Here is a 45,198-nt window from a genome sequence, read left to right as displayed (position 1 = left end):
TTAGGGTTTACTGGTTTTAAAGTCGTGTCCTATGCAGATTTCTCTACATACGCAGTATAGTTTATATTTTTACAATCTTTTTATAAGATTTTATAAACTATTTATTACTGTAATTCCTTTTTCATTGGCTATGCTTATAGCTATGCTTCTTAATTTTTCTGCTTTTTCTAATATACCCATAAATAGTTTTATTTTCTCCCTTGAATAAATTTACACGTCTTAGACCTACGTATAATTCTATGTTTTACATGTCAGATTTATTACTATTATCAATGATAATACATTAGCATTAGTAGCTTCTTATATATTAAATGAACAATATATATTTTATATACTTATTTTAGCCTTGCATTTACTATTACTTAATTTATATAATAATAGTTATAAAATCAAAATATGGAGGCACTTATGTATTTATCGAAATTTACAGATTACAGCTTCAGAATATTAATTTATTTAGGTAACCATCCAAATGAACTTTTTACTGTAGACGAATTATCATCTATTCTTAATTTATCTACTCATCATATAAAGAAAATTGTATATAAATTAGCTAAAAATGAGTATATCCTCTCTTCTAAAGGCAGAAATGGAGGGATAAAATTAGTAATGAATCCTAAAGATATAAATTTAGGTCAACTTCTTGAAATAACCGAAGATAACTTAAACATTGTTGAATGTTTTTCTACTGAAAATAATACTTGCAAGCTTAACAGTTGCTGTAAATTAAAACCAATCATAAATGATGCTTTGGATTTGTTTAAGAATAAACTTAGTGAATATACACTAGAGGATATTCTTTAAAAACTTGTTCATAGTATAATAAAAAAGTATAGATAAGTTTGTTTTTACACAGGCTTACCTATACTCTCTTACATTGATATTTCCACTTCTTTTTTTATCTTTTTAATATTTTCAGCCTATATTAATCCCCAACAACTTCTAATTCATTCCACTCTAATTGTCTGTCTTCTGTTGGAGCCATAATAAGATTTTTTATTTTATCCTTATTATATGCATAATTACTCTTTGGATAATAAAGAGGTGCACAAACTGCTTGTTCATACATATAATTCATTATTTCATTGTATTTATCTTGTCTTTTATTTTTATCTGAAATCTTTAATACTTCATTTATCATTTTTTCTAATTTGTCATCATCCCATCCAACTTTTTCAGCTTCCCCTGACTTACAGTACATTGCTTTCATAAATCCATGTGGATTCCAAGCATCTGAGTAAGTTCTATAAATAGCTACATCATATGATTTTGTTTTCCATATAGACTCATTGTAAGCGTTATTATCTAATAATTTAAGTTCTATATCTATTCCAACCTTTTTAAGTTCTGATTGTAAATATTCACAAACAGGTTTCCATTCTGGATATTTTTCATTTTGGAAAACTAGACTAAGTTTTAAAGGTTTTCCATTCTTATCCATAATTCCATCTTTATTAGAGTCAGTATATCCAGCTTCTTCTAAGCATTTTTTAGCTTTTTCTATATTATATTCATACCCTTTATTATTATCTTTATTTACATAAGGAACAGTATTAGGGAATAATCCTGTAGCTGCTTCACCATTTCCATTTATAACATTATTTGCAATAGTTTTATTATCAATTGCATAGTTAATAGCTTTTCTAACATTTAAATCTTTTAAAATTTCATTTTTATAGTTGAATATTAAATGATATCCTGTTGTACCTTTTCTACTCAACATTTCTAAATTTTCTTCTTTTGCAACTACTTCTGCATTTTCTGAAGTTGCAGTAGTAGCTATATAGTCAACGTCACCACTTTGAAGTGCCATCATTCTTGCTTCTCCATCTGGTATAACTTTTAATATTAATTTATTTATATTTGGTTTTTTGCCTACATACTGTGGATTAGGAACTAATACAGTTTCTTTTCCTTCTTCATAACTTTCTACCATCCACATACCAGTACCAATAGGCTTTTCAAATTTACCACTTTTATCTAATGATCCTTTTCCCATCATTCTACATGGACGAGGATATGATAATTCATTTAAATAAGGGTAAAAACTCTCTGTAAAAACAAATTTAACTGTGTATTCATCTATTTTTTCAACAGACTTTATATTAGAACCTACACTTACAGATTTTGTATTTGGATTATCTTTCCATCTTTCTGTGTTAAAAATCACATTATCTGCATTGAACTGTTCCCCATTTGAAAATTTAACATCTTTACGCAAATGGAAAGTATATTCTGTTCCGTCCTCACTTATATCCCAACTTTCAGCAAGACCTGGTTTATATTCGCCATTTTCACCAAATACTACTAGTGGCTCATAAATTAATTCATATTGAAGCATATTACCTGCTGAATTAGCTGAATCCATTATAGATACAGGATTAGCATCTGCAATTGCTACTTTTACTACCTTTTCATTTTTCTCTCCCTTAGCATTAGATGAGCTACTACTACATCCTGTTAATGTAGTTATAGACATAACAAATGCCGTTAAAATTACTGCTGATTTCTTTAGTATTCCTTTCATACTAATCCCCCTTTAAACTCTATTTAAACATATGGCAGGCTATACTATGCCCTTTTTCAATTTCTTTTAGTTTTGGAACTTTTTCTTTACATATCTCCATACATTTATTGCATCTTCTTTGAAAATTGCATCCAGATATTAAATCTACATTTTGTGAAATTTCCCCCATCACTTCTCTTCTCTTTCCCCTTTTAGTAGGATCTGCCACTAATACAGCATCGAAAAGTATCTTTGTATAAGGATGGCTCATTTTTTCTTCTATTTTATCAATATCTAAAATCTCTACAATTTTACCTAAATACATTACTGCTATCTTTTTACATACATATTTTATTGTAGATAAATCATGAGTTATAAATAAATATGTAACTCCAAAATCTTCGCTAAGTTGCCTTAAAAGATTTAGTATGTTTTTTCTTATTGAAAAATCAAGGCTAGAAACAGGTTCATCACATACTACAAATTTAGGTTTTAATACAATTGCCCTTGCTATATTTGCTCTTTGACATTGACCTCCACTTAGTTCATTTGGATATCTATTATAAAAAGATTCATCTAAGCCTACTTTTTTCAAAATATCTTTAACTATATTTACTCTATCCTCTTTACTTGTCTTTTCAAAATTTTTAATAACTTCCTCTATACTTTGACCAATAGTACTTCTAGGATTAAATGTTGATGTAGTATTTTGAAAAATCATTTGAGCGTTCTTTCTAATCGGTTTCATTTCCTTTAATTTTAAATTAGTAATATCTACCTGATTAACAATAACTTTACCTGTATTAGATTTTTCTAAACCAACTAATATTTTACCTAGTGTACTTTTTCCACAACCACTTTCACCTATAAGCCCTATTGATTGTCCTTTTTCTATCTCAATAGTTACATTGTCTAAAGCTTTAAAGGTAGTTTTATTTCGACTTATCTGATTGCTTACTTCATAGCTTTTTACTATGTCCTCAGCTCTTACTAAAACAGTCATTTTAACCTCCGTAATTAAATAATTGATGATAGTAGTTTCTTTGTATACTCATGCTCAGGTTCTTTAAATATTTTGTAAACATCTCCCATTTCTACGATTTTTCCATTTTTCATAACATAAACATAATCAGCTATTTCCGCTACTATTCCCAAATCGTGTGTTATAAATAATACACCTGTATTTGTAGTTTTAACCATGTTGCATATTTCATTTAGAATCTGAACTTGTACGGTAACATCAAGTGCTGTGGTCGGCTCATCTGCTATCAAAAGTGACGGTTTCATTGCCATTGCAATTGCAATCATGACCCTTTGACACATTCCTCCACTTAGTTGAAAAGGGTATTTCTTTAATATCTCCCTTGGATTACTTAAGTGAACCCTTTCTAGTAAAGCAACCGTTTCCTCTGATGCTTGCTTTTTAGTAATATTACTATGAGCCATTATAGCTTCAGATACTAAACTCTCAACTTTTAGGAGTGGATTTAATGATTGCATTGGATTTTGAAAAATCATACCAACATCTTTGCCTCTAAAATATTTTTTTTCTTTTTTATTCATTTTACTAACATCTTTTCCCTTTACTTTAATTAACCCAGATACAATCTTTGCATTTCTATCTAATAAACCCATAACAGATGTTGCTGTTACAGACTTTCCACTTCCACTTTCTCCTACCAAAACAGTTATTTTTCCTTTTTTAACTTTTAAATTAACATTATCTACTGCTCTTATAACATCGCTTTTTACATTAAAATCTACTACTAAATTTTCTATATCTAAAACTAAATTATCTTTATTCATATTTACCACCACCAATAAATTTTCCATTTAATCCTTCACCTAGTAAGTTGAATGCTATGACAGTAGCTGCTATACAAATTCCTGGATAAAAAATCAAGTGTGGTTGTGTTTGTATATATGCTTTTCCGTCATTTAGCATAACTCCCCATTCAGGTGATGGAGGCTGTGCTCCCAATCCGATAAATGAATATGATGCTATTGCTAAAATAATATTTCCTACCTCTAAAGTTGCAAGTACTATTATTGAAGATGATATATTTTTAAGTATATGTTTTACTATAACTTGAAAATGGTTACATCCAGTTGCATATGCAGCTTGGACAAAATCTTTTTGTTTAGTCTCCATAACCATAGCTCTAATAATTCTTGCATATGATGTCCACCATACACTAGACATAGCTATAATTAAGTTTTTAATGCTCGGACCTAAAATACCTGTTATTGCAAGTGCTAAAACAGCACTAGGAAATCCCATGAAAACATTTGTTATTGACATAAATATATGATCTATTTTTCCACCAAAGTATCCTGAAATAAGACCAATACTTATCCCTATAAACATCATTATTATTAAAATAAAAGATGTATATAAAATAGATGCTCTTGTCCCCCATATAAGTCTTGATGCTATACATCTTCCTAGATTATCAGTCCCCAGCCAGTACCTACTACTAGGACCTTGAAACTTTTGACTTATATTAACATCCAATGGATTATTTGGTGCTATTATAGGCGCAAAAATTGCTATTGCACAAATTACTACAACCATAATTGCTCCTACAGAAGTCCTTTTATCTTTAAAAATATTTAGTATTTTACTTATAAATCTATCTCCATTTTTATTAGATTGCTTTATTACTGTGCTTTCCAATTTTCAATCCCCTTTAAATTTTATTTTAATTCTATTTTTGGATTTATTATTATGTATAAAATATCTACAAGTAAGTTTATTATTACAATCACTGCCGCAATTAAAATCACATAAGCTTGTATTACTGGAAAATCTTTATTAGTAATAGCAGACATTACATATGTTCCTAATCCTCTATATGAAAAAACTATTTCAACTACTGTAGAACCACCTAAAAATGCACCTATTGTTACACCAAATTTAGTTAATATTGGTAACATTGCATTTTTCAAAGCATGCTTTAAAATAACTATTTTTTCAGATAAACCTTTAGCTCTAGCAGCTTTTATATAACTTTTATCTATTACTTCCAGCATATTTATCCTAATAAGTCTTATATATGATCCTATACTACCTAGTGCCAATGTAAATGCTGGAAATATAATTACACTACTGTCTTCACTTCCTATTACAGAAATCATTTTCAGCTTAACTCCAAATAAATACAAAATCATAAGACCAACCCAAAATCCAGGAAGGGATGCACTTAAAAATGATAGCCCTCTTGCTCCTTTATCTATTAATGATTTCGGATAAAGTGCTGATAATATTCCTAAAGGCAATGCTGTTGATACTAAAATTATCAATCCATACAAAGCAAGCTTTGCACTTTGAACTGACCTAAAAATCAAATCATTTGTTATAGGCAAACCTGACATATATGATTTTCCAAAATCTAATCTAAGAATTCCCTTTAGCCAATTCCAATATTGAATATATATCGGTTTATCAAGACCTAGTCTTTCTGTAACCATTCTTATTGACTCTTCACTTGCTTTTACACCACTTCCTCTTAATACAATCTCTGCAATATTTCCTGAAGATAAAGTTACAAGTCCAAAAGCAATTATAGAAACAACTAGCATTATCGGAATAATCGATAATATTTTTTTTAATACGTATTTCTTCAATTTTTCATCCCCAAACTAAAAAAAGTACTATGATAAATACATTAGTTGACAAAATAAAATCATCCTAAATATATTATTCATAATACATCCCAATAAAAATTTTTTTAAATAAAAAATATCTAAACATAGAAAGGTTATTCTTATGACCAGATTCTCTATATCCCTTTTGCCTATCGGTACTACTATTCATAGCATTTGTAACAATTTCATTTGATACTGTACCAAAGTCTTGTCATATTTTTTCAATTTCCTCTATTAATCCTTCTAAATCCTTAGATATTTTGTATTAAGTTGTATATTTATTATATACCACATGATTATTATATATCAAGTTTTTTTATTATTTTCTTAATTTCGTCAATAAACTGTATTGATTTGAGGCTAATAGAATTTAAAATATTTAGATTTTTTTAAATAAATTCATCTAAATATGTTATTATATAAACTAAGATTATTTTACTTCATTTAGATTGGAGATTTTATAATGAATGATAAATATATTATTTATTTTATTAGTAGAACCAAAGCTAATATGATAAAGTTTATAGAAAATAGATTAAAAGAAAATAAATTAGATGATTTGATACCAACTCATGGTAACATACTAACTGCTCTTTATGAAAGTGATAAAAAACTTACTATGAAAGAGATTGCAACTAAAATAGGCAAAGATAAATCTACAGTTACATCTTTAGTTAACAAGTTAATAGATTTAGGATATGTTGAAAAAGAGAAATGCACAAAAGACAAGCGTGTCACTTATATTGGACTGACTCAAAAGGCACATGATATAGAAGATAGATTTAATTATATATCTTCTCAAGTTAAACAAACAGCTTATAAAAACTTTACAGAAGAAGAAAAAGCCGAATTTCTTAGACTATTAAAAAAACTTAGCTCCAACTTCAAAAATGCAAAATAAAGAGGTTGACTTAAAATACAAAATTTTTGTAGCATAACCTAGCGAAGGATGAAATATAAGTTATCCCTACATTTACAGGCGTGATTTTTGCCTGTATGTAGGATAACTTATATTCAGCCCAAGCGGTAGGTTAACCACAAAATTCAATTTTAAGACAACCTCTTTTTAATTAATTTTCAAATTCTGTATTTTCAACTTTCCATTCTACTAATTTTATATATAACCAGAATCCATATATACCTAAAGTTATAATTGTTAATATCCACCATTTTATATAATTAACAAACAAACTCCCTCCAGTTCCTGTAAATCTTAATCTTCTTCCTTCTATAAGTGTATTTTCTATTTCCCATTTATATTTTATACACATAGCCCACGGTGTAGCTATTCCTAAAGTAAAAATACTTATTATTGCAGCTAATACATTAACACCTATAAATCCTAATATATTTCCTTCAAATCTTGATTTCATGTCTTACCCTCCTGTGAATATCTATGTTTATTATTATACGGTACAAGTTAATTAAAGTATATAAATAAAATCTTACTTAAATCTTAAATAAATCTTAAATTTAATTTCTAAAATTATACAAAATTATACAAAAATAAAAACAGAACCTACTATACTATTTAAAGTACAATTTAGGTTCTGTTATAAACAATTTAATATTAATCTATAAATGTAACAACATCTTCTAATGGCTTACGAGGTGGTTGCGCTGGTGTATTATCCTCAGCAACTCCTAGTGAAATCATAGACATTAGTTCATATCCTGGCTTATCAAATCCTATAAGTTTCTCTATTTCAGTTTTAGCATGAGTAGGTCCTGTCATATAACAAGTTCCATATCCCATTTCTGTTGCTGCTAATAAGAAGTTTTCAACTGCTGCTCCTATACCTTGAGCTCCAGATTGAGGTGATTCTAAAACATCAAGAATTTCTTGAGGTGCATCATTTTCCTTTAATATCTTATATTCTATCATTTTATATTCACATGCATATACTAATACCACTACTGGAGCATCTTTAAAACAAGTATAGTAGTTTATTACACTCATATGTCTTTTTTTATCTTTTTCAGTTTTTGCAAGTTCTCCTATTTTTTCATGGCTTTTAGTTACAATATCTGCCATTTCATTTATTATTTCAGGATTTTGTAAAACAACAAAATGCCAGTTTTGTTGGTGCTTTGGAGATGGCGCAAAAGTTGCTGCTTTTAATAATTCTAGTATGTCCTCTTTAGGAATATGTGTATCTTTAAATTGTCTTATACTCTTACGATTGTATATAAAATCTAAATTTGTCATTATGTATTTCTCCTTTTTATCGAAAATAGTTTATCGTCAAACTAATTATATAACTAAAATAGTTTATCGTCAAACTATTTTTAATTTAAATCAATACCTTCAATTTCTAAAACCTTCTTAATACAATTATCATCTTTAAATTCTTTAGTTCTTTTATCATTCTTCAATAGAAAATCCGGTGTAACTTTAAACTCTTCATCACAAATTCCATTTCTAGTTAAGAACATATCACTATTTATTCTAACTATCAATCCACTATTTTTTAAATTAAAAAGCACAGGTCCATATCCCCCGCCTCCACCACCTGTTGTATTTCCAACTAAAGTGGCAAATTTAGTATCCTTGCAAAATACAGCAAAAGACTCTGCTGATGAAAAAACTTGCTCGTCTACAAGTAGATATATATTACCTTTAAACTTTGAACTATGATTAGTTTTTATTGTATTTTCTAATTCTAAAAATCCACTAAATTTCTCTGAAACTTCATTAGGTGCATTTTTTATTACTGACTCAGGTAACTTATCAATTGAAGTCAACTTAATATTTTTTGCTTTAATATAATAATTTATTACTTTGCTTTTACCTCTAAATAGTGAAAAACCTTTTGTCTTTATATCTTGATTAGATATATTAGAAACTATTTCTTTCCAATAAACATCATTTCCTCCACGATTTCCTCTTATATCAATAATTAAAGTTTTATGATTATCTAATGTTTTTATATAATCTAAAATAGTTTTCATATCTTTTTTTATTGAACCACTTTTAGGAGACATCTTAGGTAAATTCATATATCCAACCTTATCTTTAACAACATCCTTAAGTATTAAATTATTATTAAAATGCTTAGTTTCTTTATTTAGATTAATCCCTATTTTACTTAAGCTATCATATCTATCCTTAACCTTTTCATCATCAAAAAAGTCATACAAACCTTGTTTACTATACGACTCTTTAAAAATCTTATATTTGTCTTTATCTTTTATTAAATTTGTATGTCCATTATTTAACTCATCTATTACCTCTGACAATTCTTTTATAAATTCTTTATCATTCTTAGTTGACTTAATTCGATTAATATAATTTTCTTTATTCGATAACCAATCTATATTGTTCAATCTTTTATTTACATCTAGATAAGGATATCCTTCTTTAATTACATTATATATGTACTCAAAGTCCTGTAATTTTTCTTCCATAGAAAGGTCTTCTACTTTAGAATAACTACTTACAACCAAGGTTATTGAAAAAAATACAATAATAATAAGTAACAGAACTTTACCCCTCATAAAATTTATGCCTCCTCATGTTTGTTATTAAATTATATTTCCCTATTTTACCTATACTCATTCAAACAATATTTCGCCCTTCCTATAATTATTTTCTACCTTTTACTTATCCTTAATTCATTTTATCTCAATGTTATTTTTATGCAAAAAATGACCTAAAAATTAGGTCATTTTATTACTAACTCTATCAAATATATTTTTATAGCCTTTTACTTTGAACATATATTCATATATACTGATGTACTTTTATTATTATTTTCTGAACCATATATTCCTATGTTATTTTCTCTTTTGCTAATTTTACCTTTTTTATTATATGGAATATCTACTTCTAATCCCATCATATCTGATAGTTCATTTTTTACTCTTTTAAATTTAAACTTATAGTTATCTTCTACCTTTTGTTTATCCTTGTCCCTTCCAATTACATCTATGATACAATTATCATTTTCATCTATTTTAAATATCACTTTAGGATTTTCTTGTTCTTTACTATAATAAATACTAGAAGTACCTATAGGTTTTTCATCTTTGGGTTTAATAATTAAATCATTTGAATTATTACTTTTTATATTAAAATTTAAATCATAATTTTTATTATTTGGTAAACCTTCTAATTCATATGTAAGTACTAAAGTACCATCATCTCTTGACATATCTACTTGATTAAAAGTTGCACTATCTCTATTAATCATAGAAAACGCATACAATGAACCTATTGACATTAATATTATTTCTAATATAATTAGAAATTTTAATCTTGTATTTTTTAATTGACTATTGTATTTTTTGTTTTTATAAAACTTATATAAGCTTATTAAAAGTGATACTAATAAAAATACTAATGAATATATAACTATTTCCATACAACTCACCCTTTCGCTGTCTAAGAGCTTTTTATTTTATTATATCAAGTAGATTAAATATAATCTATAAGTTTATATTATTTTTAACAATATTCTTTAATTTTAAAAATAGGGAGTGAAACTTATTCTAAACCCAATGAAGGGCTGAAATATAAGTTTACTAAAAAACTTATATTTCAGCCCTATATACATTACACTCTTACTTATTTTTTCATCATATTTTTTATTGAATTAAGTACTTGTTCATTTCCATTTCCGCCAACTTTAGTTAATCTTTTTATTTCTTTAGTTGATAAAACTTGTTTTTGTTTTTCATTTAAAGTACTTGAACCAATTACTATAGGAGAATTTTCTTTAGCTGCTATAACTCCTACTGATAAAGCATCTATTAAATCATCTGCTTTTTTCATTCCATCTTTTGCTACGAATACATTATTTAATGCTAAGTTTTTGTAGAATGTATCTATTATCATAGCATTAGTTTCATTTCTATCATTTCCACCAACTCTAGTAGCATTAGGTAATTTATTTGCAATTTCCTTAGATATTGCTTTTTCTTTACCTATTACATAAGACTTATTTACTTTTTTATTTTTAATAAATTCATTAAATACTTTTGTTCCTTCATTTGGTGAAGAAAGTACTATAGGCATATTTTTATTAGCCGCAACTGGTGCTATACTAACTGCATCTGCAAGTCCGCTTGCTCCATTTACTACTGCTATCTCTGATACATTACCTAATTTTTTAGCTATTTCTAATGAAGTTTGATATCTGTCAGTTCCACTTACTCTTTCAACATTTAATTTTAAATCTTTTAATTCATTTACTACAGAATATTTTACTACATTACTTCCTCCTATTACATATACATTTTTAGCACCTAATCTAGTTATTTCTGATTTAGTTTTATCATTTAATTTATTACTATCAGTTAAAAGTATTGGTGCATCTTTAAGTTTTGCAAAAGGTGTTGCTGATAATGCATCTACTATAGCTGATGAATTAACTACTACTACATTTTCTGATTTTTCAAATGCTCTCTTACTTACTTTTACAGCTGTTTCATATCTGTCCACTCCAACAAGCATACCTATTGTTGAAGTTATTCTACCTTCTTCTTTATAGTCAACAGTTCCTAGTTTTTCTATGTATTTTATAAGAGCTTCATCTAATCCACCATATTCATTTAAAGTAGGTTCTCCTTTAAAACATGGATAGTCGTCTCCACTTACAGCTAAGAAATCATTAGTTGCAACTGTATATTTCTTATTCATATCTATTTTTTCATTATTTACTGTTATATCTAATACTCTGCTACCTACAGAACATGTTGGATCTACTTTAAATTTCATACCTCCAACATGTGAGAATGAACCTGCTATAGCCCCAAAATCTTTCATCCCATGTTCTAAAACTTGTTTTATTTGAGCTCCTGTTAATTGTTTAGTTACTATATAGTTACCAAAAGGAAGTACTTTTACAACACTACCCTTAGTTATATCTCCCTTAGCTATACTATCACGCATTCCTCCACCGTTAGTTATAGCAACATCTGCACCTGTTTCATTTATCATTGCATCTGTTAATAAGTTTCCTAAATTAGTTTCTCTACTTCTAACATTTTCTCTTGCACCTTCTAAGTGTGAATTTGTGCTTCCTACTTTAGCAGATAATATTTTATCTTGAGCTGCTTCTATTTCTTTAACTTTAGCTTCAACTGTTGCATCTGGTTTTATATCCTTAGCTGCTGCTTTAGTTATATGGCTTGCTGTAGCTTTTACTACTTCTGCTTTACCACCTTTATTAGCTATTTCTAAATCAACTTTTCCTATATTTTCCATATATTGTCCTGTACTTACAATTAAAGTGTCTTTTACTAATTTTCCATTTGGGAAACTAGTATGACTATGACCATCTACTATTACGTCTATTCCGTCTACTTTATTTGCTATATCATAAGTTGTAGGGTCACTTGATTCATCTACACCTACGTGAGCTAATCCTACTATAACTTCAGCTCCTGCTTTTTCTAAGTTTTGAACTTCTTCTTTCGCAGTTTCTACAGGATTTTTAAATTCTATTCCTTTAACATTATTAGGATTAGTTTTGTATGCTGTTTCTTGAGATGTTAAACCAAAAAATCCAACTTTAACTCCATTTATTTCTTTTACATAATTAGGTGTAAATACAGATTTCCCATCTTTTTTAACATTAGATGATACTACTCTCATTTTACCTTCACCATTTTTAAGAGTTAACTCTTTAAGTCTTTCATATCCATAGTTAAAATCATGATTTCCTGGTGTCATAAAATCATATCCAGCTTCATTCATTAAGTTCATAGCATCTTCACCTTTGCTTAAAGTGACAAAAGGTAATCCATGTAAAGTATCTCCTGCATCAACTAATATTGAATTTGGCGTTTGTTTTTTTATAGATGCTAATACATCAATTCCTATAATTTTATCTCCTTTTACAAATCTTCCGTGTACATCATTTGTATGAAGTATTGTTATTTTCTTATTATCCTCTAACGCTGATACCTCCGATGGATAAATCATTGGTATAACTAGTCCTAATGCTAGTGCTAAAGATGCTACCTTTTTTAATTTAAATTTGCAAGCCATATTTCTTATCCCCCTAAAAAATTATATGTATTTTATACATAATTCTATACTTATACAAAATAGACATAGAATTAATATATTCACCTTTAAATACTTAATAATTAATACGTATAAACTTAATTTTTCTTTGTATATATGTTTTAATTCAGTAAAATACTCTTAATGTGTTATACTATTTAACTAATATATTACACTACTAGATTAATTTAGTAAATATTTTTATGCTTATAATTTTAATAAAGTTATTAATTATTATTACTAATATTTCCTGTATATTTGTTTACTTTAAACCAACCTAATGTAGCACTGTGCTCATATTCTTCACCCTTACCTACTATTTCATATATATGTATAATATAGTCATCTTCTTCAACATGATCTACTTCTATAACTTTAGACTCACACTGTATGCCATTTTTTAAAAAATACTCTTTAGCTATGCTAATAGCTTCATCCTCACTTATTTCTTTAGATTTTTCTTCTACTACATTTACTGAGTCCTTAACCGATACATCAGACTCCTCTAAAGATTCACTTGTATTATAAATTTCACATCCTACAGCTAGACCCAAAACTATACTCAAAATCATTGTTTTTAAATATTTCATATTATCACTCCCATATTATATTCATATGTACGTCTATATTGTGTATATTCTTCAAAATCAAAATTCTTATTGTATGGGTACAATTATTATTGTAGATTATCGTATAATTTACTATAATTTATTTAGATAAATATTTATGGATATAATTTTAGGAGGGAATAATAATGAATAATAAAACTAAACAAACTGTATTAAATGGTTTAATGATAGCTCTAGTCTGTATAGCTACTATGGTTGTTCAAATTCCAACGCCTGGAACAAATGGTTATGTAAATGTAGGTGATTGTGTAATATTTATTTCATCTATTTTATTTGGGCCAATTACAGGAATGTTAGCTGGAGGATTAGGTTCATCACTTGCAGATATTTTAAATGGATATTCTCACTGGGCTTTATTTACTCTTATTATCAAAGGATTTGAAGGATATTTAGTAGGTATAATGATTAAAAATAATAGTACAATTGCAAAAAACCTATTAGCAACAACTTTAGGTTGCATAGTAATGGTACTTGGATACTTTATAGCAGGTGCTATTTTAAAAGGAAGCTTCATAATTTCTGCAGCTTCTATCCCATCTAATGTTATTCAAGGAATAATTAGTATGGTTATAGCAGTTCCACTTGCTTCTTCTTTAGGAAAAGTAAATTATATAAAGTCATTTAAAATTAAGGTTCAGTCTTAATTTATAATATAAAAATATAGTTCTTCAGTTAACATACAACTTCGGGTAAAATGTAAGTTCCACCGACATTTTACCCCTTTTTTATGATATTTTTTAAAAGTTTTTTTAAATTAGTATCTTCTTAAAAAGGATTTATATTACTATACGAATAACTCTTATCTTATATATACTTTTTTAATAAGGAGGTAAGCACTATGAATACTCTTAAAGTAGCAATGATTCAAATGAATATAGATAAATATATATCGAAAAATATAGACACAACCAACAATTTTATAAAAAAAGTAGCCAAAGAAAATGTAGATATTGCAATTCTTCCAGAAATGTTTTGTTGTCCTTATGAAACTTCAAATTTCCCTCTATATTCTCAACAAGAAAATAGTCCTTGTTATCTTTCTATCTCAAACATGGCAAAGAAAAATAAAATCTATATAGTAGCAGGTTCAATGCCTGAAAGAGATGAAAATGGTAATATCTTTAATACTTCTTATGTATTTGACCGAAATGGAAATCAAATAGCCAAGCATAGAAAAATGCATCTCTTTGATATCCAAATAGAAGGTGGACAGCATTTTAAAGAATCAGATAAACTATCAGCTGGAAACAATGTAACTGTTTTTAACACTGAATTTTGCAAAATAGGCCTTGCTATTTGCTATGATATTAGATTTCCAGAATTATCCCGACTTATGGTAGATAATGGTGCTAAAATCATCATAATTCCAGCTGCATTTAACATGAGTACAGGCCCTAGTCATTGGGAAATTTTATTTAAATCAAGAGCATTAGACAATCAAGTATATACAATTGGAGTTTCATCTGCTAGAAATTATGATGCTCCTTATATTTCTTACGGAAATTCTATTATAGTTTCTCCTTGGGGAGAAATCATAGAACGTATGGATGAGAACGAAGGTTATCGTGTATGTACGTTAGACTTGGATTATGTAGATAAAATAAGAAAAGAACTTCCTCTTTTAAAACATCGACGAAAAGACATTTATAAGCTAACTTAATATAATTTTCATAAAAAAAGTAACCTAGCGAAAATTTTTAAATAATCGCAGGTTACTTATTATTTTTATACTAATTTACTAGCATTTTTCATAGTTACAAATCTATCAGTATCTTCTTTATTTCCACCTATTTGAATTATCTCTTTTGCTTGTAATTTTTTAGCTTCAAAATCTGATTTTTTCATCAAAGGACATTGATTCTTTTGACTTACTAATATAGCACTAAAAATATCTACATCTCCATAATATAATACGATTTTTTCAAGCATATCTTCAGCCTCCACTTCTATATTTTTGCCTAAAATTCCTTCTGCTATAAGCTTGGCTACACCATCATAACCTAAATTTTTAGCTTTTTCATAATCACCTTTATTATCACAGAAAAAAGTTTCTGTTAAAACAGCCGTAGGTTTTGTATCTCTTAAAATATATAAATCTAGTCTTTGTTTTACTCCTCTATCTTTAAAAACAGTTATCAGCTTATCTTGTATTTGCTGAGCCATGTTTTTTCCTTCATTTTTATCATAATATAACACTTCTGATCCGTTTCCTAGTCCATTAGAAGCATTTAAATGGAATTCTACTAATAAATCATAGTCTCCTCTGTTTATTCTAATAATTTTATAAAGATATTCTTCTCTAGAGCTTGTAAATACATATTCTGGACACTGAATAACTGTAACATCATGTCCTTCTTTTCTAATTAATTCTGCAACTTTAGGTACAAGTATTTTGTTATATTCATATTCATTAACATAACCATTTGCACCAGTTGTTTCTCCACTTTTTAACTTACTGTGTCCTACTACAAGGCATATTTTCATATTTTGATACCTACTTTCTCCTTATATGAAATTAATAATTTCTTTATAAGTTGAAAATTTTATATTTAAGGATAAACTTAAAAATCTAAATTTATTCCCTATTTATATATATGTTTTTACATTATTTAATGTTACTATTTTTTCTTGTAAATAAGTTGTCCAACTGCAAAACTAGCACTACTTATTTGTTATTAAGCATCATGAGCTTATTTAAGTATAAAACTTATGATGCTTAATAATTCTATGCTAGACCTAACATTTCAGATACTTTTAATGAAGATACTTGTAATGTATATTCATCTTCTATCGCTTTATTTTCACTCTCATCTATATATATAGGTGTAGATACTATCTCATTTAAAATTTTATTTCTCTTAAATCTTACACTATCATTAGCTCTTACTAACTCTAATATTTCATTTATCTCCATGGATTCTATATTATCTAATCCCATACTAACTAATTTAGAATTTCTTCTATCTGTCCATTCTTTAAACCATACAATTTTATTTAAAAATACTTTGTCCAAATCCTTTATATTAGGGTTTATTGGCTTTACTCCATTTTTTTCTTTTGCTAGTATTTTTTCAGTATAGCTTATATCTATATATATTCTCAATTCTATTAACTTTAAAGCTAATACTAGTGAATATTCATCTAATTCATTATAGTTAGATATTGAATCAATATTTATCATAATACTCCTCCCGAATGCATTTTATAGTACAGTATATGTATATTCAAATACATTAATGACAAGATTGTGTACAATCATATTATTATTAATAGACAATAATTACATATTAAATTCAATTTATATATAAACTGAGTAAAAATATATATTTATTGTTAAATTATATAAATAACAAAGGTAGGAATATAATTTTAATACATTAATTGACAAAAGTAATAACTATTAAAATAACCTATCGAATGAACAAAACATATATCCATTCGATAGGTTAATAACAAACTATCTTTTACCTTTGAAGTTTATAACTTTTCCATTTTTAGACTTAGGATTATTTCCTAAAGTTCCTTCTTTTAATCCCATTAATATCTCTAAATCTTCTGGATATAAAACTATCCCTGCATCATTTAAATTTTGAACCATAGTGTTAGAACTCATTATATTATTTTCAAATATAAGTTCTACCCCTCTTTTTAAAGCTTGAGGATTAGTTCCTTTTATATTATCATCTAATGGTTCTTTATTTAACCATCCTTGTTTTTGCATTTCATTCATTAAATAATTGTATTTTTTATAGTTTATCTTTCCTAATTGATATGCTCTAAAAACCATAGTAGATATTGGTACTATCCATTTTTTCTTTAATTCTATATAAAAGTCTAAATCATCTGGATTAACTAAGTCTTCTAAGAAAGTTTCCTTTGGTAATAAGAATGCACACGCAAACTCATCTTTTTCAAAGTTCTTAGCTGAAATTCTAAGCTCATTAGATATTATGAATGATAATTCATATGCTAAATCATAATTTCTTATTGTTGCACATTTTCTATCATTTCCAAGGGAAATTACATAATTAGTACTTGCATTTAAAGTTTGTTTTTGTGTAAAAGGACTAGCTCCTTTTCTATCTATATTAATTGCTGATAATATTAATCCATTTACTTCTAATAAAGATACCATATTACCTATTGGTCCATCACCTAAGTTCCAAAATCTTCTTAATTTACTTGCTAAAACTTCAACATCTTCATTTCTATTTAAATCATCTGGTAAGTTAAGTTCTGGATACTTAATATAGTCTTGCATAAAAGAATATATCTTGTGAGTCATTATTAACTTTTCTTTATAAGATATTTCTTCTACCCTAGGTAATGTTGACTGAGGATTAAAATGAGCGCTCTCTACAGTAACTTTCATATTTTCATTTTGATAAAAATATTCTCTTGGGAACTTTAATACATTTGATAACTTTAAAGAATTTTCTACTGTTGGTACATATTTATTATCTTCAAAAGCTAATATGTCTTTTTTATTTACACCAATTTCTTTTGCAAGCTGATCTACAGTTTTTGCTCTGTATATTCTAGCTACTTTTAATTTTTTTCCATTAAATAACTCTTTTTTCATATAATCTATCTCTCTTTCAAATTATGTCATTTTTATAATTTATTTATCTAAAAAATTTAATTTTCTAATCTAAAAATGCTCTGGATATCATTGATACTCAGAGCATTTTTGTATAATACTATTTTTATTATAATATCATATCTATAATTTATCGTCAAATTAACTAAAATTAATTAAATTTTTATATAGCTCTAATTATAATGTTTTTTCAAGCTTCATAATCGCTACATCCATAGCTGATTCTAAATTTCCATTGTTCTTTCCTCCACCTTGAGCTAGATGAGAACTACCTCCTCCTCTACCATCAAGTAAAGTTATAGAATCTTTTAAAACATTATTCATATTTATCTCTTTTAAATCTTTTGACCCTGCAAATACTAAATTTACCTTATCATCAGATTTGACTGCCATTAAAACTATTGTATTTTCGTTTTCAACTAACTTAGATGCTATTTTACTTACATATTTTAAATTTTCATTTTCATATATTCTTTTAACTATTGATATATTATTTATTTTAGTGGAATTTTGTATCATTTCCTTAACTTCATAATTAGATACTATGTCTTCTAGCTTTCTCTTTTCCTTTAAAGAGCATTCTAACCTTTCATTTAAATTAGATATACCTTTTAAAGCATCTTCTTCATTACAGCTTAAAAATTTACATATTTTACTTAAATAGAAATCTCTTTTTAGAACTTCATCAGTTGCTCTTCTCCCAGCTAAAAATTCTATTCTAGTTGCTTTTTTATGCTTTTCCCATTTTTTTATTTTTATAATTCTAAGGTCTAAAGTTGATTTTGGATGAACTCCACAACAAGCATTTATGTCTAACTCTCCTATTTTGACTACTCTTATCTCTTCATCTGTTTTTGGTAAATCTCTTCTTAATCCTATTTTTTTTAATTCCTTTTTTGATGGAACTAATATTTCTAAAGGAATATCTTCTCTTATAACTTCATTAGCTAATTTTTCTACTTCTCTTATTTGTTCTTCTGTTAAATATCCTTCTATATCTACTGTAGAAAATTCTTTTCCTAAATGAAAACCTACTGTATTTGCTCTAAATGTTTTAAAAAAACACCCTGATAAAACATGCTGTCCAAAATGCTGGTGCATTCCATCTTCTCTTCTGTCCCAATCTATACTACATTTTACTTTATGTATTTTTATAGGTTTTTTATCTAAAACATGATAAACTTTTTTATCTTCTTCATAAACATCTATTACATCATGACAATCTATTTGACCTAAATCACAAAATTGTCCACCACCACCTGGGAAAAATGCAGTTTTATCTAACAATACATGAAACTTGCCATCTACTTCTTTCACTTCTATTATTTCTGCTGTAAAATCCTTTATATACTGGTCTTTATAATATAATTTCTCCATTATTTTTCTCCCATTCTTAAATTATCTACTTTTATTAACCCGTTATATTTAATCATAATTTTTATTATTTTTATAAATATACTCATCTTACTAATAAACAATTTTATCACTTATCTTAATATAGTTAAAGGCATAACTACTATAACTTCTGTATTTTAATATTTTTTATCATGATATAATTAAAGTAATAAATATTTAGGTGTAAATTATTTTAATTTAGACTATAATGTGTATATAGAAAATAAGGTAAGGTGAAACTAATTGGACTTTAATAAAATACAAACTTTAATAAAAATAAATACTCACTCCTCTCGGTGGTCTCGAGGAATTAAGTATTATAGTAATAAATTAGTTGATAATGTTGGATTTCACATAGATGAAAATACAATTTCCTTTGATGGAATGGTTGAATCAGAGTATAACAATGAAGTTTATACAAGTACTATACTTATAGATACTCAAAACTATAAAATTTTAGGTGGAAGCTGTAGTTGTGAGGATTGCAGATCTAAAAGCGATAATAGTCATTTATTTTTATGTAAGCATTTAGTTGCTACTTCTATATCCGGAATACGATTAGCTAAAAGAGATTTAGAAAGTGGTTTATTTGAAAATAACTCAACAAATTCTTACAATTCATTATTACAAACTAACACTAACAATCTTACTCCTAGTAAACAATTACTAGAGTATTTTAATGATTCCAAAAGAGAAAAAGTAAATTTAGAAGTTAACTTATTTGTAGCACATAATAAGGTTTTTGCTCATTTTAAAATAGGTACTGATAAAATGTATGTTTTGAAAAATATAAAAGATTTTGCTAAATCAAGATTTAACAATGAAAAGTTAGAATATGGTAAAAGCTTTATTTTTGACCCAAATTTTCACTACTTCTCAAGCCACGACGAAAAAATAATTGATATGATAGAAGACTACGGAATGAATATTTTCCCATATTCAAATTCATCTTATAATTCAAAAATTATGGATATTGGTATAAGTAGTTTAAAGGTATTTTTAGAACTCTTAGAAGATAAAGATTTTAACTTTTTTTACAATGAAGAACAATATGCTCCTTCAATAATAAAAAATAGTTTACCTATAAATTTTGATATAAAAAAATCAGATGATAAAATAAATTTAACGTCTCAAGGTGATTTGCCTATTCCTATTACATCTAAAGGAGACGTTCTTTTATATGATGAGAATCTTTATTTATTATCTAATGAAGATTGCAGAAATTACAAAAATATTTTTTCTGTGCTTAATGAAAATAAAGATATAAGTTTTGAAAAAGAAGATACTAGTGATGTTTTGAGTTCTTTAGTTCCTAAGCTTAAAGTATTTTCAAATGAAGTTCATCTAGATGAAGAAATCGAAAAAAACATTGTAAGTGACTTCAAACCAGAATTTTACTTTGATTTAAAGAATTCAAAAATAACTTGTGACTTAAAGTTTTTATACAACGATGATAATGGTAAAAAATATGTACTTCGTAATATTCAAAAAGAAAAAACATTTGAAGATGCTATAGTTTCTTATAACTTTTCAAAGGAAAATAAACTTTTTGTATTTAAAGGAAATGATGAAGATTTATTTGAATTTTTAAATACACAACTAAGTGAGTTAAAAGATTTAGGCGATATATATTACTCTAACAAATTTAAGTCTAAAAAAATGTATAACTCTACATCAATTAATGCTTCTATTGGAAAAGGACTTGATGGATATTTAGAATTTTCTTTTAATCTTGATGATATAGATACTAAAGAATATAAAAATATATTAAATGCTTTTAAAAATAAAAGAACTTTTTATAAATTAAAAAATGGAAGTTTTATAGATTTAAGAGAATCTAAAACTAAAGATTTTTTCGAATTAGTAGAAAACTTAGATGTTATTGATAGTAATCTAAGTAAAATTCATAACAATAAGGCAATGTATATAAATGAGATGCTAAATCAAAAAAATCTAAGTTTTATTAATGGGAAAGAAATGGTAAATGATATATGTGATAGATTTAAATCTATAGATGATTTAAATTTAGATATTCCCAATAATTTAAATGCTACATTACGTGATTATCAAGTAAGTGGAATGCAATGGCTTAATACTTTAAATCACTATAATTTTGGTGGTATTCTTGCTGATGAGATGGGCCTTGGTAAAACTCTGCAAACTATTGTGTTTTTACTAGCTCAAAAAAATAAAAAGAGTTTAATAATAACTCCCACTTCTCTTATATATAACTGGAAAATTGAATTTGAAAAATTTGCTCCTAGTATAAATGTTTTATTAATACACGGTAGTAAAAAAGAAAGAGAAGAAAATTTCAAAAATATAGATGACTATGATGTAATACTAACTACTTATGGTACTTTGAGAAATGATTTAGATAATTATAATAATAAAATATTTGATTATTGTGTTATAGATGAAGCTCAAAATATAAAAAATCCTATTGCTTTAAGTACTGAAGCTGTAAAAAGTGTAAATGCAAAAATGAGATTTGCATTAACTGGAACACCTATAGAAAATAATTTATTAGAGCTTTGGTCTATATTTGATTTTGTTATGCCTGGATATTTATATAACAGAAATAAATTCCAAAATTTATTTGTAAATAATGAAGATAATGTAGAAAATTTAAAAAGACTTATAAAGCCTTTTATTCTAAGAAGAACTAAAAAAGAAGTTATGAAAGAACTTCCCGAAAAAATAGAAAAGAATTTCTTTGTTGAATTAAACAAAGACCAAAAGAAAATTTATAGTACTTATATTTTGGAAATTCAAGAAAAAATGAAAAGTATTGATATGAAAAAAGATAAGATAACTATTTTATCTTATTTAACAAAGTTAAGACAATTATGCTTAGATCCAAGAGTTCTTCTTGATAATTACACTAAAAAAAGTTCTAAAATTGAAGCTTGTTTAGAAATATTAGAAGAAAGTATAATGCACAACCATAAAATATTATTATTCTCTCAGTTTACATCAGTTCTTAAAAACTTAGGTAATGAACTTACACGAAATAATATTTCTTATTCTTATTTAGATGGTCAAACTAGTGCAAAAGATAGATTAAAATTAGTAGATGAGTTTAATGAAACTGATGAATCAAATGTATTTTTAATATCATTAAAAGCTGGTGGAACGGGACTTAACCTTACTAGTGCAGATGTCGTAATACATTTTGACCCTTGGTGGAATCCAGCTGTAGAAGACCAGGCAAGTGATAGAGCTCACAGATTCGGTCAAAAAAATGTAGTTGAAGTTATTAAACTTATTGCAAAAGGAACTATTGAAGAAAAAATCCTTAAATTACAAGAAAATAAAAAAGACCTTATCGATGAATTTATAAATGGAGATTTATCTAATGGAAATGTTCTAAAGAGCTTATCAGATACTGAAATTATTGAACTCTTTAGTTAATGCTTTTTTTAATAATTTTGTAGTTAACCTACCGCTTAGGCTGAATATAAGTTCTCCTCCATGCAGTCAAACCACGACTGCAAATGTCTATGGAACTTATATTCACACCTTCGCTTAGGTTAATCATAAAATTCTATCTTTTTAATTTTTATATCATAAATCTTTCTAATAATTCTTTTATTTTATCCTCTACATCTCCAGTTTCTTCTATCTCTTCCATTCTTGGCTTACTTACTTCACAACCGTGCTCATAGTTTGTCACTGATATGCTTAATTCATTATTATCATAATCAAATAATAATCCTATAAAATGGTCTAAATCTAAATTTAAATCACCGATATCTTTTATAGTATCATTATCTTCATATAAATCATCTAAGTAATGCTTTAAGTTGTATTTCATTCCATCTAACAACTCTATTTTTTCTTGTCCTTCATATGTTTTTCCTATTATGAAATGTAGAGCATATTCTTCATCTAATAATACTTCTTTATAATCATTTGCATCTTTTAAATTTTCATATTCTTCATCAGATGATATTACATCCATATAATCTTTGTCTACTAAATTTATTTCCTTTCTTTGTTCATTATACTCAGAAATTAATTCTTCTATATTATCTTCATAATAATTTATGAAATTCTCTAATTTAAAATCTTCTAGTTTTATCTTTATTGGTTCCATTATGTCCTCTTCCTTGTTTAAGTCTAATTTTTAATTTTATTATACTACATTTTTTCTTTATAGTTTATACAATTCAAATAATTTTAGTAATAAATTTTAGCACTTAGATTATGAGTAGTTGTACATTAAATATTCATCTTTAAAATATAATTTATATTCAAATCTACTTCCTTCATATCCTACCACTTTAGATGCTACTTTATTAGCTATATAACAGCATTCATCATAATTACAACCCTTAGAATATGATGCTATTATTGCTCCTATATGACTATCTCCTGCTCCTATTGTGTTAACAACTTGTGTACTTATTCCGTCTATAAATTTGTAGTTATTACCATTAAAATACATAACTCCATCTTTTCCCAATGTTATAAATACACTGTTTAAGGTCAATCTATTAATTTCTTTTGCAGCATCCATTATATTACTTTTATTTGTATATTTTAAAGCTTCATCATCATTTAAATGTAATATTGGATTTAGTGTTAAAATTTTTTCCATGGTTTTTTTTTGTATATAATTAATTCTTGGGCCAGGTGCAAAGAAAAGAGTTTTATCTTTTTGTTTAAGTAACCAATTCGATATTATAACCCCACTCTCTCCTTCCATTTCATATCCTGATACATATATATTATCATATTCACTATCATCTATATCTTCTAACCATTTAGACTTATACGTAGATTCTATACCCCTTATAGTTATAAAACTTCTCTCCCCATCTTTTTCTACTAAACATAAGCAGTATCCATTATCCGAAGAGTCATCAGTTATATATTTTTTATAATCATTTTTTTCTAATTCTTCCCTAATAATCTCTCCATAAATCCCATTTCCTACTGGCGATATCAAATCATGTTCAACTTCAAAGTTTTTTAATACTGTTGCTACATTATAAGCACAACCACCTATAGATATAAGCTGTTTGTTACACATAATATCATCGCCTGTTTTTGGTAAAGCATCTACATTAACGATCACATCAACAAATACATTTCCTAACACTAATGTTTTCATCTAAGATCCCCCTGTTTTAAATCATTCCCCTTTAACATAATTTTATATAGGGATTTATGAATAAGCAATTAAAATATATATTTATCAAAGATATGACTTTATTTTTTAATTTCTATTTAATTTCGTGTTTTATCATAGTTCCATCTACACAATATTCATAAACTTCAAAAGTATTTTTATCTACTATAATAATCCAATCTCCCATTAGTTGATATTCTGGATCATCTGTATTATACATTCCAAAGGCATAATAATTTTTATTAACTTCGTCAATTCCAATTGCTTGAGGTAAGATATATTCGTATATTCTTTTTTCAGTTGATTGTAGTGCCATTTCATTTAATATATTTTGAGCTTTTTTTATACCTTTATTATCTTTTTCATTTAATAAAATCATATCAACACATTGTTTTGAAATTTTATAATCTACTTCTCCTACTGTTGTTAATGTATCACTATTTTTTAATATACTCTTATCACTTGTATTACTAACTAATACTATAGGGCTATTTTGTGCTAGTGGTGCTGCTGTAAGTGCATCTACAAGTTTATATCCATCTGATATATAAAATGTATCAGGATTTTTATAAAAATATTCTATAACCTTTTTATTTGTATCAAATCTATCTATTCCACCTATTCTAATTGATTTAGTTTTATTTACAAATTCATCACTGACTACAGATTTTGAACCTATCACATAACTTTTAACACCCTTAGCATCAAATAATGTATTTTTTCCATCTGTAAGTATGATAGGTGATTTATCTCTTGATGCTACTGGTGAAATACTCATTGCATCAGCTTCCCCACTATATCCATTTGTAAATATAACTTTATCTATATCTTTTATACTCGAAATTTCCTTAGCTACTTTGTAACTAGTTTCAATTCTATCAGTACCACCTATTCTTATAACTTCAATATTTTTTTCTTTTAATTTCACTTCAATATTTTTACTTATTACATTTTCATTTCCTATTAAATATACTTTATTTACCTTATCCAATCTAGACATTGTTTCAATTGGTATATTATCTTTTTGAGTTAATAAAATAGGTGCATCTACAGCTCCAGCTAACCCACTTGCGCTTAACCCATCTGCTAATGATTTATCTAAATTAACAAGTATTGCTACATCATAATCCTTTTTATCTGCAATAATCCCTGCTGTTGAATATCTATTATTTCCTTGTATTGAATTTACATTATTTAATGCATTAACCTTAACATACCCTGTTGATATTAATAGTGTTGATAATCCTAGTGTTAATACCTTCTTTATACCGTTCATATAAAATCCCCCATAATTTATAATTTTTTATTCAATTAACACTATATTATATTCTCTTATTTTTTATGTATGTCCAAAACAATTTTTAATTTAATTTTAGTCATTAAAATAATAAAAGACTGAACATACAAGTTTTACTTATATATCAGTCTCGTCGAAGTTTCTATGTAAAATTACAATCCTTTTCTTTCTTGCATTCTAATAATCATTTTAACATTATTAGTCATCTTATCTTCTATAGATTGTATCAATTGATTTGTATTTAACACATATAATTCTCTATAATCACGATTTATTTTATCCTTACTTTTGCAGATATTTTTTATTAAATTATTAAATATCTCATTTCTTAATTTTAAAAATTTATAATATTTATTTATATCAGTTATATCTTCTTCAAGCTTTATATTAATTGTACTATCTTCATAAGCATTGATTATTAAATCTAATTGAGCATTCAAGTCTTCTTCAGAAGGTATTATTACCTCTTCCATCCATACTCTAATCAAATTTTTAAAACATCCATAGACATATTCTAATTTTAAACAAACTTTATTTAAATCTTCTTCAGTAGCTTCTTCTATTATAAATACTTTGTTTAAATCACACTCAGAAGAAGATACTTCTATTATCTTATTTATTAAAATATCTACCCCTTTATCCATTTCTTCTTTTCCTTCATATTTTTCTCTAACCCTAATACTCTTACTTAATGCCCTGTTTACTAATTTTTTATTAGAATGTTCTTCTTTTTTATTTTTTTTCAACCTTACGATTAAATCTAAAATTCCTCCTGAATAATTTAACTCATAAACTATTCCTTCGTATTTAATTTTTTTATCTATAAGAGGTGCTAAACTTTTCGCAACATCCTTTGATAAATATCCTATGCATTTTCTTTCATTATTTAATAATAATATTGCATTTGGATTTTGTTGATTTGCTGCTTCTCTTAATAAAGTAAGTATATCACCTTTTCTTAATTTTCTTATAAGTTCTTGTCTTTCATCAGATTCTGTTGAAACTATTTTAGTTAAAAAAGAATCACTTCTTTGTATAATATCATCATTTCGGTTTGTTTCTGTAAATGTATTATTCCTTATAACTCTTTTAGTCTTCTTTTTTTTCTTGTTTTGCTTTATATTTGTATATATTATAAAAATTAATCCAATCACAATAATTATCCCTATAAACTTAATATTGTCCTCCATAATATCCTCCTGTTCTTATAGATGATTCAATATATATTATACTATATATGTAGTATAATATGTGTTTTTTACATTATTTGTAAAAAATAAAAGAGCTATATTTTTCAATAGCTCCTTTTCTTATAAATTAACATAAAACTCATATTAAGTTTTTCATATAATATTATTTATTTTTTTAATTATGTTTTCTTTTTCTTCTTTTGATAATGATATACTTTTCTCTATTTCATCTTTTAATTGTATTATTTTTCTATCTTTTACACTTATTTCATCTTCAAATTTCACTTTTATATCATTAAAACTTTTACTAAGTAAATTTATAAGTGATGCCATTTCATCTGAGCTTCCAGCTATTCTATTAAGTAACATTAAATTTTGTTCAAGTATTTCAGGAATATTATCCAAAGAATATCTTAACTGATGGTCTATTTCTCCATATCCTTCTTCAAAAATTGTTCTAACTTGAACCTCTGCAATAACCTTTTTTGTTGTTGGATACGACTCTACTAAATAATGAACTGATCTATAACCAGAAAGTCTAGAGCATACTTCTATGCCTAATTCTTCGAATTTTTTAGTATTATCGCCTTCTCTAATATTTGCTACTATTTCATTCACATTCCACATTTGACTTATAAAATCATGTATCTCTTCCCAATCTTCTTTAAATATATGAATTACTCTTATACCCAATAAATCCGTTATTTCATTTTTATAATTATCTACTGTAAATCTAAAATCATCTCCATATTTTTTTCTTCTGTCTGGTGTCTTTCTAATAATTTTTTCTATTAGATGATGTGCATCTTTTACTCTTGTTTTAACTGAATGAACTTTCTTATGTCCTCTTAAAATATTTGCAATTAAATCTGCTTGAGTTTCATAACTTTTTCTATATTTATTAAAATCAACATATATTTCTTCTAGTTCTCTCCAGTCAACGTTATTCTCCATTAAATAATTTTCATCTATTTTATATTTTCTAAAAAACTCTTCTTTGCTTATAGCCATCTGTATCCTCCTAAGATGATTGATTATCCTTTTTTACTTTAACTATTTTCTTTTTTATGCTAATTTCTTTATATTTATTTAGTATTAAATTTCCTTTATTATTTAGTATATCTACATAAGAACATAAATCTTGCACATCAATAACTCCAATATCTTCTCCTGTTACTCCAGATATATTACTAAATGCACCTACTATATCTACAACTCTTATTTTCTTTTTCTTCCCAGCATTTAAATAAAGTCTTGTAACTTCATTGTGAATCACTTTTTCTTCAAATTTATTTTTCTTATCTTTTAATAATTTTCTTGTATTTTCATCAAATTTTATTTGACCACTTTTTACTTTGTTTTCATTAATATTTTCTATTTCTTCTATCTTCTTTTGTGTATATTCTTCTATCTCAATTAGATACTTTTCATCTTTAGAACTTACCATAGTTATAGCTTTTCCAAAGCTATCTTTTCTACCTGTTCTTCCTATTCTATGAACATAGTTTTCTTTATCATGTGGTACATCGTAGTTTATTACCAGGGAAATGTCATCTATATGTATTCCTCTAGCTGCTACATCAGTGCTCACTAAAATATTAAATTTTCCTTTTTTAAAATCTTTTATTATAAAAATTCTTTTATCTTGAGACATATCTCCGTGTAATTGGCCTACTAAAAACTTATCTTTTTTTAACTTAGAATATAATCTCATGACCCTTTCTCTTGTGTTACAAAAAATTATTAATGAATCTGGATTTTCTATATATATAATTTTTTTTAAAATTTCATATTTTTCTATTTCTTCTACCTTTAGTAAATTTTCTTGTATTTGCTTTTTATTTATATCTTCTTTGTTCTCTATCTCTATAGTTTGAGAGTCCTTTATATATATGTCACATATGTTTTTTATGTCTTTATCTATAGTTGCTGAAAAAAGTCCTTTTGTGCTGTTTTGTGAAATGTTATTGAATATAAATTCCATATCTTCTAAAAATCCTTTATTAAGCATTTTATCAGCTTCATCTATTATAAAATATTTTATATTATCTAAATTAATAGTTTTTCTTTGTATATGGTCAATTATTCTACCTGGTGTAGCCACTACAACATGTACTCTTTGTTTTAATTCTCTTATCTGCTCTTTTATAGGCTGTCTTCCAAATATAGCACTACATCTTACTTTTTTTAATATTCCTATATTAGATAATTCTTCCTTAACTTGAAGAGCTAACTCCCTAGTTGGAACTATCACTAATGCCTGTATATCGTTATTATCTATATCTATATTTTCACATATAGGAATACCAAAACTTGCTGTTTTTCCACTTCCTGTTTTTGATTTTACTATTACACTATTATATTTTAATAATTTTGGAATAACTTCTCCTTGAACTTTTGATGGATTTTTATATCCCAAATTTCCAAGTGCTTTTAATATATTTTTATCTAAATCAAAATTTACAAATTTATCAGTCATTTTTACCACCTTATGTTTTTATTTCTATTAGTTATTTATTATTACAGAATTTACTTAAAATAACAAGGTAACCTTTAAAATTTCAAGTTTTATTATTTATATAAATTTTAATATATAATATTTTTTTAGGAATAATATATAATATTATATTAACAATTATAAGGATGACTACTATGAAAAAAACTATATTATTATTTTATACAGTAATTTCAATACTTATAGCTTTGTTTATGCAAAACAAAGTATACGCTGATAATGAAAAAAGTATATTATTTATTAGTTCCTATACTCCAAGTTTTATAAGTTTTAACGACCAATTGAAAGGCTTAAATTATTGTCTCAATAATAACTATCATATTCAAGTTGAGTATATGAATTCAGAAAAATTTACAGATGAAAAACATGAACTTCATTTTTATAATTTACTTAAACTTAAACTTGAAAATTATAAAAATTTTGATGCAGTGGTTTTAGCAGATGATGCTGCATTAAACTTTGGAATTAAATACAAAAACTCTTTATTTAAAGATATTCCTATAGTATTTTTAGGTGTTAGTGAAGAAAAAAACATCGTAAAAGCTAAAAATGAAAATATGAGTGGTGTTGTTGAATATTCATCTATCTCTGAAACACTTAATTTAATACACAATATTTATAATAATAATAAAAATTTAGTTTTGATTGCGGGAAATCATATTAAATATAAGCATGAAATAAATGATTTTTTTAAACTGCAATCTAAATTAAGTAAATTTAATTTTAAATATATAGAAATACCTCCAAAAGCTGATGATGAATTTCTAAATAAACTTAGAAATTTAAATTCTAAAGACGATGTTGTTTTATTCGTATATCCTTACAGAGATGGTATTGGTAGGTCTATATCTATATTAGAATCAAATGATATTATATCTAAAAATGTAAGTGCTCCTGTTTATACTACTTTAAGTTATAATCTAGAAAATAGCATGATTGGTGGTAAAGTTATATGTCATTTTGAACAAGGAAAAAAAGCAGGTAAATTAATCCTCGATATATTAGAGAATGGATATACTAATCAAAGAATAATTACTTATGAAAATACTAATACGTGGATGTTTAATTATTATAATTTAAAATCAAATGTTATTCATACAGATTTAATTCCTAAAGATTCTATTATAATAAATAAACCTATTCCTTTTTTTGTGACATATAAAAAACTTATTATACCTACACTAATTACATTTATTGGATTTATATCTATAATACTAGCTTTAATTATGTATTCTGTTAAAAAAAGAAAATCAGAAGAAGTATTATATAAAGCTAAATTATTAGCAGAAGATGCAAATAATGCTAAAAATAATTTTATTTCAAATATAAGCCATGAACTTAGAACGCCAGTAGCTATTATATATTCTTCAACTCAACTACTTAGAAAATTAATTTCTAAATATGATCAACAAAATGAAAAAGTAAAAATTATAAATAATAATTTAAATATAATTACACAAAATTCAAATAGGCTATTAAGACTAATCAACAACATAATAGATGTAGCTAAGATTGATTCTGATTTTACTAATTTAAATTTAACAAATGAAAATGTTGTTAGCTTAATAGAAGATACTGTTTTATCTGTTCTTCCTTATGCTGAGGAAAAAAATTTAGAAGTTATATTTGATACTAATGTAGAAGAATTAATTATGGCAGTTGATAAAGAAAAATTAGAAAGAGTAATACTTAATTTACTATCAAATGCAATTAAATTTTCTTATTCTAAAGGCAAAATATTTGCTAATTTAATAGCTACTGATGATAAATTAAAATTTATTATTTCAGATAATGGGATTGGGATTGATGAAAAAAACTTATCTAAAATTTTCGATAAATTTATGCAAGTAGATAATTTATTAACTCGTAGAAATGAAGGTAGTGGAATAGGTTTATCTATAGTTAAATCATTTGTAGAGCTTCATAACGGAAACGTTTATCTAACTTCAAAATTAGGAGAAGGCAGTACATTTACAATAGAATTGCCTATAAAAATCATAGATGATGATTTAAACAATGCAAATGAAATAAATGCTCATGATGTAAATGTAAATATAGAACTTTCTGATATATACGTAAAAAGAGATTCTGATTAAAAAATTTCATACTAAACTAAAAAGGCCTAAATTATATATAATTTAGACCTCTTTTAAATTGGTAATAAAAGTTTATTTATTATAAATATTTTTCCTTAAATCCTCTTCCTTTTACTTCACTCACTTCATTTACAGATATAAATGATCTTGGATCATATTTCAATGCTATCTCTTTTAATTTTGGTATTTCATGAGATAAAACTATACAATATATAATTTTTTTCTTTTCTTTAGTATAAGCTCCTTCTGCATCTAAAAATGTTACACCTCTTGTTAAGTTTTCCATTATATCCGTTGCTATAGAATCTGTTTCTTTTGATATAACTAACACTGATTTTTGTTCATTCATTGCATCTTTTACAAAATTCATTACAGATGCATTTAAAAACATTCCTATCAATGTATATAATGCTAAATCTAATCCAAATAATAGTCCTCCTATAGAAACTATTAATATATTTATTCCTAATGATGTATCTTTTATAGGTATATTTCTTTTAAACTTTAATATTGCTCCTATTATATCTGTTCCACCTAAAGATGATTTAGTTCTAAAAACTATACCTACACCAATTCCTGTTAAAATTCCTCCATATATACTTTGTAATAACATATCATTAATTGGTATAAACTTACTTATATCTTGTGTTATACCTAGTACTATAGAAAATATAACCATGTTTATTAAGCTTGTAAAACAAAATTTCTTTTCTAAATATATAAATCCTAAAATAAATATTGGTATATTTATCAAAAATGTTAATAACCCTATATTTATGTCTGTTATATAGTTTATAGCCGCTGAAGCTCCTGGAACACCTCCACTAAGCAAATGTGCTGGTCTTAAAAATCCATTTACCCCTATACTATTTACAGTCATTCCTATTATAGCCACTGAATACTTCAAAAATATATTGTCCTCTAGAGTGGTATTAACTTTGCTCATTGTTCTCCCCTTAATTTTTTCTATGATAAAATCATAGTTATTTTAAATTTTACTTTAAATTATATTATTGAATCTTTAAGCCTTTTTATCTAGATTAAAAAAATAATAATATAATCAACGCAAATTTCAATAAAAATCCTAGTAATAATGTTTAAATTTTAATATGTTACCCCCTCGTTTTTTATGTTTTTAGAAGTAATCTTCCTCTTTTATTTTAGAGTATATAGCCATTCTTTAAAAATTGCAAGTTTTAATTCTATCATTTTTATTTTTGAATTTTATATTGTAATTTTAAGAGTTTACCATTTCATTCTTTGTTATTTTCATAATTTTCTTTATTTTCTGTTTTTTAAATAAAAAAAAGAGATTTGCTCTAATTTATGTTTTTTACTAATTTTCTACCAAATGCAAATCATTCATGTATACAGTATTTTAGCTTCTAAAAAACATATTATTTAAGCAATCTCTTTTTTTATTTTTTATCTTTTTAAATTTTTCATTCTAAAAATTGCATAATTCCTCAATTTTATCAAATGCTTCTTTTAATATATTTATATCCTTATTACAAGTTATTCTTATGTAGTTGTTATATTTTTTTCCAAAAATATTTCCAGGAAGAACTAGCACACCTTTTTTAATAAGTCGATTTGTAAACTCTTCTCCTGATAATCCTGTTTCTGAAATATTAACAAATAAATATATGCCCCCTTGAGGATTACGTGTATGTATATTTTTTATATCTTTTATTCTATTAAATCCATATTTAATTCTCTCATCATAAATTTTTCTCAAATATGTAGTTATTTCATCTGATAATCTCAATGCTTCTATTGAACCACTTTGACCTATTGTAGGTGCTGAATATGCTATGCCATCATTTATATATCGTGCTACATTTATAATTTCTAAACTTGCAATCATATATCCTATTCTCCATCCTGTCATTGCATAATCTTTAGACATAGTTTTTATTACTACAGTATTTGTAAGGTTTTTATCAATTTCTAGCATTGATGTATATTTATTGTTGTCATACACAAAAGATGTATAAACTTCGTCTGACATTATTATAAGTTTTTTTTCAACACTTAAATCATAAATTTGTTGTAATAATTGTTGTGTATATATTGAACCAGTTGGATTTACTGGTGAGTTAACTATTATTGCCTTAGTTTTTTTAGTTATTTTTTCTTTTATATCATTTATTGTCGGCATAAAATTATTTTCTTCACTAGTATTTACTACTACTACTTTTCCCCCTACGCCTTTAATTTGATCTTTATAAGATGCATAATATGGTCCTATTATTATAACTTCTTCCCCTGGGTTTAAAACTGCTTTTAATGACACATAAAGTGCATTACCTGCTCCAATTGTAACCATTATATTATTTAAATTAAGTTTATGATTATAATTTTTACCTATATATTTTATTATTTCTTCTCTAAAATTTTCATCACCTAAAGGGTGAGTGTACATTGTATGACCTATAATCTTATTTTCTGCTGCTGCTTTTACAATTCTAGAATCTGTTTTTATATCATGATCCCCTAAACTTAAATCTATCATCTTTTTTACCAAAGTTGCACTATCACTCGCTGCCACCATTGCACTTACTTCTAAGTTTTCATACTGTTTTGCTATAAAACTCATTCACTTTTCCCCCTCAAAAAGATTAGTAAAATACCCTATTTTGCTAACTACGATATGATTATTGATGCTTACTCAGTATTAATTTTATTAATATAAATTTTATTCTTAATACATTTAAAAGTCAATTTAATGTTATGTCTATATTTGCTATAAATGAAACATAAAAAAAATATTTTATTGATTTTTAATAAATATAGATATATAATGATTTTGTAATCAAATTTAATTTTAATATTATTTAAAATAAGGAGAAATAATTATGAATAACAATACAACCTTTACTTTTATAAATTTTAATACTTATTATTATGGCTATTATAGATAAAGGTTTGTATTTATGATAAAAAATTACCATCATAGATGCAAATCGTAAAAATTTGCTTCTATGATGGCTATATTTAACACGCTTAAATTGGCCACGTAGGATACTATGTGGCTTTTTATCGTCCTAGGTTTAAAAGGTCACATAGTAAAAATATGTGGCCTTTTTTATATATTACTTAGGAGGTCTTATTCATGAAAAATGATACTAAAGCTTTAAAAAGCAGAGATTTATTTTCTAATAAATTTGGTTTTGTAATATCCTGCGTTGGTGCTGCATTAGGGCTAGGCAACATATGGATGTTTTCTTATAAACTAGGTAAGTATGGTGGTGCTGCATTTTTAATTCCATACTTCTTGTTTGTTTTTATATTAGGCTCAACAGGGCTTATAGGCGAATTTACATTTGGTAGAGCTTTTAAATCTGGTTCTTTGGGTGCTATAAAAAAAGTATTCAAAGATAAAAATTTAAAAGGTGGCTCTATTATTGGGGCTATTCCCACAATAGGTTTATGTGGTGTATTTATGTTTTACTCTATTGTCATGGGGTGGATTTTAAAATACTTCTTCTTAAGCATAACAGGAGAAATTAGTTCTATACATACTCAAACTTACTTTGATACTTTTGCTGGAACAAATGCAACTATTGTGTGGTTTTTATTATCAGTACTAATTACTTTAAGCGTTGTATGTCTTGGTGTTAATAAAGGAATTGAAAATTTAAATAAAGTAATAATGCCATTACTACTTATACTTTTTATAATACTAACTATTAAATCCTTAAGTTTAGATGGCTCTATGGCTGGTGTTGAATACCTTTTAAAACCAAGATGGAATTACTTGCTTAATATAGAAACTTGGGTTATGGCACTAGGTCAAGCTTTCTTTACTGTATCTCTTAATGGTTGTGGAATGGTTGTTTATGGAAGTTATATAGATGAAAAATTTAATATTCCTTCGTCTGCTCTTAGTACTGCTTTCTTTGATACATTAGCAGCTTTACTAGCTTCTTTCATGATAATCCCAGCTGTATTTGCATTCAAACTTGACGTAGCTGCAGGACCATCACTTTTATTTATAACAGTACCAACAATATTTAAGTCTATGCCTTACGGAAATTTTTTAAGTATTTTATTTTTCTTAAGTATAATATTTGCTGCAGTATCTTCTTCTGTAAATATGTTAGAAGGTCCTGTTGAAGCACTTATATCAACTTTTAATATGTCTAGAAAAAAAGCTTCTATTTTAATAAGTTCTATTTGCTTTATATTAGCTATACCTCTAGCAACTAGTCTTACTAATTTTGATAACTTTACTAATTTTATAACTATATTTGTTTCTCCTATTGGAGCATTAATTGTAGCTTATGTATTTTTCTATATCCTTGATAGTGAATTTATATTAGATGAAATCAACAAGGGGTGTAAAAGAAAATTTAAAATTAACTTTGTTTACTTTGGGAGATATGTATTTGTGTTAGTAACTATTGTAGTTATAATTCTTGGAGCAGTCTATGGAGGTATCGGCTAAGTTATATTGAGTTTATTATGTATGAAAGATAGTTATATAGGTCTTCCTATATGACCTTTCTTTCATACATTTTTCAATTTTTTAATATCTATATGAATTAAATTTCTATAGTACTTTCGTCTAAGTATCTATAGTTTGGTCTTAGTTTTTTTAAATCTTGCATTAATTTAAATAATGCTTGGTCCTTTTTCTTTGCTTCTATCATTACATCAAAATTTTTGCTTGATTTTTCTTTGGCTAGCTCTATAAATTTTATAAAGCTTTCTGGCTCTATATAATCTGAATGTTTTCTATCTTTTTCAAATTCTTTTGGACTTGAAAAGTGGATTTTAGGAGGTAGTTCTTCTTCTTTCCAAGTATTAAATATATCACTTAATAAATCATTTATGTTTTCACCTTCATTTTTACATATATGATGATGTACATCTAAAACCATTGGTATATTTGTTTTCTTACATATTTCTAGTACCTCTTTCGCTGTAAATGTTTTATCATCATTTTCTAGTATTAATCTTTCTTTTATTCTATTTGGAAATTTATTTAGATTATCTATAAATTTCTGTATACTTTTTTCTTTTCCTCCTTGTCCACTTCCAATATGTATCACCATTTTTCCATTTTCTAAATTCATAGCTTCAAGTATGTCTACTTGTGTATTTAAATTCCTAAGTGTATTTTTAACAACTTCTTCTCTTATACTGTTTATTACATTAAATTGGTCTGGATGTAAATCTACTCTCATATTGCTATTTTTTATTATTTTTCCTATATACTCAAAGTCACATTTAAAATATTTTATATAATCCCACATAACATCTGGGTGTGTAGCTAAAGGTACTAAGTTTGATGTTAGTCTATAAAAATGTATATTATTTTTTATATTATAATTTAAAATATGTTCTAATGCTTCTATATTTGAGTACGTAACATCTTTTAACTTTTTTATTTTTTCGTCTTTTGTGTTTAACTTTGTATACCTTGCATAAGTTAAAGTACTTGAAGATGTTACTTTTTCTAGGTTCAATGCTATTGCCACATATCCTAATCTTATTTTCATTTTTATGCTCCTTAAATTTATTTACATATATTTATTTTTTCTTATTTATATTTTTGTATACTTTTTAATGATAATATACTACTATAATTATTAAAACTTATAATTATAAGTTTTTTAGATATATATACTTTTATAAGGTGGGGATATATTATGAATAATTCAGTTAAGTTAGTCAGAGATAAAACGCCTGAGATAATAGAATCTTCAGGTAAAAAGTGCATAATAGAAAATTTAGATGATCAGCAAATGGTAGAATATCTTTATGTTAAATTCAACGAGGAATTATATGAACTTTTTTACTGTGAAGAATTAGAAGGCTTTGCAGATGTTATGGAGGTTTTATTCTCGATAGGCAAAAGATATGGTTATTCTGAACAAGATATCCTAAGAAAAAGAAGTGAGAAAAAAGCTACTCATGGAAGCTTTGATAATAATATACTACTAAAACACATATACTAAAAATGAGGTAACTGCCTTATAATAAAATCTAATATTTTAAGACAGTTACTCATATAAATTTATTTAAATATATTTTTAGCTTTAGCAGCTTCTTTGCTACCTTTATAGTTATACTCTTCTGGATTTCTTTGGAAACCTCCATCTTTCATTTTTGCTTTAAATTCTGGACTTGAAGTATTTAGTCCTTTAAAATAATCACCTTGAGATGAATACACACTTTTTTTACTTTGGTTTTTTATTTCCATTTTCAATCCTCCTTATGTATAATGTTACTCATATCTTTTGTATTAAAGCAATTTTATATTCTATTATTTTTTATTTCCTATTTTTATATAATATTTATCCATTATCTTCGCATATATATGAGCATATCTAAATTTTAAGCTAGTTTATTTTTAATGAATTTATAGGAGATAAAATACTATGAAAAGAAAAAAATTAATTTTAAATGCTTTAATATTAACTTTTACTACAATGATGCTTGGATTTATACATATGGCATTTAGAGTATATCTATCTAATAAAATTGGTGCTGAAGGAATGGGATTATTTCAATTAATAATGAGTATAAATGTAGTAACTTCTACCTTAGCTATTTCTGGCATACGAATCACGACAACTAGACTTGTTGCCGAAGAGCTAGGTAAAGGTAACTTCTACAAAATAAAAAACATTGTTAAGAAAGGTATCGTATACTCATTATTTTTTAGCATTTTATCATCAACTTTGTTATATTATTTTTCTGAATTTATAAGCATTATGTTAATACATGATACTAGAGCTATAATCCCGCTAAAAATAATTTCTTGTAGCTTGCCATTTGTCGGCATTTGTTCTTGCTTAAATGGATATTTTTATGGCTGTCGAAAAGTAATTAAAAGCGTAAGTGCAGATATTATTGAAAGTGTTACTATGATGACTATTATTATACTTTTAATGAGTTCCTTTTTACCTATGGGTCTTGATTTTACTTGTTCGTTAGTTGCTGTTGGCATGGCTGTTGGCATTATAATATCAACGCTATATTCTTACATATTATACATATTTGAAAAAAATCCTACTCATTATACCTTATCTAAAAAAGATAACAAATGCTCACTAATTGAAATTGCTTGCATTGCATTTCCAATAGCTTGTAGTGCTTACATACAAACCTCTCTTAGAACATTAGAGGATATACTTATTCCTGATGCACTTAGAAAATTTGGTTCTTCTAACGCCGCCTCATTAGCTGCATTTGGAATGATAAAAGGAATGGTTTTACCTATATTAGTTTTTCCATCTATCTTTTTAGCATCTTTTTCTACTCTCATTATTCCTGAAATTTCAGAGGCAAATGCTCTAAATCAAAGAAAAAGAGTAAATTACATAATTTCTAAAGTTTTAAAATTCACTTTATTAATCGCAATGTTTGCTACTGGATTGTTTATAATTTTTTCTAAAGAACTTGGAATGGCTATTTATAATAGTCAAGAAGTTGGAGTTATGATGAAAATTTTAGCTCCTCTTATTCCTCTTATGTATTTAGATAGAATTGTAGATGGAAGTTTAAATGCACTTAATCATCAAATGAGTACATTAAAATATAATTTAATAGACATGGTTGTTCGAATTTTTATAATATATTATTTCATTCCTAGAAAGGGAATTTCAGGGTTTATAATGGTTATTTTTATAAGTACTATACTTAATGCTTCCTTAAGCTTAAATCGTCTTTTAAAAGTAACTAACCTAGATTTTCACATATTAGATTGGGTAATAAAACCATTTATATGTGTAAGTATATCTGCCTACTTGTCAAAATTTTTATTTAATATTATAGAAATTAATCCTTTAATCTCAATTCAAATTATATTAGTATTAACTTTATATTTTATATTTTTATTTTTATTTGGTTGTCTTAAAAAGAAAGATATTATGTGGTTTATGGATGGGTTTAAAAATGAAGTTAAAAATGTTGAATGTAGCAATATAAATATATATAAACAATTTTAATTAACTAGAAGGATTTTATAAAATAACCTAACAAAGGGATGAAATATAAGTTTTCATCCCAAGCCATATGTCTATCACAAATTTATCCTATAATCCTTGTTTTATATATATCATATATAAAGAATTTATTATATGATCAATTTCATCTATAGTATTGAAAAATCCAAAACTAAATCTTAATGTTCCATTAGAAAATGTATCTAGAGTCTTATGTGCAATAGGTGCTGATTGTAATCCACTTCTTGTTAAAATTCCATATTCTCTTTCTAAATTATAGCAAATTAATCCATTATCAATATTTTTAAAGTTTAAAGATACAATTGGGGATCTATTAATTAAATCTTTTTTACCTACTATTAAACTTTCATCTATATTTTTTACTTCTTCTAAGAATTTTTTTGTAAGACTCATTTCTTCTTCATATATATTTTTAATACCTAAATTAGTTACATACTTTAATGACTCATTAAGACCAAATATTCCAGGAATATTTAATGTTCCACTTTCAAATTTATCTGGCATATAATTAGACTGTACTTCTAACTCTGAATCACTTCCAGTTTCTCCTTCTATAAAAGGTTTTATTTGTGAAACTATAGAATCTTTTATTAAAAATCCACCTATTCCTTGTGGACCTAAAAGTCCTTTATGTCCCGTAAAACATAATATATCAATATTATCCTTTTCCATATCTATGTCTAGTATTCCAGCAGATTGAGCCGCATCTACTATAAATATTTTATTATGTTTTTTGCACAATGCTCCTATTTCTCTTACTGGTAATATTGTTCCACAAACATTTGATACATGTGTTACTACTACCGCTTTTGTATTATCAGTCATAGCTTTTTCTATGTCATTTAATTCTATTTCTCCTAATAAGTTGCAGTTTACTGTAGTTACTGTAACATGGTTATCTTGTAATCTTGCTAAAGGTCTCATTACAGCATTATGTTCCATTGAAGATACTATTACATTATCCCCTGGTTTTAATAATCCTTTTAAAACTGTATTTAGACTTGTGGTAACATTTTGTGTAAATACAGTATTTTCTGGCTTATCGAAATTAAATAGTTTACATAATAATTCTCTTGTTTCATAAACAATATTTTCTGGTTGATATTCAGTAGAATAACTTCCTCTGTTTACATTACAACCTATACTGTTTATATAAGATAACATCGCCTCACCTACTAAAGGTGCTTTTGGATAAGATGTTGCTGCATTATCACAATAAATTTTTTTCATAGCCTTTCCCCCCTATGTTACTATCTTGGACTATTAAGTTTTTACAATTTTCCCTTTCCCTATAAGATTCATATTAATGTATCTTTATTTGAAATAAAGAATCCTATAATTACATAGTAGCAAACTTTAATTTAGTAGGCAATTTAACGTAAAAAATATAAATATTCTGATTAATTAAAGGTATGCCTATTTTTGTTAAAATATTATTTAAAATTGGAATGAAATTGGAATTTATACAACCTATGTAATTCATATCTATAAAAATATAAATTATATATTTTAAATATATATATCTGTAAATATTATATAAACTCACTTTCTTACATTTTTATTAATTTTTTTATATATAATATATCTTTAATATATATAGTTTTATAAATAATATTTTGTATATGTTTTATCAAAAAAACTACTCTAAATACATTATCTTCACAAAATATATTTAGAGTAGTTTTTTATTTTTTTATCTAATTCATATTATTTATAAATTTAATTATGTTATCAGTTGTTATTTTTAACTGTTTTTGTTCACTTATGATAGCATCGTTATCTGAATTTTGCTTTCCATAATCTCCAAATTGAGAATGGTTTCCACCTTCTATTTCTACATATGTTGTATCTAGCGGTAATTTTTCTTTTGACTCTACTAAGTTCTTGAAATTCATTACTCCATCTTTACTTCCCCAAATAGAAAGTGCATCTTTACCTATTTTTTTTAAGTCATCACCCATAGGATATGATGCTAAAAATACCACTCCATCTACCATATTATTTTTAACTGCAAAATTTGAAGCCATAACACCACCTAAAGAGTGTCCCCCAACTGCCCAACTTTCTACATTTGGATACTTTTCTATAATTTTTTCACCTTTATTTATCCCAAGCACTGCTAAATTTAAAGGCATAGGCACAATTGCTACTTCATATCCACTTTCTGCTATTTTCTTACATAAAGGTGCGTAACTCTCTGGTTCAACCTTAGCTCCTGGATAAAATATAAACCCCTTAGTTACTTTTTTATTTTTAGGTGTAAATGTTATAAATTCATCTGTATTAACTTCAACTAAATCATTACTTATAAGCGATTCTTTAGCCAAAGACTGAGGTTCATATGACATATTTGCCCAAATTAAAAATCCTATTATTAATACCCCTAAAACTCCTATTAGAGCTTTTAATCTATATTTATGGTTATTTTTATTTATATCTTTTGAATTTTTTATACTCTCATCAACCTTGTCATAAAGTAAAGGTCTCTCAAGTTCCATTGTTATACTAAAAGTATCATCTACTTTTTTGTCTTTCCCCTTTACATCATTATTCATACTATCCCTCCACTACAAATTAAATACTATTATAGTTTATCACATATATACTAATTTTTCATCTTATGAATTACTCTAATATATACTTAAAATAAAAATAGAGATATCCTATTTTTTAAGATAACTCTATTTCCTTATTGCAAATCCTGTTAAACTATCAATTACTCTTTCAATACTATCTAAACATATCACCTAATTCTAATATAGATCTTTATCATCAAATTGTGAAATGTATTTATCTTCAAGGTCTTTTAATTGTTTTTTAAATTCTAATATTGTTATATCATCTTTCATTTCAATTTCCTCTAGTACTTCAAATACATATACTTTTGAACCAAATTCATTCCAATCCTTTTGCATTTTAGGATTAATACATGAATTTGTAGACATAGAAAAATTAAAACGATTCTTCATACCCCTAAGGTCTATCTCACTTCTTATTAAATTTTTATTATTAACGGTGTTAGTTATTTTATATACGCCACCTGTTGTTGTACGTTCTTTATATTCATACATCGCTTCTTTTCTTTTACCTTTTTTATTAAGTTTCATAATATCTTCTCCTCTACTTTTGTTACACTTTTCTTGTGAAAAACTTACATCCTCTACTGACTTATTATCTTTAATTAGCTTTTTCTTATTTCTACTCTTTATAACATTAGTACAATTTCTACAAGATGGAGAACAGTATTTTTCTCGTTCACTTTTAGCAATAAACACTTTATTACAATACTCACAACGATTAACTATAAATTTTTCATTTGTAACTACAAATGCATATATTGTTTCTATAATGCTTTGTAATGAATCAAATTCCCAATTTATTTCAGTTTTTTCAAACATTGATATAGTAAAGCTTATCTTTTGAGCTTTAAATTTACCAGCCATAATAGTTACAGGCTCTGTCAAATTAACATCCCTATATATTAATAATTGATTAACATGATTAGATATCATTTTTGAAAATTCCAATATCCAATTAATTTGCTCACTATAAAATTTTGAAAATACAACATCTAAAATTAATGGTCTTTTTCCATAAAATTTTGGTGAATCTTCTGCTTTAAATATAGTTAAATGTTCATCAAAATTTCTTGTGTATATATCTTCTTCTTGTGTAAATGGTAAAAATAAATTTATATAATCTTTAGCATCCATTAACTTTTCTTTTGTTAATATACTATTTTCTGTAAAAAGCACAGTTTCTTCTCCAACAATATTCCTATTATAAACATTTGAACTAACTAGACCTAAAAGTCCATAATTTTTAGCAAATAAAATTATTTTTTCTAATATAAGTTCTTTATTTATATATTCTTTTAACGCTTCATCACCCAACTCTATTAAATCAAATAATAACTTATCAGATACCTCAAATGGATTGTAAATTGTATAAGTAGAATTTTTTGCCGGAATAATATATGTATTTCCATCATTATCATTTTTAAGTTCATATTCACTATATTTAATCCATTCAGTTTTAAAATTACTTAATTGAAAATTGTTTTTCATATAATTTAATCCTCTCTATATATAATTCGCAATTGTTAATATATATGTCCATTAAATATATTAACAATCATTATGATATATGTTAATACTTATCATGTCAATACATATTAACAATAAAAAAAGCTGCTTTAAAATTAAAACAGCTTCCAATAACTTATATATTAATATTTTTTTCTTAAATTTTTTTCCCACAACATATGCAGTAAATTGAATCATTATCTATTTTAGATTCACAAAATTCACAAATCATCATATTTTCTTCTTCTAAACATACCTTTTTCCCACATTCTGGACAGAACTTATCACTTACGCTTAATTCATTGTTACATTCACATTTAATTTGTATTTGTGACTTTCTTAAATTTTCAATTCTTAAATTATTTTCATATATTTTTTTATCTAAATCTAATAATTCTTGACACATATCATCAAAACTAGAATCATACACTTCTTGTTTTCTAAATTTTTCATAAGTTAAAATTCCTAACTCTAATAAAATATTGGTTTTTTCAAGATTATCTTGTTCTATTTCTTTTTTTATTTCTAATTCCTCTTTAAAAATACTTATTTTTTCCTTTTTTTTATCTAAATCCATTTTTATTCCTCCTAAAATTAATTAGTAAATGTGTTTAACTTATATCCTACAAATGACATTATAAAGCTATATATAAACGAAATTATTAAAGTTGTTATTAAACTAAATCCCATATATGTTGAACTTGAATAAGTTGTAAGTTGTATAGTTGTAAACATAGACAAAATCCCCATAAAAATTGAATAAGATATTGCTAAAGTTAATACTGATTTGATTCCTTCTTTTTTATACTTAGATTTTAGTTTACATCCAGCTATTAATAAAATTAAAGCTGATAAAGCAACCATTGCACAAAAAATTAATTTTGAATCTCCCATCAAATATGTACCACCTGCATCTATTACCGATAATTTATATACTCCAATATTTACAGGTATTAAATTAGCAAATGACCATACATATATAGATAATTGAGTTAACACTACTCCTAATCCTAACTTACCTATATAACTACTTAAACCTAATTCCATTAAATAGTTACTATTTGATATACTTAACATACCTAATAATATAAAAATCAAAATATACCCTA

Annotated in this window: 39 protein-coding genes (1 of these 39 cut by a window edge); 9 read left to right on the top strand and 30 right to left on the bottom strand. The window is 25.8% G+C overall.

Going from position 1 to position 45,198, the window contains the following annotated elements; translation table 11 throughout:
- Nucleotides 1-408 precede the first annotated feature (408 nt).
- Nucleotides 409-804 (top strand): RrF2 family transcriptional regulator, encoded by a 396-nt coding sequence (locus CHF27_RS02940; RefSeq protein ID WP_115975887.1) that lies wholly within the window; start codon nucleotides 409-411, stop codon nucleotides 802-804.
- Nucleotides 805-925: 121 nt separating this feature from the next.
- Here the strand turns inward: CHF27_RS02940 and CHF27_RS02935 are convergent, their stop codons facing one another.
- From CHF27_RS02935 to CHF27_RS02915, 5 genes are read right to left on the bottom strand one after another with little or no spacing between them, the layout of a single operon-like run.
- Nucleotides 926-2,527, bottom strand: a complete 1,602-nt coding sequence (locus tag CHF27_RS02935) for an ABC transporter substrate-binding protein (RefSeq protein WP_115975884.1) — start codon at nucleotides 2,525-2,527, stop codon at nucleotides 926-928.
- 19 nt (nucleotides 2,528-2,546) lie between these two features.
- On the bottom strand, nucleotides 2,547-3,509 hold the full coding sequence (locus tag CHF27_RS02930) for an oligopeptide/dipeptide ABC transporter ATP-binding protein (RefSeq protein WP_095405996.1): 963 nt from the start codon (nucleotides 3,507-3,509) through the stop codon (nucleotides 2,547-2,549).
- A gap of 14 nt (nucleotides 3,510-3,523) precedes the next feature.
- Nucleotides 3,524-4,312 (bottom strand): ABC transporter ATP-binding protein, encoded by a 789-nt coding sequence (locus CHF27_RS02925; protein ID WP_095406002.1) that lies wholly within the window; start codon nucleotides 4,310-4,312, stop codon nucleotides 3,524-3,526.
- On the bottom strand, nucleotides 4,305-5,183 hold the full coding sequence (nikC, locus tag CHF27_RS02920) for a nickel transporter permease (RefSeq protein ID WP_243444928.1): 879 nt from the start codon (nucleotides 5,181-5,183) through the stop codon (nucleotides 4,305-4,307). Before nikC ends, CHF27_RS02925 begins: the two co-directional genes overlap by 8 nt.
- A gap of 20 nt (nucleotides 5,184-5,203) precedes the next feature.
- The gene (locus CHF27_RS02915; RefSeq protein ID WP_095405995.1) at nucleotides 5,204-6,133 is read right to left on the bottom strand and encodes an ABC transporter permease; all 930 of its coding nucleotides are present in this window, start codon (nucleotides 6,131-6,133) and stop codon (nucleotides 5,204-5,206) included.
- A 484-nt stretch (nucleotides 6,134-6,617) separates the two neighbouring features.
- Here CHF27_RS02915 and CHF27_RS02910 point away from each other — a divergent pair, with 484 nt between their 5' ends.
- Nucleotides 6,618-7,055 carry a MarR family winged helix-turn-helix transcriptional regulator gene (locus tag CHF27_RS02910; RefSeq protein ID WP_095405994.1) on the top strand — a complete coding sequence of 146 codons (438 nt, stop codon included), beginning with the start codon at nucleotides 6,618-6,620 and terminating at the stop codon, nucleotides 7,053-7,055.
- A gap of 169 nt (nucleotides 7,056-7,224) precedes the next feature.
- On the opposite strand, the gene CHF27_RS02905 is transcribed toward CHF27_RS02910, so the two are convergent.
- From CHF27_RS02905 to CHF27_RS02880, 6 genes are all read right to left on the bottom strand, one after another.
- On the bottom strand, nucleotides 7,225-7,527 hold the full coding sequence (locus tag CHF27_RS02905) for a DUF898 family protein (RefSeq protein ID WP_095405993.1): 303 nt from the start codon (nucleotides 7,525-7,527) through the stop codon (nucleotides 7,225-7,227).
- A 197-nt stretch (nucleotides 7,528-7,724) separates the two neighbouring features.
- A complete protein-coding gene (locus CHF27_RS02900) occupies nucleotides 7,725-8,363 on the bottom strand; it encodes a nitroreductase family protein (protein ID WP_095405992.1) in 639 nt (212 codons plus the stop codon).
- An 80-nt stretch (nucleotides 8,364-8,443) separates the two neighbouring features.
- Nucleotides 8,444-9,652, bottom strand: a complete 1,209-nt coding sequence (locus CHF27_RS02895; protein WP_095405991.1) for a S41 family peptidase — start codon at nucleotides 9,650-9,652, stop codon at nucleotides 8,444-8,446.
- Between the two features lie 209 nt (nucleotides 9,653-9,861).
- A complete protein-coding gene (locus CHF27_RS02890; RefSeq protein WP_095405990.1) occupies nucleotides 9,862-10,518 on the bottom strand; it encodes a hypothetical protein in 657 nt (218 codons plus the stop codon).
- A gap of 203 nt (nucleotides 10,519-10,721) precedes the next feature.
- Nucleotides 10,722-13,148, bottom strand: coding sequence for a cell wall-binding repeat-containing protein (locus CHF27_RS02885; protein WP_095405989.1), 2,427 nt, complete (start codon nucleotides 13,146-13,148; stop codon nucleotides 10,722-10,724).
- A gap of 245 nt (nucleotides 13,149-13,393) precedes the next feature.
- Nucleotides 13,394-13,756 carry a hypothetical protein gene (locus CHF27_RS02880; protein WP_095405988.1) on the bottom strand — a complete coding sequence of 121 codons (363 nt, stop codon included), beginning with the start codon at nucleotides 13,754-13,756 and terminating at the stop codon, nucleotides 13,394-13,396.
- A 164-nt stretch (nucleotides 13,757-13,920) separates the two neighbouring features.
- Here CHF27_RS02880 and CHF27_RS02875 point away from each other — a divergent pair, with 164 nt between their 5' ends.
- The gene (locus tag CHF27_RS02875) at nucleotides 13,921-14,439 is read left to right on the top strand and encodes an ECF transporter S component (protein WP_095405987.1); all 519 of its coding nucleotides are present in this window, start codon (nucleotides 13,921-13,923) and stop codon (nucleotides 14,437-14,439) included.
- Nucleotides 14,440-14,633: 194 nt separating this feature from the next.
- Entirely contained in the window at nucleotides 14,634-15,455 is an 822-nt protein-coding gene (locus CHF27_RS02870) for a carbon-nitrogen hydrolase family protein (protein ID WP_095405986.1), read from the top strand.
- Nucleotides 15,456-15,520: 65 nt separating this feature from the next.
- On the opposite strand, the gene CHF27_RS02865 is transcribed toward CHF27_RS02870, so the two are convergent.
- The 4 genes from CHF27_RS02865 to CHF27_RS02850 all read right to left on the bottom strand — a co-directional run bounded on the left by CHF27_RS02865 (nucleotide 15,521) and on the right by CHF27_RS02850 (nucleotide 19,772).
- Nucleotides 15,521-16,279, bottom strand: coding sequence for an N-acetylmuramoyl-L-alanine amidase (locus tag CHF27_RS02865; RefSeq protein WP_095405985.1), 759 nt, complete (start codon nucleotides 16,277-16,279; stop codon nucleotides 15,521-15,523).
- 241 nt (nucleotides 16,280-16,520) lie between these two features.
- Nucleotides 16,521-16,976, bottom strand: a complete 456-nt coding sequence (locus tag CHF27_RS02860) for a hypothetical protein (protein ID WP_095405984.1) — start codon at nucleotides 16,974-16,976, stop codon at nucleotides 16,521-16,523.
- 276 nt (nucleotides 16,977-17,252) lie between these two features.
- Nucleotides 17,253-18,377, bottom strand: a complete 1,125-nt coding sequence (locus CHF27_RS02855; RefSeq protein WP_095405983.1) for an XRE family transcriptional regulator — start codon at nucleotides 18,375-18,377, stop codon at nucleotides 17,253-17,255.
- Between the two features lie 195 nt (nucleotides 18,378-18,572).
- Entirely contained in the window at nucleotides 18,573-19,772 is a 1,200-nt protein-coding gene (locus tag CHF27_RS02850) for a DHHA1 domain-containing protein (protein ID WP_095405982.1), read from the bottom strand.
- Between the two features lie 261 nt (nucleotides 19,773-20,033).
- Between CHF27_RS02850 and CHF27_RS02845 the strand changes: the two genes are divergently transcribed.
- A complete protein-coding gene (locus CHF27_RS02845) occupies nucleotides 20,034-23,204 on the top strand; it encodes a DEAD/DEAH box helicase (protein ID WP_095405981.1) in 3,171 nt (1,056 codons plus the stop codon).
- Between the two features lie 148 nt (nucleotides 23,205-23,352).
- Here CHF27_RS02845 and CHF27_RS02840 read toward each other — a convergent pair whose 3' ends face one another.
- The 6 genes from CHF27_RS02840 to CHF27_RS02815 all read right to left on the bottom strand — a co-directional run bounded on the left by CHF27_RS02840 (nucleotide 23,353) and on the right by CHF27_RS02815 (nucleotide 29,893).
- Nucleotides 23,353-23,889 carry a hypothetical protein gene (locus tag CHF27_RS02840; RefSeq protein WP_095405980.1) on the bottom strand — a complete coding sequence of 179 codons (537 nt, stop codon included), beginning with the start codon at nucleotides 23,887-23,889 and terminating at the stop codon, nucleotides 23,353-23,355.
- Nucleotides 23,890-23,997: 108 nt separating this feature from the next.
- Entirely contained in the window at nucleotides 23,998-24,909 is a 912-nt protein-coding gene (locus CHF27_RS02835; RefSeq protein WP_095405979.1) for a PfkB family carbohydrate kinase, read from the bottom strand.
- 112 nt (nucleotides 24,910-25,021) lie between these two features.
- Nucleotides 25,022-26,203, bottom strand: coding sequence for a cell wall-binding repeat-containing protein (locus CHF27_RS02830; RefSeq protein WP_095405978.1), 1,182 nt, complete (start codon nucleotides 26,201-26,203; stop codon nucleotides 25,022-25,024).
- A 173-nt stretch (nucleotides 26,204-26,376) separates the two neighbouring features.
- Nucleotides 26,377-27,414, bottom strand: a complete 1,038-nt coding sequence (locus CHF27_RS02825; protein ID WP_095405977.1) for an HIRAN domain-containing protein — start codon at nucleotides 27,412-27,414, stop codon at nucleotides 26,377-26,379.
- Between the two features lie 153 nt (nucleotides 27,415-27,567).
- Nucleotides 27,568-28,425 carry a RelA/SpoT domain-containing protein gene (locus CHF27_RS02820; RefSeq protein WP_199533600.1) on the bottom strand — a complete coding sequence of 286 codons (858 nt, stop codon included), beginning with the start codon at nucleotides 28,423-28,425 and terminating at the stop codon, nucleotides 27,568-27,570.
- Nucleotides 28,426-28,435: 10 nt separating this feature from the next.
- On the bottom strand, nucleotides 28,436-29,893 hold the full coding sequence (locus CHF27_RS02815; protein WP_095405975.1) for a DEAD/DEAH box helicase: 1,458 nt from the start codon (nucleotides 29,891-29,893) through the stop codon (nucleotides 28,436-28,438).
- Nucleotides 29,894-30,066: 173 nt separating this feature from the next.
- Here CHF27_RS02815 and CHF27_RS02810 point away from each other — a divergent pair, with 173 nt between their 5' ends.
- Nucleotides 30,067-32,025, top strand: a complete 1,959-nt coding sequence (locus CHF27_RS02810; protein WP_158534718.1) for a sensor histidine kinase — start codon at nucleotides 30,067-30,069, stop codon at nucleotides 32,023-32,025.
- Between the two features lie 79 nt (nucleotides 32,026-32,104).
- Here the strand turns inward: CHF27_RS02810 and CHF27_RS02805 are convergent, their stop codons facing one another.
- The gene (locus tag CHF27_RS02805) at nucleotides 32,105-32,971 is read right to left on the bottom strand and encodes a YitT family protein (RefSeq protein WP_095405973.1); all 867 of its coding nucleotides are present in this window, start codon (nucleotides 32,969-32,971) and stop codon (nucleotides 32,105-32,107) included.
- A 501-nt stretch (nucleotides 32,972-33,472) separates the two neighbouring features.
- Entirely contained in the window at nucleotides 33,473-34,624 is a 1,152-nt protein-coding gene (locus CHF27_RS02800; protein WP_095405972.1) for an aminotransferase class I/II-fold pyridoxal phosphate-dependent enzyme, read from the bottom strand.
- Between the two features lie 516 nt (nucleotides 34,625-35,140).
- Here CHF27_RS02800 and CHF27_RS02795 point away from each other — a divergent pair.
- Nucleotides 35,141-36,475 carry a sodium-dependent transporter gene (locus CHF27_RS02795; RefSeq protein WP_095405971.1) on the top strand — a complete coding sequence of 445 codons (1,335 nt, stop codon included), beginning with the start codon at nucleotides 35,141-35,143 and terminating at the stop codon, nucleotides 36,473-36,475.
- A 97-nt stretch (nucleotides 36,476-36,572) separates the two neighbouring features.
- On the opposite strand, the gene uvsE is transcribed toward CHF27_RS02795, so the two are convergent.
- On the bottom strand, nucleotides 36,573-37,532 hold the full coding sequence (gene uvsE, locus CHF27_RS02790) for a UV DNA damage repair endonuclease UvsE (protein WP_095405970.1): 960 nt from the start codon (nucleotides 37,530-37,532) through the stop codon (nucleotides 36,573-36,575).
- A gap of 150 nt (nucleotides 37,533-37,682) precedes the next feature.
- Between uvsE and CHF27_RS02785 the strand changes: the two genes are divergently transcribed.
- Nucleotides 37,683-37,991: a nucleoside triphosphate pyrophosphohydrolase gene (locus tag CHF27_RS02785; protein WP_095405969.1), complete on the top strand. Its 309-nt coding sequence runs from the start codon at nucleotides 37,683-37,685 to the stop codon at nucleotides 37,989-37,991.
- Between the two features lie 59 nt (nucleotides 37,992-38,050).
- Here the strand turns inward: CHF27_RS02785 and CHF27_RS02780 are convergent, their stop codons facing one another.
- A complete protein-coding gene (locus CHF27_RS02780) occupies nucleotides 38,051-38,236 on the bottom strand; it encodes a hypothetical protein (protein WP_095405968.1) in 186 nt (61 codons plus the stop codon).
- Between the two features lie 178 nt (nucleotides 38,237-38,414).
- Here CHF27_RS02780 and CHF27_RS02775 point away from each other — a divergent pair, with 178 nt between their 5' ends.
- Nucleotides 38,415-39,986 (top strand): oligosaccharide flippase family protein, encoded by a 1,572-nt coding sequence (locus CHF27_RS02775; protein ID WP_095405967.1) that lies wholly within the window; start codon nucleotides 38,415-38,417, stop codon nucleotides 39,984-39,986.
- Nucleotides 39,987-40,073: 87 nt separating this feature from the next.
- Here CHF27_RS02775 and CHF27_RS02770 read toward each other — a convergent pair whose 3' ends face one another.
- From CHF27_RS02770 to CHF27_RS02750, 5 genes are all read right to left on the bottom strand, one after another.
- Nucleotides 40,074-41,234 (bottom strand): aminotransferase class V-fold PLP-dependent enzyme, encoded by a 1,161-nt coding sequence (locus tag CHF27_RS02770; protein ID WP_095405966.1) that lies wholly within the window; start codon nucleotides 41,232-41,234, stop codon nucleotides 40,074-40,076.
- Nucleotides 41,235-41,701: 467 nt separating this feature from the next.
- On the bottom strand, nucleotides 41,702-42,559 hold the full coding sequence (locus CHF27_RS02765; protein WP_199533599.1) for an alpha/beta hydrolase: 858 nt from the start codon (nucleotides 42,557-42,559) through the stop codon (nucleotides 41,702-41,704).
- 198 nt (nucleotides 42,560-42,757) lie between these two features.
- Nucleotides 42,758-44,071, bottom strand: a complete 1,314-nt coding sequence (locus CHF27_RS02760; RefSeq protein WP_199533598.1) for a GIY-YIG nuclease family protein — start codon at nucleotides 44,069-44,071, stop codon at nucleotides 42,758-42,760.
- A 175-nt stretch (nucleotides 44,072-44,246) separates the two neighbouring features.
- Nucleotides 44,247-44,666: a zinc ribbon domain-containing protein gene (locus CHF27_RS02755; RefSeq protein WP_095405965.1), complete on the bottom strand. Its 420-nt coding sequence runs from the start codon at nucleotides 44,664-44,666 to the stop codon at nucleotides 44,247-44,249.
- Nucleotides 44,667-44,683: 17 nt separating this feature from the next.
- Nucleotides 44,684-45,198: the final stretch of a hypothetical protein gene (locus CHF27_RS02750; RefSeq protein WP_095405964.1), read on the bottom strand. The gene runs 820 nt beyond the window's last position; only the last 515 of its 1,335 coding nucleotides appear in the window; its start codon lies beyond the right edge, outside the window; it ends in the stop codon at nucleotides 44,684-44,686.

The sequence above is a fragment of the Romboutsia maritimum genome (assembly GCF_002251085.2).
GTDB classification, from domain to species: domain Bacteria; phylum Bacillota; class Clostridia; order Peptostreptococcales; family Peptostreptococcaceae; genus Romboutsia_B; species Romboutsia_B maritimum.
Note: the sequence above shows the minus strand (reverse complement) of the source record. Positions and strands in the feature narration are given on the sequence as shown.

Bases quoted from the DNA above. Each gene is read 5' to 3' on its own strand.
- CHF27_RS02775 (WP_095405967.1), top strand. From the start codon at position 38,415: ATGAAAAGAAAAAAATTAATTTTAAATGCTTTAATATTAACTTTTACT.
- CHF27_RS02895 (WP_095405991.1), bottom strand. From the start codon at position 9,652: ATGAGGGGTAAAGTTCTGTTACTTATTATTATTGTATTTTTTTCAATA.
- CHF27_RS02755 (WP_095405965.1), bottom strand. From the start codon at position 44,666: ATGGATTTAGATAAAAAAAAGGAAAAAATAAGTATTTTTAAAGAGGAA.
- CHF27_RS02800 (WP_095405972.1), bottom strand. From the start codon at position 34,624: ATGAGTTTTATAGCAAAACAGTATGAAAACTTAGAAGTAAGTGCAATG.
- CHF27_RS02930 (WP_095405996.1), bottom strand. From the start codon at position 3,509: ATGACTGTTTTAGTAAGAGCTGAGGACATAGTAAAAAGCTATGAAGTA.
- CHF27_RS02870 (WP_095405986.1), top strand. From the start codon at position 14,634: ATGAATACTCTTAAAGTAGCAATGATTCAAATGAATATAGATAAATAT.
- CHF27_RS02835 (WP_095405979.1), bottom strand. From the start codon at position 24,909: ATGAAAACATTAGTGTTAGGAAATGTATTTGTTGATGTGATCGTTAAT.
- CHF27_RS02940 (WP_115975887.1), top strand. From the start codon at position 409: ATGTATTTATCGAAATTTACAGATTACAGCTTCAGAATATTAATTTAT.
- CHF27_RS02925 (WP_095406002.1), bottom strand. From the start codon at position 4,312: ATGAATAAAGATAATTTAGTTTTAGATATAGAAAATTTAGTAGTAGAT.
- CHF27_RS02890 (WP_095405990.1), bottom strand. From the start codon at position 10,518: ATGGAAATAGTTATATATTCATTAGTATTTTTATTAGTATCACTTTTA.
- CHF27_RS02855 (WP_095405983.1), bottom strand. From the start codon at position 18,377: ATGAAAAAAGAGTTATTTAATGGAAAAAAATTAAAAGTAGCTAGAATA.
- CHF27_RS02900 (WP_095405992.1), bottom strand. From the start codon at position 8,363: ATGACAAATTTAGATTTTATATACAATCGTAAGAGTATAAGACAATTT.
- CHF27_RS02820 (WP_199533600.1), bottom strand. From the start codon at position 28,425: ATGGCTATAAGCAAAGAAGAGTTTTTTAGAAAATATAAAATAGATGAA.
- CHF27_RS02865 (WP_095405985.1), bottom strand. From the start codon at position 16,279: ATGAAAATATGCCTTGTAGTAGGACACAGTAAGTTAAAAAGTGGAGAA.
- CHF27_RS02910 (WP_095405994.1), top strand. From the start codon at position 6,618: ATGAATGATAAATATATTATTTATTTTATTAGTAGAACCAAAGCTAAT.
- CHF27_RS02860 (WP_095405984.1), bottom strand. From the start codon at position 16,976: ATGATAAATATTGATTCAATATCTAACTATAATGAATTAGATGAATAT.
- CHF27_RS02810 (WP_158534718.1), top strand. From the start codon at position 30,067: ATGAAAAAAACTATATTATTATTTTATACAGTAATTTCAATACTTATA.
- CHF27_RS02795 (WP_095405971.1), top strand. From the start codon at position 35,141: ATGAAAAATGATACTAAAGCTTTAAAAAGCAGAGATTTATTTTCTAAT.
- CHF27_RS02770 (WP_095405966.1), bottom strand. From the start codon at position 41,234: ATGAAAAAAATTTATTGTGATAATGCAGCAACATCTTATCCAAAAGCA.
- CHF27_RS02805 (WP_095405973.1), bottom strand. From the start codon at position 32,971: ATGAGCAAAGTTAATACCACTCTAGAGGACAATATATTTTTGAAGTAT.
- CHF27_RS02850 (WP_095405982.1), bottom strand. From the start codon at position 19,772: ATGGAGAAATTATATTATAAAGACCAGTATATAAAGGATTTTACAGCA.
- CHF27_RS02830 (WP_095405978.1), bottom strand. From the start codon at position 26,203: ATGAACGGTATAAAGAAGGTATTAACACTAGGATTATCAACACTATTA.
- CHF27_RS02825 (WP_095405977.1), bottom strand. From the start codon at position 27,414: ATGGAGGACAATATTAAGTTTATAGGGATAATTATTGTGATTGGATTA.
- CHF27_RS02815 (WP_095405975.1), bottom strand. From the start codon at position 29,893: ATGACTGATAAATTTGTAAATTTTGATTTAGATAAAAATATATTAAAA.
- CHF27_RS02765 (WP_199533599.1), bottom strand. From the start codon at position 42,559: ATGAATAATGATGTAAAGGGGAAAGACAAAAAAGTAGATGATACTTTT.
- CHF27_RS02785 (WP_095405969.1), top strand. From the start codon at position 37,683: ATGAATAATTCAGTTAAGTTAGTCAGAGATAAAACGCCTGAGATAATA.
- uvsE (WP_095405970.1), bottom strand. From the start codon at position 37,532: ATGAAAATAAGATTAGGATATGTGGCAATAGCATTGAACCTAGAAAAA.
- CHF27_RS02880 (WP_095405988.1), bottom strand. From the start codon at position 13,756: ATGAAATATTTAAAAACAATGATTTTGAGTATAGTTTTGGGTCTAGCT.
- CHF27_RS02905 (WP_095405993.1), bottom strand. From the start codon at position 7,527: ATGAAATCAAGATTTGAAGGAAATATATTAGGATTTATAGGTGTTAAT.
- CHF27_RS02885 (WP_095405989.1), bottom strand. From the start codon at position 13,148: ATGGCTTGCAAATTTAAATTAAAAAAGGTAGCATCTTTAGCACTAGCA.
- CHF27_RS02875 (WP_095405987.1), top strand. From the start codon at position 13,921: ATGAATAATAAAACTAAACAAACTGTATTAAATGGTTTAATGATAGCT.
- CHF27_RS02840 (WP_095405980.1), bottom strand. From the start codon at position 23,889: ATGGAACCAATAAAGATAAAACTAGAAGATTTTAAATTAGAGAATTTC.
- CHF27_RS02760 (WP_199533598.1), bottom strand. From the start codon at position 44,071: ATGAAAAACAATTTTCAATTAAGTAATTTTAAAACTGAATGGATTAAA.
- CHF27_RS02780 (WP_095405968.1), bottom strand. From the start codon at position 38,236: ATGGAAATAAAAAACCAAAGTAAAAAAAGTGTGTATTCATCTCAAGGT.
- CHF27_RS02935 (WP_115975884.1), bottom strand. From the start codon at position 2,527: ATGAAAGGAATACTAAAGAAATCAGCAGTAATTTTAACGGCATTTGTT.